We start from the raw sequence: 56,356 nt of genomic DNA on the forward strand, positions 1-56,356 counted from the left end.
GCCAGCTGCTTGGCCAAGTCGTAGTTGACCGGTCCCGCACTGCCGCTCGACGACTGGCTGAGGGCCTGCCCGAGCTGAGTCAGCATTTGGCCGAGTGCGCCGATGTCGAAATTCGGCGTGCCGCCGCCAGGACCGGGCATGCCCCCGGGGCCGAAGCCGGGGAAGGACCCCGTTCCTCCGGAGGATCCGGTGCCGCCCCCTGAGCCTCCTTCCGACGATTCGCCCCTGTCGCGATCGTCGGGCTCCTCGTTGTTGGGATCGTGGGGGCCGAACCCGAAGGGCACATCACTCATGGTTCCAGCGTACGCGGAACTCGCGGAAGACTGTAGGTGAGCGGGGCCCGGACGGAAGGCGTGTCGTCGCCGGGGCGGTGCGGCGCTTCGGCAGCGTTGCGGGGAATCCGAGCAGCGGGCGTTCGACGTCGCTCGCGAGGCTCCGGCCCGCCCGCGGAGTTGTTCGCTTCCGGCGAAACGGCGAAGCGGATGGTTGCGTGTGGTTGCGTGCTCGCGCGGGGCGGTCGGCGCGGGGTGATCGACCGGCTGCGAACGAGACATCTCGGGCGCGGTTCCGGTCACCCGTCGAACCGGGAGGCTCGGCACGTAGGGTGTCGGACTGTGAGTCGCCGAACCTGGACCCTGCTGACGAGTGTCGCTCTTGTCGTGGTCTTCGGGATGCTCGGAGCCTTCCTTCCCGTGCCCTACGTGGCCCTCGGCCCGGGACCGACGCACGACACCCTCGGAAGCTACGAGGGAAGGCAAGTGGTGCGCATCGACGGCACCGAGACCTTCCGCACGGCCGGCCACCTCAACATGACCACCGTTTCGGTGATCGACCAGCTGTCCGTGTTCAACGCGCTCGCGCTCTGGGCGAGCGGCGACCACGCACTGGCCCCGCGCGAGCTGTACTTTCCCCCGGACAAGTCCGAGGAAGAGGTTCAGCGCACCAACACCAAGGCCTTCCGGAGCTCCCAGACGGCTGCCGAGACCGCGGCGCTGAAGCACCTGGGATATCCGACCAAGCTCGTGGTCGACCAGGTGGTGGAGGGATCCCCAGCGGAAGGCGTCGTCGCCCCGGACGACGAGCTCATCTCGGCCGACGGCACTTCGCTGAGCAATCCGCAGTCGCTGATCGACGCGCTCTCCGACACGAAGCCCGGCCAGCGCGTGACCATACGTTTCAAGCACGCCGATCAGCCGCCGCGGACAGCGACCGTCGAGCTCGGCGAGCGGCCCGACGACCAGCAGCAGGGCTTCCTCGGGGTGCAGCCGTCCCTGCGCCCCAACGCGAACTTCGACATCGACATCCGACTCCCCAACGTGGGAGGGCCTTCCGCGGGGCTGATGTTCTCGCTGGCCATCGTGGACAAGCTGACCCCGGGCAAGCTGACGGCGGGCAAGTTCGTCGCCGGGACGGGCGAGATCGACCCCGCGGGCAAGGTCGGCAGCATCGGCGGCATCGGCTTCAAGATGGTCAAGGCCAGGGAAGCCGGAGCCAAGTTCTTCCTCACCCCGGAGGGCAACTGCGCGGCAGCCAAGTCCCAGGCGCCCGACGGGCTGCGACTGATCAAGGTGAGCACGCTCGACGACGCGGTCGAGGCCCTGAACGCGCTCGACAGCGGGCAGACCCCGCCGAGCTGCTGACTCGTCGCTGACGCGCGGGGGCCGCTGGGAGAGAGCTCCTCACCGGGGAGGTCCGCGGAGCGGCCGGTTCGCGTCACCGCCCCACGACTCGCCCGGCGGACCGGGGAGTCGTGGAACGGCGCGGAAGCGCCGGAAGCTCCACGAACCGGACGTGACCGCGCACGCCCGTCCCGGAACGGGCGCTCACTCCTCGAAAGTGGCGTGCAGCGCGTTGAGCAGGTTCGGGGCCAGCGCGCTGTCCTCGACCAGCTCGCCCTCCTCGGTCTCCGGATCGCCGTCGAAGCTCTCCGCGTCGTCCGAGTCCTCCGGGGACTTGTTGCGCAGCCGCAGCACGCAGGTTTGCGTTCCGCTGCGCAGCACCCCGGCCACGATCCTGGCCTCCCGGCGGTCGGGGTGCTCGGCAGCGGCCTCCTGGGCGGCTGATCCCTCCTCCGGAAGTTCCTGCTCGGCCTCCGGGGGAAGCACCACGATCTCCTGGACCAGTGCGCAGCCGAGCACGCGCTCGGGCCAGCTGATCCCGGCCAGGGCCTCCCCGAGGTCCTGACTGGGCAGCTCGTCCTGCGCCACCGGGGTCAGCGGGGACTGCGTGTTGAGCTGTTCCTCCAGGTCCGGTTCGGCCTCGAGCAGTTCGGTCGTGTCGACCAACGCGAACATTCGAGCGGGGCGGTTCCATCCCTCGGAGGCGGCGAACTGTTCGATTTCACGTACGACCGTCGGCAGGGCCGCGGTCATCTCATCGGTGATAGCGGACGACATTGGTCCATCGTCGCACCGCTCCGCCGTACCTCCCCCTTCCCGGGGGCGGCCTCGCGGGCGTCCGCCGCGAAGGTGGCTCACCCTGGTCCGAAAGGGGGGCGGCCTGTCCGTTTAGGGCGAATCGACGGGCGCCGTCCCCGTGGTCGGGGGTTAGGTCGTAGAGTTGACCACACGGGTGCCCGGGTCGCTCACTGACTGGGCCCCGTTGCCCGCGGATCGTCACCAGGAGAGTGCGCTGTGGCCACGAGGCCGGTAGGAGTACCCAAACTGTCCCGGCGTAGCCGGATCCTTCTGATCCTGGGCGCGGCGGTGCTGGTAGCACTGATCGTCGGATCACGGCTGATCGGGACATACGTCGATTGGCTCTGGTTCGGTAGTGTCGACTACCGGGGAATATTCACCACGATCGTGCTGACCCGGATCGTGCTGTTCGCCTGCGGAGGTGTTTTCCTCGGCGGAATCCTGGCGCTGAACCTGTGGCTGGCCTACAGAACGAGGCCGGTCTTCGTTCCGCTCAGCAGCCAGGACGACCCGCTGGCCCGCTACCGCACGGTGATCACCCAGCGTTCCAAGTGGTTCGGCATCGGCATCCCCGTCGTGATCGGCGCCATCGGCGGTCTCGCCGCGACGGGCGACTGGCGAATGGTGCAGATGTTCCTGAACAGGCAGACCTTCGGGAACCAGGATCCGGTGTTCGGCCACGACATCGGCCTCTACGTCTTCCAGCTCCCGTTCTTCCGCTGGGTGCTGGCCTGGGCGTTCATCGCGGTGACCCTGTCGTTCTTCGGCGCGCTGGCCACGCACTACATCTTCGGCGGGGTCAAGGTCGCCGGGCGCTCCGGCCAGATCTCGCAGGCCGCGCGCATTCAGCTGGCGGTGCTGGCCGGGATCTTCGTGCTGCTCAAGGCGGTCGACTTCTTCTTCGACCGCTGGGACCTGCTGCTCTCCCAGCGCAGTGATCTGTTCACCGGTGCGAGCTACACGGACCTGAACGCCGTGATGCCCGCGAAGGTGATCCTGCTGTGCATCTCGGTGATCTGCGCCCTCGCCTTCTTCGCGGTCATCTTCCTGCGCAACCTGCAGATCCCCGCGCTGGCCACGGTGCTGCTGGTGCTGTCCAGCCTGGTGATCGGCGCGCTGTGGCCCGCGCTGCTGCAGCAGTTCTCGGTGGAGCCGAACGCCAACGAGCGGGAGTCCACATCGATCCAGCGCAACATGAACGCCACCAAGCAGGCCTTCGGGATCACCGACGACAAGGTGACCGTCAAGGAGAACTACGGCGGCAACCAGGACGTGAGCCCGGAGGAGGTCGCCCAGGACGAGGGAACGATCTCCAACGTCCGGCTGCTCGACCCGAGCCTGCTCTCCGAGACCTTCACCCAGTTGGAGCAGCAGTTCAACTTCTACGGGTTCCCGGACGAGCTGGACATCGACCGCTACCGCAACGAGAACGGTGAGCTGCAGGACTACCTGGTCGCGGTGCGCGGGATCAACACGGACGGGCTCGCGGACAACCAGCGGTCCTGGATCAACCGCCACATGGTCTACACCCACGGCAACGGCTTCGTCTCGGCCCCGGCCGACCGGGTGAGCAACGTTCCCGGCGAAGGGTCCGACACCGGTTCCTACCCGGTGTTCTCGATGAGCGACGTGAGCAACAACGGGCAGGGCGAGATCCCGGTGGACCAGCCGCGGGTCTACTACGGTCAGCTCAACCAGGACTACGCGATCGTCGGCGCCGAGCAGGGTGAGCAGCCGCGGGAGTACGACACCCAGAACTCCCGCTACACCTACGAGGGCGACGGCGGGGTCGCGATCGGCAACTGGTTCAACAGGGCGGTGTTCGCCGCCAACTATGGTGAGCGCAACATCCTGTTCAACCAGAACATCGGTTCCAACTCCAAGATCATGTTCGATCGGAACCCGCGGCAGCGAGTGCAGAAGGTCGCCCCGTGGCTCAAGCTGGACGGCGATGCCTACCCCGCGGTGATCGACGGCAAGATCAAGTGGATCGTGGACGGCTACACCACGCTGGACAACTACCCCTACTCCAAGCTGACCTCCTTCGGGCAGGCCGCCAGCGACTCCACCAGCAACCCCTCCCAGCCGGATCAGCAGATCAACTACATCCGCAACTCGGTCAAGGCCACCGTCGACGCCTACACGGGTGAGGTGAAGCTGTACGAGTTCGGCAAGAAGGACCCGGTGCTGGAGGCATGGAAGGGCGTCTTCCCCGACCTGATCAAGCCGAAGAGCGCGATCAGCGACGAGCTGCGCCAGCACTTCCGCTACCCGGCCGACCTGTTCAAGGTGCAGCGCCAGCTGCTGGCGCGGTACCACGTGGACAACCCCAGTGACTTCTACGCCACGCGTGGTTTCTGGGAGGTCCCGAGCGACCCGAACCAGGAGCAGCGCCAGGGGCCCGGGGAGAACCAGCCCCCGTTCTACGTGGTCGCGCAGGCACCGACGCAGAACCGGCCGACCTTCCAGTTGACCAGTGCGATGACCGCGCTGGAACGCCAGAACCTCTCCTCGTGGATCTCGGCGTCCTCGAGCCCGGAGAGCTACGGCGAGTTGACCGTGCTGGAGCTGCCGACCGACAACCAGACACCGGGTCCGGTGCAGGTGCAGCGCCAGATGGAGTCGACACCGAAGGTCACCGAGGACCGGACGCTGTTCGACAACCCCGGCGTGCGCGCGATGTTCGGCAACCTGCTCACCCTGCCCGTCGAGGGCGGCATGCTCTACGTCGAGCCGATCTACATCAGGCCGAACAACGAGGACTCCTACCCGCAGCTGGCCAGGGTGCTGACCTTCTACGGCGGCAGCGTCGGCTACGCCGACACCCTCAAGGGCTCGTTGGAGCAGGTCTTCGGTCCGGGTGCCGGCAGGAACGCCCAGACGGCGGAGAACGAGGACGACCAGCAGGACGGTGGTGGTCAGAGCGGCGACCAGGGCAGTGGTCAGAGCGGTGACGGCCAGCAGGGCGGCGGCGACCAGAGCGGTGACCAGGGCGGCGGCCAGAGCGGCGGTCAGGACCCCGAGGTCGCGCAGGCGACGCAGGAGCTGCAGGCCGCACTGGAGCAGGTGCGCTCGGCTCAGCAGTCGGGCAACTTCGGTGAGATCGGCCAGGCCCTCCAGCGGCTGGAGGAGGCCATGAACCGCTACGAGCAGGCGACCGGCAGCGGAGGCTGATCCCCACGGCGGGCGCGGACGGGGTTCCGTGCGCGCCCGCCGCTTCCGGTGAACGGACCGCTCGGTGTCCCGTCCCTCCGGGGGCGGGACATTTTCATGCTCGGATCGCCGCGTGGCGGTGCCGACTGCGCGGGCTCGGCGCGCTCGTGTGGCGGGTTCCTCGCTGGGAGCTCCTGGCCGGTGCTTCGGCGGGCCGGCGTTGTTTTGGCTGGTCGGACGGGGTTTCTGCGGGGGTGGGCACCCCCTTGTGGGAGGGTGCTTCTCGGCGGTGTAGAGTATTAACTACAACGAAATACAGCGCAGAATACGGCGCGGGGTGGAGCAGTTCGGTAGCTCGCTGGGCTCATAACCCAGAGGTCACAGGTTCGAATCCTGTCCCCGCTACTTGGTTCGCCCCTTCGGGCTTCGGTCCGGAGGGGCGTTTTTTGTTTCTGGGGTTGGTGGGGTCGGCGGTGCCGGTTGCTTGGGTGGTTGCTTAGCCGGCACGTGAGTCGGCGCCTTGCTGTGTTGGGCCGCTCTTGAGTAGCCACCTACGCGGCGAGCGGCCCGGCCGTGCAATGCATCCGACTCACGCACCGGATCTTCTCCTCCTGCCCAGGCTCAAAGCGCTCGCGTTGGGGTGGAGGCTTTTTCGGGGACTGGCTTGTCGTAGGTGGTTGCTTGGCGGAGCCTCGGTCGGCGCCCGGCTGCGGGATCCTCGACATCGGGTAGCGACCTACACAACGTCGAGGCTGTCCTCGCCGGGCACTCGACTGAGAACCCGCGGCGGTGCGAGTGGCTCAGGCTCAAAGCACTTACCTCGGGCGGCTCGCTCTGCTTGGCGGTGCGAGTGGGTCAGGCCCAAAGCGCTCGCGTCGGGGCGAGCCTCTTGGTCGGGAGTTCCTGGCCGGTGCTTCGGTGGTTCGGCGTTGTTTTGGCTGGTCAGGAGGGGCTCTGCGAGGGTGGGCACCCCCCGTGCAAGAGTCCCTTCTCGGCGGTGTAGAGTATCAACTACAACGAAATACAGCGCAGAACACGGCGCGGGGTGGAGCAGTTCGGTAGCTCGCTGGGCTCATAACCCAGAGGTCACAGGTTCGAATCCTGTCCCCGCTACTTGGTCAGGCCCCGGGATGCTTCTCGGGGCCTGAAACCTTTTCAAGGGGTGTTGGTGCGACCGTGCCGCTCGCCCCGCGAGACATCACGGCGTGGTCGCCCACCGGATCTTCGTGGGGGTCGCTCGGTGGAACCCGCCGCTGTCCGCGAGCGGGTACCCCGACATCGGGTGGATGGTCGCTCCTGTCGGAACATCCGGCCCGGCTCCGCGGGCGGACGGCCGGGCCGCGGGGATCTCCCGAAAGAGCTTCGGACGGGGACGGTGTCAGCTGTCGGCCCACTTGCGGGCGCAGTTCGGCGAACAAACCCGTCCGTCGCTGCTCCCGCTGCGCACTGAGCGCATCTTGCGGCCGCACACGATGCAGTTGCGCGGGGTGTCGACCTGGATCGGCATCATCGACTTCGCGCGCTGGGTGACGCGATTGGTCACCTTGCTCCTGCCCTCGGCGAGCTTGGTCCGCAACAGACTGCGATGCACGGTGCTACCTCCCTTGTCCAGGCGGGTGTCGTACGCGCACCCGTCGTGGTGCCCGACCCCTTTTCTCGGCCGGCCACTGTGAAGGGTGCCCTTAGTACGGGCCATTTTGCAGCCTTCGAACAAGAATTCCCCCGTTCGGGCTAGCAATAATCCCTGTCCAGCGGACGGTGAGTGTACGAATTGACGGTTGCGGACGGATAATGTTGCGTTTAAGGCGAAACGAACTCAGTTCGTTCGCTGCAAGTGCTCCACTGGAAGCGGTGCGTGTTCGAGAACTTCTCTGAACAGGCCTTCGAAGCGGACACGCGCTACGGCCATTGTGGACACCCCCTGCGCATCGTGGCACCGTAGAAGCCGTGACCGACCTGAATGCGACTTCCGCAGCCTTGCTGGGGCTCCTCCACGAGGGGCCGATGACCGGTGGACAGCTCGTGGCTGCCGCAACCGACCGGTTCAGCGGATTCTTCAGCGTCACCCGCAGCCAGGTTTACCGGGAACTCCCCGCGCTGGCCGAAGCGGGCATGCTGCGCCTCGGCAAGCAAGGCCCCCGTTCCAGTCAGCAGTACATCATCACGGCGGCGGGAAAACGTGCCTTCAAGTCGTGGTTGAACACGGAGCCGGGGCCGGACAACGTGCGCAGCCCCCTGCTGCTGCGGTTGCGTTACGCCGGGATGCTGACCGCCAAGCAGCGCTCCCAGCTGGTAACCTCGGCACGGGAGCAGTACGTTGAGAAGCTCAACGAGGCCAAAAGTGCGGCCAAGGTGGCCGAGGACCCGTACGAGAAGGCCGCCGCCGACTTCTCGGTCGCGCACAACCGCGCGGTCATCAAGATGCTCGACGCCATCCCCGAGTGATCCCCGAGTGACCGCTCACCGGCGGAGCGGGGCCGGTCCACGTCGGTGGCCGTGAGCGTGTGAAGTAGGCTGGGTAATCGTGAACCCCGACGTCGCCGCCGAACTCAAGGACCTGTCCGAGACCCTCCAGGGCATCGAGCGAGTCATGGATCTCGACGCGTTGCGAGCCAAGATCGCCGAGCTCGAGGAGGAGGCGGCCCGGCCGGATCTGTGGGACAACGTCGAGTACGCCCAGCAGATCAACAGCCAGCTCGTGTACAAGCAGGGGGACCTGCGCAAGATAACCGGTCTGCGCCAGCGCCTCCAGGACCTGGAAGTGCTCTACCAGCTGGGTGAGGACGAGGACGACAAGGCCAGCGTCGCCGAGGCCGAGCAGGAGCGCGCACAGCTGAAGAGGGACCTGGCCGACCTGGAGATCCGCACGCTGCTGTCCGGTGAGTACGACGAGCGTTCCGCCATGGTGACCATCCGCGCGGAAGCGGGTGGCGTCGACGCGGCCGATTTCGCCGAGATGCTCATGCGCATGTACCTGCGCTGGGCCGAGCGGCACGAGTACCAGGTGGACGTCTACGACACCTCGTACGCGGAAGAGGCCGGGGTCAAATCGGCGACCTTCCGGGTGGACACCCCCTTCGCGTACGGCACGCTCTCCGTGGAGCAGGGAACGCACCGGTTGGTGCGGATATCGCCGTTCGACAACCAGGGGCGCAGGCAGACCTCCTTCGCCGGGGTCGAGGTGCTGCCCGTGGTGGAGGAAACCGATCACGTGGAGATCCCGGAGAAGGACATCCGCATGGACGTTTTCCGCTCCTCCGGGCCCGGTGGGCAGAGCGTGAACACCACGGACTCCGCCGTGCGGCTCACCCACTACCCGACCGGCATCGTGGTGTCCTGCCAGAACGAGAAGTCCCAGTTGCAGAACAGGGCCGCCGCCATGCGCGTGCTGCAGTCCAAGCTGCTGGCGCGCAAGCGCGAGGAGGAGCGTGCCGAGCTCGACGCGCTCCGCGACAGCAGTGGGTCCGGTTGGGGCAACCAGATCCGTTCCTACGTGCTGCACCCCTACCAGATGGTCAAGGACCTGCGCAGCGGTTACGAGATGGGCAACCCGGAGGCCGTGCTGGAGGGGCAGATCGACGGGCTGCTCGAGGCGGGCATCCGCTGGCGCAGGCAGCAGCACGATCAGCAGAAGCAGGGCTGAGCGCGCCCCGGTTCCCGGGAATTACGCTGAGCTGTCGGTCCGGCGCTGCCGAGTAGTACGGGTGAGTGACGGTCCGGCTGAGGGGTCCAGGTAGGCTCACTGACCGTGATCCGGCTCGAACACGTGTCAAAGACGTACAAGACGTTGGCGCGCCCCGCCCTCGACGACGTCTCGGTCTCGGTGGACAAAGGCGAGTTCGTGTTCCTCATCGGGCCGTCGGGCTCGGGGAAGTCGACCTTCCTTCAGCTGCTGCTGCGCGAGGAGGTGCCCAGCGAGGGACGGGTCATCGTCGCCGACTGGAACGTCGCCAAGCTCCCGCGCAGGCGCGTCCCGAAGCTGCGTCAGCGGGTTGGTTGCGTCTTCCAGGACTTCCGCCTGCTGAACAACAAGACCGTCTCCGAGAACGTCGCGTTCGCGCTCGAAGTCATCGGGAAGCCGAGACACACGATCCGCAAGGTGGTTCCCGAGGTGCTGCAGCTCGTCGGGCTCGACGGCAAGGCCGATCGCATGCCTGCCGAGCTGTCCGGCGGTGAGCAGCAGCGCGTGGCGATCGCGCGGGCGTTCGTCAATCGCCCGCTGGTGTTGATGTGTGACGAGCCCACCGGAAATCTGGATCCGGACACCAGCCAGGACATCATGCTCCTGCTCGAACGCATCAATCGCACCGGGACCACGCTGGTCATGGCCACCCACGACCACTCCATCGTCGATTCCATGCGCAGGAGGGTCGTCGAGCTCAGCCACGGCAAGGTCATCCGTGACGACGCCCGTGGCGTGTACGGCGTGGGTCGCTGAGTCGACCTCCCCGGCCGTGGCCGGCCGCTCCTTCCGACCTCTCCAGCCTTTAGACCGCACCGAAAGCTGACTCAAGATGCGCGCGAGCTTCGTATCCAGCGAGGTCGTCAACGGCCTTCGTCGCAATGTGTCGATGACGATCGCGATGATCCTGACCACGGCGGTCTCCCTCACGCTGCTGGGCAGCGGCCTGGTCGTGGTCCGCAAGGTGGATCAGGCCCAGGAATCGCTGCAGCAGGCGGCCGACGTCGTGGTTTACCTCAACGACGACGTCAGCGCGAACGACTCCACCTGCGAACAGCAACCGTGCGCGGGCCTGCGCTCCGAGCTCGAGCAGGCCTCCGGGGTGCAGTCGGTGGAGTACCAGAACCGGCAGCAGGTGTACCAGCGGGCGATCGAGAAGTTCGAGAACCGCCCGGAGCTGCGCGAGATCGCGCGTCCGGAGGCGCTGCCCGCTGCGCTGTGGGTCGAGCTGGGCCAGAACGTCGACCCGGCCGCCATCAAGCAGCAGTTCGGTGACAGCGCCGGGGTGGCCAACGTCGACGACCAGTCGGAGTTCGTGCAGCAGATGGTCGGCAAGCTCAACGACGTCCGGGACGGGACCTTCCTGATCGCGGCCCTGCAGGCCTTCGCGGCCCTGCTGCTGATTTCGAACACCATCCAGCTCTCCGCGTTCAACAGGCGCACCGAGACCGGGATCATGCGGCTGGTCGGGGCCTCGCGCTGGTACACCCAGTTGCCCTTCCTGCTCGAGGCGATGGTCTCGGGCATCATCGGCTCCCTGGCCGCGGTGGGGCTGCTCGTCGTGATCAAGGAGGCCTTCCTCGACGGGCTCATGCAGCCGCTCACCAACGCGGGGCTGCTGACCCCGGTCAGCTACGCCGACATCGCCTTCGTCTCGCCGATCCTGGTCCTGGTCGCCTCGGCGATCTCGGGACTGACCGGTTACCTGACCCTGCGGTTGTACGTGCGGATCTGATTCGGACTCGCTCGACCGGAGGACTCGCTCCGCCCGGGGGTCGTGCGCGGTGCTCGGCGCGCTCGCACGGCCCCGTGGGAAACCGCGTCGTGGTCTCCCGCGGTTCGGGGCTATCCTCGCGGTATGCCGAAGGAACGTGGCCACAACCTGATCGCGCGCAATCGCAAGGCGCGGCACGACTGGACGGTGCTGGACACTTACGAGGGGGGTCTGGTCCTGACCGGTACCGAGGTGAAGAGCCTGCGCCAGGGACGTGCCTCGCTGGTCGACTCCTTCGCCACGATCGATCACGGCGAGGTGTGGCTGCGGAACATGCACATCCCGGAGTACACCGAGGGGACGTGGACGAACCACGCCCCGCGCAGGTCCCGCAAGGTGCTGCTCCACCGGGACGAGATCGAGCGGCTGATGGGCAAGACCAAGGAGAGCGGGCTGAGTCTCGTCCCGCTCTCGCTGTACTTCTCGGACGGCAAGGCCAAGGTCGAGCTGGCGCTGGCCCGCGGCAAGCGCATTCACGACAAGCGCAGGGACATGGCCAAGCGGGACGCCGAGCGCGAGATGGCCCGGGCCATAGGCCAGCACCGCAAGGGGATGCGCTGAAGCCCCCGGACGCGCGTGGCGAGAGGAGTCGGATGGACCTGACCTCCGGTTTGTCCCGTGATCCCTCCCTGGGGCCGGCCGAGGACACCGAGGTCCCGAGATGGTTGGCCGAGCTCGGGATCGACGGACTGGTGGATCTGCACACCCACTTCCTGCCGGAGCGGGTGCTGCGGAAGGTGTGGCAGTATTTCGACAGTGCCGGAGAGCATTACGGTATCGAGTGGCCGATCCACTACCGCTACGACGAGGCGACCCGGTTGGACACGCTTCGGGCGTTGGGGGTGCGCCGGTTCGCGCCGCTGGTCTACCCGCACAAACCGGGGATGGCCGAGTGGCTCAACTCGTGGGTCCACGAGTTCGGGACGCGAACTGAGGGAGCGGTTCCGACCGCGACGATGTTCCCCGAACCGGGGGTCCACGAGTACGTGGCCGCTGCCCTGGACGCGGGAATACACTGCGTGAAGCTGCACGTTCAGGTTGGTGAGTTCGACCCGCGAGACTCGTTGCTGGATCCCGCTTGGGGGTTGCTGGCAGAGGCGGGGACACCGGTGGTGATCCACTGCGGGCACGGGCCGCTGCGCGGACGGTTCACCGGGCTCGACGTGTTCGCCGAGGTGCTGGAACGGCACCCGCGGCTGGTGACCGTGCTCGCCCACGCGGGGATGCCCGAGTACGCCCGTGCACTGGACCTCGTGCGGTCCTACCCGAACGTGTACGTGGACACGACGATGGTGGGAGTGGCGTTCTCCGAGCGCTTGGCCCCGTTGCCGTCGGACTGGGGCGAGCGGCTCGTCGGGATCGCCGACCGCGTCGTGCTGGGGTCGGACTTCCCGAACATCCCGTACCCGTACGCGGAGCAGTTGGCTGCCGTGGCCGGTTGGGCGTTCGGGGACCGGAGGCTGGGAATACCGTTCCTGCGTTCGGTGTTGCACGACACGCCCATGCGGTTGCTCGGATGTGGCGGGGACGCGATCACCGAGATCGTGAATCGTCCCGAGGAATCGCTGGGTGTGCAGTCCACGGAGTTGGATCGCGGGATCGAGCCCGGATCGTGACGTGATCCGGGAATGATCGCGCGGCTGCGGGACGTTACACTTGATGAGGACGCCGTGGTGCGAGTTCCGCGGGGTCCGGGCTGTTGGAAAACAGAACACGGGGGTGAACGGTTTCGACTCTGGCCGTTGAGCCAAGGGAAGCGTGCCGGTGCAGGCGGAAGACCACCGAAAGCGTCGCCGTAAATTAACAAGCGCCGACAACAAGAGTCAGCGCGAGTTCGCACTCGCCGCATGAGCGAGTAGCGACTCTGTCGGACCGGGTGAGTCTCCGACCCGGACCCCGGCATCGTTTAGGGGACTCACCGTTGGGCTTGGTCGCGGAGCCCAACGGGACATCGCACAGCGACTGGGCTTGTCACACCGGCTTGTCCGCGTGACCGGTGAAGCCAAGCAGTGACATAGCGGACTGCGCACGGAGAAGCCTTGGTGAGGCGACAGAGGACCCGGGTTCGAATCCCGGCACCTCCACGAGCGGCCATCGTGGTCGCGAACTCGAGCATGGGCCCTGTTCGGCGGTTTACGCCGAGCGGGGCCCTTTTGCTGTCCCGAGCTCCCGCCCCGCGCACGGCTTTCCACGCGGGGTCAGTCGTGCTCGTCCGCTCCGGTCAGCCGGTGGTCGGCGGCTTCGACGGCCTCGGCGAGCAGGCGGCGCACGTGGCCTCCGCGCGCCCGGTAGAGCGCTCTTCTGCCCTCCTTCCGGAGGGTGACGAGCCCGGCGAGTCTGAGCTTGGCCAGGTGCTGGGACACCGCGGGCCGGGCCACCCCGACCAGGGAGGCCAGCGTGGCCACGTCGTGCTCCGCACCGCAGAGCAGCCACAGCAGCCGCACCCTGGTCGAGTCGGACAGCATCCGGAAGGCCTCCGTGGCAGCTTCCACGTGCTCGCCGCTCGGCAGTTGTTGCCACTGCTGCGCTGCTGCGATGTCGTCGCGTGCGTACATGAGCACATATACTGCCGAGCGTCCGGTCGCGTCGCAAGAGCTGGAGGCAGCGGTGATGGGCACGTCCGGTTCCGGGCCCGGCAGCGGGCGGGGAGCGCGGCGGTACGAGGGGGCGGAGCACGCGCACGGTTCCCCGGGGCGGTGGACGCCGCGGGCGCTGTGGCACTCCCTGGCGCACCTGTTCGTCCCGCACGAGCACGACGCGGCCGAACGCGTCGATCACGCGCTGGAGACGAGTCGGGCGGGGATGCGGGCACTGTGGATCTCGCTGCTGGCCCTGGGGGTCACCGCGGTCGGGCAGGCCGCAGTGTTCCTGCTGTCCGGTTCTGTGGCCCTGCTGTCCGACACCCTGCACAACGTGGCCGACGCCCTGACGGCGGTTCCGCTCGGCATCGCCTTCCTGCTGGGCCGCCGTCCGGCCACCCGGCGGTTCCCCTACGGCTACGGGCGGGCCGAGGACGTGGCCGGGGTGACCGTCGTGCTGGTCGTGGCCGCCTCGGCCGTGGCGGCTCTGGTCGAGTCGGCGGGGAGGTTGCTCTCCCCGGGGGACATGAGCGATCCGCTGGTCGTGGCCGCGGCCGGTGTCGTCGGTTTCCTGGGCAACGAGATCGCCGCGGTGGTCCGCATCCGGACCGGGCGCCGGATAGGTTCGGCCGCGCTGGTGGCGGACGGTCTCCACGCGCGTACCGACTCGTTGACCTCGCTCGGAGTGGTGCTCGCGGCCGTGGGGTCCCTGGTGGGCTGGTCGCTGGCGGACCCGCTCGTGGGGTTGGCCATCGGGCTCGCCATCGCCGTGGTGACGTACTCGGCCGCCAAGCGGGTGCTGGCCAGGCTGATGGACTCGGTGTCGCCGGAGCTGGTGGAGCGGGCGAGCCGGGCTCTGCAGGAGCATCCCGAGGTGCGCAGCGTCGACGCCGTGCGCTTGCGGTGGATCGGGCACGCGCTGCGTGCCGAGGTCGAGCTCGGCGTGCTCGGCGGTCTCACCCTGTCCCGCGCCCACGAGGTGGCTCACGAGGCCGAGCAACGGCTGCGCACCGAGCTTCCCCGCCTGGAGGGCGCGACCGTGCACGCTCATCCCGTCGACGCGGCCCACGGGATTCGGTGAGGGGAATCACTGGGAGGTTGACAGGAGGGTTCGCGGTCGGCTTCCAGGCTGCGTCCTCCGTGTTCCATGGGGCATCATTGCCGGGCACGAGCCGGACGGGTCGGATGTGAGAGCCGCTCGCGCTGAGTGCGCGGGGGACGTGGCTCGATGGACACAACGCCTAAAATCGTACAAATGGTGTGCCGGGAAGGCTGGTCGGCGATGTTGACGTAGTGATTCCGAACAGGGGTTGTCGATGGCAGCTGACCGACAGCGCACGCCCGTGCGCCGACTATTCGCTCCGACGCCGAACGCGGAGGCCAGGACGCTCGCGGACATCCTCCGCACGGAAACGGTCGGCGGTGTGCTCGTGCTCGTGGCGGCGGTGGCCGCGCTGGTCTGGGCGAACTCGCCCTGGGGGGACTCGTACTCGGCGGCGTCCGAGTACGTGCCGTGGCCCGGAGGGGCCGCGCTGGGGCTGGATCTGAACCTGGCCCACTGGGCCTCCGACGGGCTGCTGGCGATCTTCTTCTACGTCGTGGGCCTGGAGCTCAAGCGCGAGTTCGTGGCGGGGGATCTGCGCAATCCGCGCCGGGCTGTGCTGCCGGTCGTGGCGGCGATCTGCGGAATGGTCGTGCCCGCCCTGGTCTACCTGGTGATCGCGGCGAGCGCGGGTGGCCAGGCGCTGCAGGGGTGGGCCATCCCCACCGCCACCGACATAGCCTTCGCGCTGGCCGTGCTCGCCATCATCGGCAAGCACCTGCCGAGCTCCCTGCGGGCCTTCCTGCTCACGTTGGCCGTGGTGGACGATCTGCTCGCCATCACCGTCATCGCCGTTTTCTACACCGACGACTTCCACGTCACTCCGCTGCTGGGGGCGCTGCTGCCCCTGCTCGCCTTCGGCGCGCTCGTCCAGCTGCGCAAGTCCTGGTGGTGGGCGTTGATCCCGCTCGGCGTCCTCACCTGGATCCTGGTGCACGAATCGGGAGTGCACGCCACGATCGCCGGAGTGCTGCTCGGCTTCACCGTGCCGGTGCTGCGGCGCGACGGAGGGCAGCCCGGTCCGGCCGAGCACATGGAGCACAGCTGGCGCCCCGTTTCCGCCGGTGTGGCGGTGCCGGTGTTCGCGCTGTTCGCCGCGGGGGTCTCCCTGCGTGACGGCGGGATCTCGGCGGCTTTCTCCGATCCGGTGGTCCCCGCTGTGATAGCCGGGCTCGTACTCGGTAAGTTGGCCGGGATATTCGGCTCGACCTTCCTGCTCGCCAAGTTCACCCGTGCGCAGCTCGACTCCGATCTGTCCTGGTGGGATCTTGTGGGGGTCGCGTTGCTCGCCGGGATCGGGTTCACCGTCTCCCTGCTGATCGGTGAACTCGCTTTCGACGCGACGGGGGACCGTGCCGAACACGTCAAGGTGGCCGTTCTGATGGGATCGGCGCTCGCGGCGTTGTCCGCTTCGCTCGTGTTGGCGCTGCGCAATCGGGCCCACCGACGTGCTCGGAGCGAACAACCCGAGGGTTGAGCGGTGTATCGCCCTTTCGTGCGTTAACGCGCGCCCGGCGGTGCGCGATTGACCACGGAGCGGATCGGTGCAGTCGAAACAACGGGAGTGGGTATTCGTGGTAGTCCCCAGACAGGGGAGCCGTCGCAAGATCAGCTGGGACGTGGTTCGCGCCGGGTGTGTGACCCTGGTGATGCTTTACCACTCGACCACGGTGAGCGTGGAGTTCCATCCCGAGATCGAGCCGCGAACGTTCTACTTCCCCTACCAGGTCGGTGCCAGCCTGCTTCTCGTGATCTCGGCCTACTTCGCGTGCGTGACGATCGGACGCGGGACGGTGCTGCGCTACTGGTGGGGGCGGATAGCTCGACTGCTGCCGGCCTTCGTGGCGGGATCGCTGATCATCTTCCTGCTGACCAGGGCCTACTACATCGAGGGGTGGTTCTGGCCCCGGACCAGGGATCTCGTCGAGCACCTGCTGATGCTGTGGCACTGGATGCCGGAGCGGTTCGAGTTCATCGACGTCTCGCACTGGACCATTCCGCTGCAGCTGATGGGGTTCACCGCGGCGGCCCTGCTGTACCGCAGCCGCTGGGGGCACGGAGGTCGGATCGTGTGGGTGCTCTGGGGCGCCGTGCTGCTGCCGATGCTGCAGTGGCCGATCCGGGCCTCCGAGGCCTCGCACGTCTACGTGGTGCTGGCGGACGGGCTCGGCCTGCACCGCTGGCACCTCTTCGTGGCCGGGGTGGCCATCTGGCTCTGGTCCTCCAAGGGCAGGATCGGCAACGCGCACTTCGCCGCCCTGCTGGCGAGCTGCATGGTGGCGCAGTGGCTGCACAGCTTCGCCCCCGACACCGAGGGGATGCTGTCGGCGGACCTCGGTTCCACCATCGGGGTGAGCATCGGGCTGTGCGTGGTGGCGCTCGTGGCGCGCGGCCCCGACTGGGAGAGTTTGATCCCGCGCTCGGCGTACAAGCCGATCCAGTGGTACGCGGGGATCTCCTACGGCGTGTTCCTGATGCACCAGTCCCTCGGGCACATGGTGGTGCGGCGGTTGCAGGACCTGGGTGCGCCGACCACGGTGCAGACGCTGGGAATGCTCGCCACGGGGGTGCTGCTCGGGTGGATGCTCACCCGGGTGGTGGAGCAGCCGGCCCATCGCTACCTGATGGAGGTCTACGACCGGTTCGTGCCCGAGCGCAGGGCGCCGGCGCGGGTCGGTTAGCGAGTGCGCGGCTCGGTCCGCTCGGCTGGTCGCGTGGCCGAGCCCGGGCCGTGGGATCGCCGCGGGCGTCCGACGTCGGGTGGCGAGCTGCCCGACGTCGGGATCGTCCGCGCGGGCGCTTCAGTCCGCGTTGGTGCGGTTCCGCTCGGCGAGCGTGCTCACGATCTCGGAGACCGCTGTGCGGGCGGTGCGCCCGGCCCCGATCAGGGTGGCCGAGGCAGGGCCGGTCCAGTCCCCGTAGCCGAGCAGGTGCAGCCGCGGGAGCTCGACGCTGCGGGTTCCCGCGGTGGGGATCCTGCCCGACTCGCGGCGCAGCCCCAGCGGACGCAGGTGGCGCAGCGCGGGGCGGAAGCCGGTGCACCACACGACGCTGTCGAAGTTCTCCGCGGAGCCGTCGGGCCAGACCGCCCCGTCGCGGGTGAGCCCGGTGAACATCGGGTGGGCGTGCAGCGCTCCCCGCTCCCGGGCCGCGCGCACGCTCTCGACCATCACGATGTCGCCGAGCGCCCCGACGCCTCCCGAGTCCGCCACGCCTGCTTCGCGCTCGGCGCGTTGCCGGGTGGCCACGTCGAACAGCACCCTGCCGTCCACGTCGTCGGGCATGAAGCGCGGTGGCCTGCGGGTCACCCAGGTGGTCTCGGCGACGGTGGACAGCTCGGCCAGGATCTGCGCCGCGGAGTTGCCCCCGCCGACCACGAGCACGCGCTCGCCCTCGAACGACTCGGGACCGGGGTAGGAGGCCGTGTGCAGCTGTCGGCCCGCGAACTCCCGCATCCCCGGGTAGCTCGGGACGTACGGGGACTGCCAGGTCCCGGTGGCGCTGATCACGGCGCGGGCGTGCCACTGCCCCTGCGGGGAGTCGACGAGCAGCCCCTCCTCGGCCTCGTGGACCCCGGTCACGCGCACCGGCCGGAGGACGGGCAGCTCGTAACGCTGCTCGTAGCGGCGCAGGTAGTCGACGGTGTGGTCCGCGTCCGGGAACTCGACGCCCGGTTGCGGGGGCATCGGCCAGCCGGGCAGCGGGTTGTGCCGCGCGGGTGAGAACAACCGCAGCGAGGGCCACACGCGCTGCCAGGAGCCGCCCGGCTCCTGCCGGTCGTCCAGGATCGCGAAGTCCAGACCGGCGCGCCGCAGGAAGTAGCCCGCGGCCAGACCCGCCTGTCCGCCTCCGATGACGACCACGTCCACCCGGTGGCGCAGGATCTCGGGTTCCGGCACGACGCATCCCTTCGAGACTGCTGGTTCTCTCCGTGTCGGCGAGCGTCCGGCAGCGGAGGAGTATTCCCGGCGGGTCAGCGTTGGGTGTGGAGGTCGGCGAGGAAGCTGCTCCACTGGGGGGTGGTGAAGCTGAGGTGGCCCTGTCGGGGGTTCTTGGAGTCGCGGACGTCGATGCCCCGCGTGGTGAAGCGGGCCTCGACGCAGGTGTTGTTGTTGCCGCCGCTGTAGCTGCTGGTGAACCAGCCTGTCAGAGGGGTGTTCGTGCTCATGTCTCCAGCTCCTTCAGGCGCTCGGTGATGAAGTCGCGGGACTCTTCCGGGCCGAGTGCTACGGCTCGCAGCTGGTCGAACGCGTACGAGCATTCCGCAATGTCCTTCACATCATCCATGTAGACACCGCCTCCGATGAAGGTGCCCTGGTGGGCAATGTCGGGCACAGCACCTCCGAACCGAAAGATACCGATGGATCCACCGAGCAGTGGATGGTCGACTATGGACAGCGGAGCTACTTGGATGACTACCTGGCGGTGCTTGGTGATGACTTCCAGCAGGTAGCGGAGTTGGTCGCGCAGCACTTCGTGTCGTCCAACCGGCCTGCGGAGCGCTGATTCCCCGATCACGAACCACAAGAGGGGAGGGTGTTCCTTGCTGAGTACCTGCTGCCGTTCCAGTCTGAACTGAACACGCGTTTCGATGTCTTCGGGATCGGCTTTGGCAACGGCTGCTCTAGCTATCTGGATCAGCGCTCTGGCGTAGTCCTCGGTCTGGAGCAGGCCGGGGACGACTTCGCTTTCCGAGTAGTAGATCTCGGTGGCTTCCTGTTCGTGGTCACTGACTCGCCGGAATGATCCGGGGAACGCGTCCGAATACATCCGGCGCGCCTGTCGTTGCCGTGCTGCCTGCCCGAGCTCGAGGATCTCTTCGCGCTTACTCGCAGGGGCGCCGTAGAAGTCCAGCAGACTTCTGAGCTCCATGATTTTGAGTGAACGCTGGCCGCGCTCTGTGCGGCTGACCAGTGTCGTGTCGCACTCGATCACCTCGGCGGCTTCCTTCTGGCTCTTGTCTGCTGCTTCGCGGAGTCTGCGCAGTTCGGCGCCCAACTGGCGACGTTCGATGGTGGGGCGCGAGTGGGCCATACTTCAGCTCTCCGTCGAAGAACATTCTTTCGGGGTACTGTGCAAGTGTCAATGTACCCCTAGGATTTTCTGTGTCACAGAACACGGGATGCACTGCCAGCTGATCAGTGTATCCAGGCAGTAGGGGAGTGATCGCGGTGCGTTTGGGATACACCCTCGAGGAGGCTCCGGCCCCCGGCGTGAGCCCGGGGCGGGACGTGCGCGTGGCCAGCAGGGAGCTCGACGCGCACGGCGACTGGGAGCGACTCCGGGAAGGGCTGCACGCCTGGGCCGTGGAGGAGCTGACCCGGAGGCGGTGCGAGTTCGGGCTCTACATCGCGGAGTTCGGCACCTGGCTGGCCGAGGGAGACCCGGGCTACTACCTGCGGGAGAGCTACTTCGTGTGGAGCGGCGACGAGGTGTTCACCACCCACGTCGAGGACAGCGGGATCAACGTCGAGGGCGTGCGCGTGCTCACGGCGCAGGCCGACTCCTTCCACGACCTGCGCCGCCGCGAGGCCCACGCCTCCTGAGACATCGCTGCGGGAGCGCGACTGCCACCCGGCCGGAACCACCCCGACCGCGGGACGGGGACGTGCCGGTGGCAGCCACAATGTGGGAGTGGATCCGCTGCACGACCCCGACGACGAAGAACTGCTCTCCCCGGAGCAGGCCCGCGAACTGGCCGCGCAGGTCGAACGTGCTCAGCTGGCCTCCGGAGCAGTCCGCGACGGGCGGACCGGCAAGGTCGGCGTCGCCGACGTGGTGCTCAACGCGGGCAACCCGCTGGCCCTCGGGAACCGCGCCTGCGGACTGTGGGGCACCTCCGCGGAAGTGGCCACCACCCTGTTCCGGCTGGAACGCGTCTTCGCCGACGCGGGACGTCCCGAAGCGGTGGTGCACGCCTCGCCGACGACCGTCGCCGACATCGAGGGGATCTCCGACGACTCGGGGTGGCACGCGGTCGCGGAGAACGTGGCGCTGGTGCAGCGCATCGAGCGAGCCGAGACGGAACGGACCGGGACGTACCCGGTCCGCCAGGCCGTCGAGGAGGACCTCGAACCGATCGCCGAGCTGCTGTCGGACGAACTCGACCTCTCGGAGGGGGCGGAGCGCAAGCTGCCGCGCAACCTCGCGCAGCGCCTGGACGACCCGCGCTGCCTGCTGCACGTGATCGCCGACACCGAGGTGGACCGGCCCGCGGGTTTCGTGCTCGGGTTCGTCGATTCCGGGGTCGGGCTGATCGAGCACATCGCCGTGCGGCCGGGCAGGCGTGGGCGTGGTCGGGGCAGGGACCTCGTGGGCAGCGCCGTGGACGCGGGCGCGCGGGCCGGGGCGCGGCTGGTGGCCACCCACGCCGAGGACGGGGGGAGCGCGCAGCGCTTCGCGGAGGCCTGCGGCTTCGCCACCGCCTACGAGGTCACCGCCTACACCAGGAGCGTGGACGAGCTGTTCGACTGACCGCTCGAGGCTTCCTGCCCGGTTCGTCGTGGCTGCTCCTCCGGCGGAACCTCTCGCTCGGGTGGTGGTTTCGGCGTCGTGGGCGTTGAAGGATCGAGCGCGCAGCTTCGGGACGTTCCGCGCGGAACGTTCCCCGCGCGGAACTCGGACGGGTTCCTGCCGCGGTGGTCGTTCCGGCACCGCCGCGCCGAGGCGTCGCCGTCTCGGATCGCCTGGTTCCGCTCACTTCCGCACCCCGGTCGCGCCGTGCGGCGGGCCGGTGGAGCTGGTTCAACGGTTTCCCGGAGGCGTCAGGCCGCTCTGGTGGCTACCGTCAGCCTTTCGATGATTCGTCCGTAGTAGTCACCGGCCACCCATGAGACCGATGTGGGACGTCCTCCTCCGGTGCGGCAGAACTCGCGAAGGGCTTGGCGGGCCTGCTCGACAGGAACAGCGGTGAATCGATCGTGGTACCGGTCGGTGTCGTGAAGGCCTCGTGTGGTGCCGTGCCGGAAGATCCCGGGGCGTTCGCCGGGGGAAGCACGCCTCTCAAGCGGAGCCCGTGCTCGAGTCGTCGCCATCACACGCGTGCGGCTCCGAGTTCGGGAATATTTCACCCGCGCGTGGACTTGTGCCTGCCGGACGTGAAGGAGGCGCAGTGCCCGAGACGCGATCGACCACCGAGGACGCCCCGGAACCCTCGCAGGCGGGGACGAAGGCGAGCAAGAGCACCCTCGCCGAGCTGCCCCGCGAGATATGGGTCCTGATCAGCGGCGGTTTCATCGTCGCCATCGGGATGGGCATCGTCTCGCCAGCGCTGCCCACCTTCGCGACCAGCTTCAACGTCGGCGTGACGGCCGCGGCGTTCATCGTCAGCGCCTTCGCGCTGATGCGGCTGGTCTTCGCCCCGGCCAGCGGGAAGCTGGTCTCGCTGTTCGGCGAGCGCCCGAACTACGTGCTCGGCATCGTCATCGTCGGCATCAGCTCCACCGCCTGCGCCTTCGCGCAGTCCTACTGGCAGCTGCTCGTCTTCCGCGGGCTCGGCGGCATCGGGTCCACCATGTTCACCGTCTCGGCGCTCGCGTTGCTGGTGCGGCTCGCCCCGGCGCACCTGCGGGCCAGGGCCTCCGGGCTGTGGGCCACCAGCTTCCTGCTCGGCAGCATCTCCGGGCCGGTGCTCGGCGGGCTGCTGATCGGGTTCTCCCTCCGGCTGCCCTTCCTGATCTACGGCGTCGCGCTGTACATCGCCGCCTTCGTCGGCTGGTTCCTGCTGCGCAACTCCACGCTCGCCGATCCGCAGCAGCAGGCGGCCGCCCCGGACCTCAAGGTCACCACCGCGCTGCGCGATCCCAGCTACCGCGCCTCGCTGCTGGCGAACTTCAGCAAGGGCTGGACCGCCCAGGGCGTGCGGATCGCGCTGATACCGCTGTTCATCGTCGAGGCCATGGGGCTGTCCGACGCCATGACCGGCGTCGCCCTGTCGGTGTTCGCCGCGGGCAACGCGGCCGTGCTGATCCCGGCGGGCAGGCTGGCCGACTCGCGGGGGCGCAAACCGATGCTGCTGAGCGGGTTGGCGATCGCGGCGGTGGGCAGCGCCGCGATCGGCTTCAGCGACTCGGTGCCCTGGCTGCTGGGCGCCTCCCTGCTGGGCGGCATCGGCATGGGGCTGTTCACCCCGGCGCAGAGCGCGGCCGTGGCCGACATCGTCGGCCCGAAGGCCAAGGGCGGGCCGGTGCTGGCCACGTTCCAGATGTCGGCCGACGTCGGCACCATCCTCGGTCCGCCGCTGGCCGGGGCGCTGGCGGAGGAGCTGTCCTACGGTCCCGCCTTCCTGCTCACCGGGTGCGTGGCAGTGGTGGCGCTGCTGATGTGGCTGTTCTCGCCCGAGACGCTGGGGCGCGGGAGCCGCGCCGAGCGGTCCGAGCCCGCGGGGTCCGCCGAGTCAGCGGGGAGCACCGAATCAGCGGGGAGCACCGGTCCCGCCGAGCGCGGCGCGGCCGACTGAAACCGCGCTCGGCGGTGTGGCACCGCTCCCGAGCGGGTACCCCACCGGAAAACCGGTGGACGAGGGGAGTGCGTGTCGATGGAAACCGGGATCGAGGCCGCCGAGCTGTCCGAGGACGCGCTGCGGCGGGAACTGCGGCACCTGCACGAGACGCGGAACGAGACCTTCCTGCACGGCTCCGCTGACGCGCTCGAGGAGCACACCCGCCGGACCTTCGAGCTGGAGCAGGAGTACCTGCGCAGACACCCCGAACGGGAGGTGAACCCGCGCCGGACCAGGGAGGGAGCGCGAAACGTCGGGCAACACGCCTGAACCGACTGCCGGGCGGACCCGCGCGGAGCTCGCGGCCGAGGCCGCCGAGAGCACCGGCCCCGACACCGGTGCCCGGTGCTTCCGGTGGGCCCGGCGAGGGGACGCCGCCGCGGATCCTGACGAGGTCACCGCCGCGCACGGTCCTGCCGCTCGCGGTGGGGCGGCTCCGCCCGGGCGGATCCCGAGTTCGCGGGGACCCCCTGCGAGGACTCGATCGAGTCTGTTGTAAAGTGTTGGCAGAACAGCAGGCGGGGAGAGCAGAACCGCAGTGCTGGACAACAGCAGAGGGGCTGTGGCGCAGTTGGTAGCGCACCTGACTGGCAGTCAGGGGGTCACGGGTTCGAGTCCCGTCAGCTCCACCGATCGGTCATGGTGTGATCGTTCCTTTCGAGGTCGTTTCCGCGAGTCGTGCGGGAGCGACCTTTTTTCGTGCAGAGCTCGTTCTCGTGCGGGGCTCGCTGGGCGCTCGGTTCTCGCTCGCGGCGTCCCTTCCACCTCGAGGTCGTGCCGCCCGCGCAGGCCCTGCTCGCGCGGTCCGGTGCTCCGAACGGACCAGCGGGCACTGCTGCGCACTTCCGCTGTGGCTGCTGTGCTTTTCGCAAGCAGTCGGTTATCCACTGTCCGAAATCCTCGCCGCGTGTAATGATCTCTCGCCGGAGAATCCGGATTTGCCGGCTCGCCCGGCCGATCCTGGTTCGAGGATTTCAGGGAGGTTGACCGAATGCTGGAGTTACGTGGCCGACGGCGACCCCGGAGGCCGCTCGCGCTCGGCTTGGCCGCCGCCGTCACCGGGCTGGCGCTGATCGCGCCGTCCGCCGCGGCCCAATCGCAGGGTGACGACGTGCAGCACAGCAACAACGTCCACCCGGTGGCCAACGTGCCACGGCAGGGGCCGCTGGAGGAGTCGAACCACACCGATCTGGCGTTCTACCAGAACTACGCCATCCAGGGCAGCTACGACGGCTTCACCATCTACGACATCTCCAAGCCGCACAAGCCGAGGACGGTCACCCAGGTGCACTGCCCGGGCGGGCAGGGCGACGTGTCGGTGAGCCCGGACGGCAGTCTGCTGTTCATGTCGGTGGACTACGCGCGCACCGACGCCACCTGCCAGAGCGAGCAGGGATCCTACGAGGACCCGAACTCCTGGGAGGGGATGCGGGTCTTCGACATCAGCGACAAGGCGAACCCGCGCTACGTCAAGGGCGTCAAGACCAACTGCGGTTCGCACACCCACACCATGGTCCCGGGCAAGAACACCGACGACCTGTTCCTGTACGTCTCGTCGTACAACCCGGACGAGGCGTTCCCGAACTGCCAGCCGCCGCACGACTCGATCTCGGTCATCAACGTCCCGGCCGGTAGCCCCGATGCCGCGAAGGTGGTCGCCGAGCCGGTGCTGTTCCCCGACGGCGGAGCTGCGGGCACCGCCGGCTGCCACGACATCACGGTCTACCCGGAGCACGACCTCGCCGGTGGTGCCTGCATGGGTGACGGGGCGCTGATGGACATCTCCGACCGCGCCGAACCGCGGGTGATCACCACGGTGGAGGACCCGAACTTCGCGTTCTACCACTCGGCGACGTTCACCAATGACGGCAAGAGCGTCCTGTTCACCGATGAGCTCGGTGGTGGCGGCGCGCCGACCTGCAACGACGAGGTCGGCCCCAAGCACGGCGCGAACGCGATCTACAACATCACCGGCAGCGGGGACGATCGCGAGCTCGAGTTCCAGAGCTACTACAAGATCCCGCGCGACCAGACCGACACCGAGAACTGCGTGGCGCACAACGGGAACCTGATCCCCGTTCCGGGCCGCAACGTCTACGTGCAGTCCTGGTACCAGGGCGGGGTGTCGATCTTCGACTTCACCGACACCACCGCGCCGAAGGAGATCGGCCACTTCGACCGCGGTCCGGTCGACGAGAACAACCTGGTCCTCGGCGGTTCCTGGTCGGCGTACTACTACAACGGCTACATCTACTCCAGCGACATCACGCGCGGGCTGGACGTCATGAAGGTGACCGGCCCCGGCATGGGCAAGGCGGCGCAGGTCCACCGGGACGTCCTCAACCCCCAGACGCAGTACTCGTACCCCGAGTGACCCGTCCTGCAGCCGGGTCCGGTCTCGCACCGGGCCCGGCGCAGGCCGTTCGGAAGGGAGCAGGAGATGTTCCTGCGGAGACTTCCCCTGCTGGTGGTTCTGCTGGCAGGTCTGCTCGGCGCCGGGACCGCGAGCGCGGCCACCCAGGCCCACAACGATACCGACGCCGAGTTCACCCGCATGATGATCCCGCACCACTACCAGGCGATCGTCATGTCCGAACTGGCTCCGGACCGCGCGGCCGACTCCCGGGTGAAGTCGCTGGCCGAGCGCATCCGCACCGAGCAGGACCTGGACATCCTGATGATGCGGGGCTGGCAGGGCCGCAACGGCCTGCCGATGACCGATCCGGAGACCGCCTACCAGGACCTGCTCGACCAGCCCGACGTGCTCGAGCGGATGGGCATGGCCACCGAGGAGGAGATGGACCAGCTCGCGACGCTGTCCGGGGCCGAGTTCGACCGGATGTTTCTGGACCTGATGATCCCGCACCACGACGGCGCGGTCGTGATGTTGCGGGACGTGATCCTCAACGGCAGCGACCGGGAGCTGAGCCAGCTGGCCCAGGACATGATGTCCACCCAGAAGGCTCAGCTCGCGACCATGCACGACATGCGCGAGTCCGCGTGAGCTGAGCGCACCGCGCCCGGGCGGTCACCGGCGGCCCGGGCCGTGCGCGCGGAAGGGGACCCCCTGGCAAGGGTCCGCGCGTGGACTGTGTATGGTGTTCGCGCAAGGGATGAGCGGTGACGACGAACCGAACATCCCGCAACAGCGAGAACAGCGGGGCTGTGGCGCAGTTGGTAGCGCACCTGACTGGCAGTCAGGGGGTCACGGGTTCGAGTCCCGTCAGCTCCACGCTCGACGATCAGCGGGTTCACCTCCGGGTGAGCCCGCTGATTTGTTGCGTCCCGCTCCACTGCGCTCCGTCGAGCGCTCGGCGGCGGAGCCGGCCGGATCCACCGCCGAGCGGCGCTGTCCGGTGGTCAGGCCTCGGGGATCTCCTTGCCGAAGGCCTCCAGGGTGACGTCCTCGGGATCGGGACCGCCGCGCACGCCCGTGTCGAGCGCGTCGATGGCGGTGAGCTCCTCGTCGGTGAGCTCGAAGTCGAACACCGCGAAGTTCTCCTCGATGCGCTCGCGGCGGGTGGACTTCGGGATCACGGAACGGCCGCGTTGCAGCCCCCAGCGCAGCATGACCTGCGCGGGCGTCCTGCCGTGCTCCTCGGCGATCCGCGCGATGGTCGGGTCGTCGAGCGTGTTGGTGTGCCCGCTGTCGCGGTAGAAGGTGATCCCGCCGATCGGCGACCACGCCTGCGAGACGATCCCGTGCTCGGCGTCGGCGGCGAGCACGTCGGGCTGCTGGAAGTACGGGTGCACCTCGATCTGGTTGACCGCGGGCACGATCGAGGCCTCCCGCAGCAGGCGGTCGAGGTGGTCGCGCGTGAAGTTGCTCACCCCGATGGCGCGCACGCGCCCGTCCGCGAGCAGCTTCTCCAGCGCGCGGTAGGCCTCCAGCGTCAGGTCGAAGCGCTCGGGCAGCGCCTGGTGCAGGATCAGCAGGTCGATCTGGTCGAGTCCCAGCTTGCCCGCGCTCTTGTCGAAGGCGTGCAGGGTCTGCTCGTGGCCGAAGTCGTTGATCCAGACCTTGGTCTCGACGAACACCTCGGAGCGGTCCAGACCCGAGTTGCGGATCGCCTGGCCCACCTCGCGCTCGTTGCCGTAGGCGGCCGCCGTGTCGATGTGCCGGTATCCCGTGCGCAGCGCGTTCTCGACCGCCTCGACGGTCTCGGCCGGTGGCGTCTGGAAGACGCCGAAGCCGACGGCGGGCATCTCGGTCCCGTTGTTCAGGGTCAAACTCGTGGTCATGCTTCCCAAGCTAGGAACGCTCCGGGAGGGCGGGGAGGGTCTGCCATCACCCCGCTGTACCCACGATCGTGGGAGATCGCGATCCCTACCGAGGCGTAGACTCACGTGCCCGCCCCGGTCGGGCATCCGAGCTCCGCCGTGGATCCTGCTCGGCGAGCAACTGCCACGAGGCGCTGCTCGCGAGGTTCGCACCCGGCGGGTTCGGCCCGCGCCGATCCGCCGCGACCACCGCCGAGCAGCGCGGCGAGCTCGTCCGTGCCGCGCGGCCGGAGGCGCACTGCCCACCGATCCCGGAGGAACGGTCACGATGGAGACTCCCGCACGGCCCGGCACCGATGTCGGCCACGAGCTGCGCACCGCGCTGGACGGCCTCGACCTCGTCGAGGACCCGGACGTGCTGTCGAGCCTGGCCCACGACGACGGGGAGTGGGCCGAGGTGGGGCGGCCGCTCGGCGCGTTGCGCGCCCGCTCTTCCGAGGAGGTCGGCCGGGCGGTTCGGGCCTGCGCCGAGCTCGGCGTGCCGGTGGTAACCAGGGGAGCGGGCACCGGCCTGTCCGGAGGGGCCAACGCGACCGAGAACTGCCTGCTGCTCGACCTGTCCCGGATGAACCGGATCCTGGAGATCGACGCCGAGAACCTCCGCGCGGTCGTGCAGCCCGGGGTGATCAACGACGAGCTGACCAAGGAGCTCGCCGAGCACGGCCTGTGGTACCCGCCGGATCCGGCCAGCTCGCCCTGGTCCACCCTCGGCGGCAACGCAGCGACCAACGCGGGCGGGCTGTGCTGCCTCAAGTACGGCGTGACGCGGGACTACGTGCTGGGGATGCGGGCCGTGATGGGCGGGCCCGCCGGTCCGTACGGCACGGAGGTGCGGCTGGGCCGGGCCACCGCGAAGGGGGTCGCCGGTTACGACCTGGCCGGGCTGCTGGTCGGTTCGGAGGGCACGCTCGGGGTGATCACCGAGCTCACCCTGCGGCTGCGGCCGCTGCCCCGGGAGAACCCGCGCACCGTGGTCGGGGCGTTCGGCTCCCTGGTCGAGGCCGGGCGCGCTGTCGCGCTGTGCACCGGACGCGGGCTGCGCCCCGCCGCGCTGGAGCTGCTCGACCGGTCCTGCATGCGTGCCGTGGAGGACTGGAAGCACCTCGGCATCGAACCGGACACCGCGGCACTGCTGCTCGCCAGGGTGGACACACCCGGTGACGCGGGGACCGCCGAGGCCACCGAGCTCGCCACCGCCTTCACCGACGGGGGCGCGGCGTGGACGGAGCAGTCCACCGACGCCACCGAGGCCGAGGCGCTGTTCGCCGCGCGCCGGTTGGCCTACCCGGCGCTGGAGCGGCTGGGCCCGGTGCTGACCGAGGACGTGTGCGTGCCGCAGTCAGCGGTGCCGGACATGCTCGCGCGAGTCGAGGAGATCGGTAAGCGGCACCAGGCGCGGATCGCGACCATCGCGCACGCCGGGGACGGCAACCTGCACCCGCTGCTGCTGGCACCGCCGGACGACGAGCAGGCGAAGCGGGCCGCGCAGGCGGCCTTCGAGGACATCCTCTCCGCCGCGTTGGAACTCGGCGGCACCGTAACCGGCGAGCACGGCGTCGGCCTGCTCAAGCGGGAGGGCATGGAACGCGAGCTCGGCCCCGAGGTCTGCGCCGTGCAGGACGCGGTCAAGCAGGCGCTGGATCCGTTGAACCTGTTCAACCCGACCAAGGTCGTCGACCCGGCGCAGGCTTGAACCGGCGCGGGGACGGCTCGGGCCGGGGTGGGCAGCAGGTGTAGTCAGGGGGCACGGGTTCGAGTCCCGTCAGCTCCACTTTCGGCGATCAGCGGGTTCACCCTCCGCGGGTGGGCCCGCTGAGTTTTTCGGCCCAGTGCGGTCGCGCTGTAGGCTCGGCCCGATGTACACGGGGACTTTCTCGATCGTCGCGTACGACACCGATACTGCGACGTGCGGTGTGGCTATGAGCACGCGGATGCCCGCGATCGGCGGGTTGGCGGTGTTCGCCCGTGCGGATGCGGGGGCGATCGCGACGCAGGCGTTGATCAACCCACTGCTGGGGGCGGACGGCCTGGAACTGCTGCGGTACCACTCCGCGGAGGAGACGTTGTCCCGTGTTCGGGAGACGGATCCCGCCATGGAGGGACGGCAGGTCGCGGTGGTGGACGCGTCGGGGGGTGCTGCCGCCCACACCGGCTCGGAGACCCACCCCTGGAGCGGTCACCGGCTGGGGACCGGTTACGCGGTGGCGGGCAACACTCTCGTCGGCGGCGGCACCGTGGAGGCCATGGCCGAGCGGTTCGAGGACTCCGCGGGAAGTCCGCTGGCCGAGCGGCTGCTGACGGCCCTGGAAGCCGGTCAGGAGGCCGGCGGGGACCGGCGCGGCAAGCAGAGCGCGGCCCTGTACGTCCACAGCGGTCAGCCTTACCCGTACGTGGATCTGCGGGTGGACGAGCACGCCGAGCCGGTAGCCGAGCTCCGCAGGGTCCACGAGGTGGCGAAGCGGGAGCTGGGGCCGTTCGTGGATGCCTTGCCGACGCGTGCCCACCCCGCAGGCAGGTTCGAGCAGCTGTTGAGCACCGACGATTCCTGAATCCCGGTGGCGCGTGCCGGCCCAGCCCGAGCGCGGGCGGGCTCCGGCCTGCTCGCGTCGTGGGGCGCGGCCGTGTCGGGACCGGTCACGCGCGTTCGGCGTCGGTGGCCAGCGCGATCAGCATGGCCAGTCGCTCGTCCGGGTCGTCGAGGCGCAGGTCGGTGATCCCCCGCATCCTGCGGAGGCGATAACGAACGGTGTTGGGGTGCACGTCGAGTCGTTCGGCGGCGACGGTGAGGTTCGCCTGGGCCCGGAGCCACGCGTGCAGCGTGGACAGGTAATCGGTGGCGTGGGCGGCGTCGTGCCGGGCGAGGTCGGCCAGGGGGCCGCGCGGGGGGACCCGTCCGGACGCGGCGGCGGTGCGCAACCGCTGGAGCAGGATCCGGTCCCAGGACTCGTCGTAGCTGATGGGGGCGTCACCCGGGCGGGCGGTGTGCAGCGCCAGGCTCTCGTCGGCCTCGTTCCTGCTGGTGGGGAGTTGGTTGGGCGTGGCCGGTGCGCCGATCCCCGCGGTGATCGTGACGTGCTCGGGCAGGTTCGTGATGATGGTGTGCAACCAGTCGCGTGCTGCGGCGGGGTCCTCGTCGGAGGGCAGGATCGTGTAGACGGTGTTGCCGAACAGCGCGCTGCGCCCCGGACGCGACCAGCCGAAACCGGTGGTGGCGCGTTCGAAGGCGAGCAGGACCGCCGCGTGCCGCTCACCGTGGGCGTGGGCCTGCAGGGCGATGACGCGGAACGGGCCCGGTCCCAGCCCGAGCTTCCCGAGCGCGGTGGTCGTGTCCGGGCTCGCTTCGACGAGCTGGATGACCAGCTCGGATTCGACCTGCCGTTCCAGGTCGGCGCTGACGCGTGAGCGCAGCAGGTGGGAAGCGACGGTGTGGGCGCTGTCCCGCAGGACCCGCGCGCGCTGCTCGGACAGCGGCGCGTCGCAGGCGACCCAGAGCGAGCCCAGGAACTCGCGCCCCGCCCGGACGGCGATGACCATGCGCCCGCCCAGCCCGTGGGAGGGGGAGGTGGGCACGAACAACGGCTCGTCCGAGACGGACAGGTGAGCGAACACCCCTCGCTCGGTGAACAGCCTGCGGATCGCCTCGGGGACGCGGCGGCCGAGGATCGTCTCGTGCCGTGCGGAGTCGACCTCGTGCTGCAGGCTCGAGTAGGCCATCACGCGCGAGAGCCGGTCCTCGATGGTGACCGACCCCTTGACCGCTGCGGCCACGGTGTCGGCCAGGGCGAACAGGTCGCTCGGACCGCGCCCGGACTCCGTCTCCCGGCCCTCGAACACCAGCCCGTAGACGACCTCGGCGAGCTGGCTCCACGAAACCGCGGGATCGACGACCAGGGGGGTGACCTCGTGCTGCCCGCAGGCCCGGTTGATTCCGTCAGCGGCGGCGGAGTCGCCGCGCAGCAGCACCACGGCCGCGTGCGCAGCCGCGGCGAGCTCCGCGGCGCGCTCGGGTGACTCCACCCCGACCGCCAGGAACACGTCCCCGACCGCGGGCGACTCGTCGGTCGGGTCGTGCATGGCCACGCTGCGCAGCTCGGTTTCGCGTGCCGCGCCCGGCCCGACCAGCCGAACACCGTAACCACCGAGAACGGTGATCAATCGATCCAGTTTGACCACGTGTGACACGCCTCCCGCGCCCCGCGCGACGACATGGGTTCATCAGTTCCCACGAGGAGAACTGTACGCACGTCTCCCGGAACCGGGCCGCCGGACCGAGCAGCCCGCGGCAGCCACCCGTTTGACGGAGGACGACAAGATCGCTGCCACCGATTGTTCACTCGGTACAACCAGTCCGACTCGGGGATCGGAGACCCTGGACGGGAACGAGTCGTGCCGGGACGTGGAGGTTGAGCATGGATCGGGGTGCCACGCGCGCGAGCGGTGGCCCGCGGACCGCCGTGGTGGTCGGGGCCGGTGTAGTGGGGCTGTCGACGGCGTGGTTCCTCCAGGAGCGCGGCGTCGAGGTGACCGTGGTCGACCGCCACGGAGTGGCCGCCGGATCCTCCTGGGGCAACGCGGGACTGCTCTCCCCCGGACTGGCCGTGCCACTGAACGAACCGGCCGTCCTGCGGTACGGGCTGCGCGCGCTCCTGGACCCGGGTGCCCCGCTGCACGTCCCGGCGACGTGGAATCCCGGACTGTGGCGGTTCCTGCTCCAGTTCGCGGCTCGCTGCACCTGGGGGGGCTGGAATCGCGCGGTGCGGGCCAACCTGCCGCTGAACGCCGAGTGCCTGGAGGCCTTCGACGTGCTCACGGCGAACGGGGTCGAGGCCCCCACGATCGCCGCGCCGATCACCGCCGTGTTCGAGACGAGGAGCCAGGCCACGGGTTTGCTGCGCGAGTTCCGGCGTTTGTCCCGGGCCGGTCAGCGGGTCGACTACACGGCACTGGACGGGGACGAGGTCCGCGAGCGCTTGCCGCAGCTCTCCGAGCGCATCGGTGCCGGGATCCGGCTGGACGGGCAACGCTTCGTCGATCCCGGCGCGTTCGTCGCATCGCTGGCTGAATCGGTGCGCGACCGGGGCGGCACGATTCGCACGGACTTCGACGTGACCGGCACGCGTCGCGGCCGGGGCGGCGTCACCGTCACTTCGAGCGCGGGCGAGGACCTCACGGCGGACGCGACCGTGCTGGCCACCGGAGCGTGGCTGGGCGAGCTCACCCGAGACCTGCGGGTGCCGGTCCGGGCGGGGCGGGGCTACTCGTTCACCGTCCCGACAGCGGAGCCCGTCCCCGGCCCGATGTACCTGCCCGACGTCCGGGTGGCCTGCACTCCCTACCGCGGCGGGCTCCGGGTGGCGGGCACGATGGAGTTCCGCGAGCCCGACGACGCGCTCGATCCGGCTCGAATCGAGGCGATCATCGCCTCCGCCCGCCCGTACCTCACCGGGGTCGATTGGGACGGGCGCACCGACGAATGGGTGGGGCCTCGGCCGGTGTCCCCGGACGGCTACCCGCTGATCGGTTCGGTGGCGTCCGATCCGGACATCTACGTGGCCGGTGGGCACGGCATGTGGGGGCTCACGCACGGGCCGGTCAGCGGACGCATGCTCGCCGAGCGCATCACCACCGGAAAGCCGAGCGAAGCGCTCCGCCCGTTCGCCCCGTCGCGCTGAAACCGCCACTGTCGGAAAGGACCCCGTCATGTCCGGCGCCGACCCGTCCACGCGACATGGCCGAAACCCCCCGCTCGTCCCGGACGAGCGGGCGGAACTGGACTGGCTGCGGGCCGAGAACACGCTCCTGCGCACCGAACGGGACATGCTGCTGCGACTAGCGACCGAGTTCGCCCGGGACGCCGGTCTCGTCCGGAGCGTCGCCAACGACACAGCCCCCACCGCGGCTCGCGGTGGTCACCACGAGGACGGAACCATGAGAACTCCACGCGAACACTGCGTATGGCTCACCCAGGAGGTTTACGAGCAGCTCCGGACCGAGCTGGTGATGCTCCGCGGCGAGCGCGACGCGGGCGCCGACGGGCGGGACTCGGCCGACACGGCCGGGTCCGACGCGGAATACATCACCGACGCGAACCGCCGCCACGCCCGTATCCAGCAGATCCAGGACGTGCTCAGCCACGCCGTGGTCGGTGAGACCCCGGCGGACGACGGGATCGCCGAACCCGGCATGGTCCTCACCATCCGGTTCGACGACGAGGACGATCCCGAGACCTTCCTGCTCGGCGCCCGCGAAGGCGAGGCCCCCGGTGAGATCGAGGTCTACTCACCGGACTCACCGCTGGGCGCGGCCCTGATCGGCGCCCGGGAAGGTGACGAGCGCAGCTACAGCGTCCCCGGCGGCACGACCGTGCGCGTGACCCTCGTACGGGCCGTGCCGTACGGCCTGCACGGAACCCCGACCTCCGGCTGAGCGCGCGAGCGGACCCGTTCGAGTGGTGTCGGCCGGCCAGGAACCGCAGCCGCGGTCTCACGTCTCCCGACGGGTTCGCCGCCGCTCGGTGCGGCTGGTGAGCTCGGCTTCGATGTCCTCGAGGGTGCGGTTCTTGGTCTCCGGCAGCCAGCGGTAGAGGTAGATCAACCCGAACAGGCCGAGCACGCCGTAGAGCCAGAAGACCCCGGAGGGACCGCCGAACAGGCCGATGAGGGTCAGCACCGAGACGGACACGAGGAAGTTCAGCGCCCAGTGCGAGACGATGCCGAACGACCCCGCCTTGCCGCGCACGCTGTTCGGGAAGATCTCGCTGTTGACCAGCCAGATCGCGATGCCGAGGCTGCAGGCGAACGCCGACTGGTAGACGATCAGGGCGACGATGAGCAGCACGGAGACCGTGCCCTGCACCGGTTGGGTGAAAAGCAGCCCGATGAAGGCCAGGGCCGCGATGATCACGACCGTGCCGCCGAGGATGAGCGGGCGCCGTCCGAGGCGGTCGATGAACACCAGCGCGAACACCGTGAACAGCACGTTGAGCGTGCCGATGCCGACCGAGGCCAGGATCGCACCGGAGTCGCCGAATCCGGCGTCGGTGAGGATCGTGGGTGCGTAGTAGATGATCGCGTTCACCCCGACGAGCTGGCTGCTGCCCGCGGCCACGACCCCGACGGAGATCCACCGGCGATAGCGCGGTCCGAGCAGTTCGCGGTAGGTGATGTGCCCTTCGGCCCGTACCGTGTCGCGGATCTCGGCGAGTTCGGAGTCGACGTGCTCCGGCGGCCGGGTGCGGGAGAGCACGTGGTGGGCCTCCTCGTGGCGGCCGTGGGTGAGCAGCCAGCGCGGGCTCTCCGGCAGTCGCAGCAACCCGAGGAACATGACCGCGGCGGGCAGCACGGCCACGCCGAGCATCCACCGCCACGCTCCTGTGGAGGACAGGCCGTAGCCGACGAGGTACGAGACGAGGATGCCGACGGTGACCATGAACTGGTGCAGGGACACGAGCGTGCCGCGCCGGTGCGGAGGTGCCATCTCGGCGATGTAGCCGGGAACGACGAGCGAGGAGACCCCGATCGCCACTCCGAGGAGACCACGGGCGAGAACCAGCACCCCCACGTTCGGCGTCAGCGCGCAGCCCAACGTGGCCAGCGCGAACAGCACGGTCACGGCGATGAGTGTGTTGCGGCGGCCCGCGCGGTCGGACACGGGGCCGCCGACGATCACACCGGCGACCGCGCCGACGAGCAGCGAGGAGACCACGACCTCCTGCGTGGAGTCGCCGAACCCGAATTCCGGCCGGATGTAGAGGATGGCTGCCGAGATGACGCCGGTGTCGTAGCCGAACAGCAACCCGCCGAACGCCGCGATGATCGACGCGCCGATGACGAGACCACTTCCGCGGGTGCGTCGGAGGTCGCTGCTCTCGCGTGCGGTGCCACTCGTCATACCAGCTCCCTCCGACGGCGGTGCCGGCTTCGCACTGGGCTGCTCCTCGGATCGTACGAGCTGAGCGGGGTTTCCGCGCTTCGCTGCCGTCGCACGTTCCAACACTGTGGACGTGGCAGCGTGGCCGTGCTGGATGCGTTGGGGATCGACAGCGCACACGTGGTGGGGATGTCCACGGGTGGAGTGCTGAGGAGGGGGGATACCGAAGTGGACCCTGGACGGTCAGTGTGAGAACCCCCGCTTCGGAACCGGACCCCGAGGTGGCCTCGGCCGTTCGCCAGCCGGACGAGACCACCTCCTCGCGGTGCGAGAAACGGAACCGGTTCACGGGAGAGGGGCTGGGTGCTGGTGATGACGCTGATGAACCAGGATCCGTCGAGGGGCACCGCCGGCGGTGCGCCGATTGTCCCGATCGTCCGGGAAAGCGCGAAGACCGAAACCGCGCCGAGCCAGAGAAAACCTCCTGAGGTCGTGCCGCCGGGTCCGCCTCTCGTTCTTCCGCGGCGGGAAGAACGATTTACACTCGATCGGCGTAGCGCGGCGCCGTGCTTTCCGTGTGCGTTTCGTGTCCGTGTGCGAGGCGAGTCCGCGAGCGGTGTACACGTCCTTTATTCGGGGTGAATTTTTCGCCAATTGATTCGGGCGTGGTTCGGTGGTCCTGGTGCTGACCACCGCCGTGTTGATTCGGGATCGATTCGTGTGCTGCACATCATTCCTGTTCCTGTTGCGCGGGGATGGGGGCTTTGTGAGGGTTGATCCTGCCGTGATCGTCCGGATGAAAACCGTTCGTCGGTCGCGGCTGCAGCGGGACGTGTAAATCACTTGTCGAGGATCGGGAGTTTCATGTGGCTCCTGGAAGAATGCCGTCCATGACCGTTTCCGGTTCGACCGCATCCGGTTCGTCCGTTTTGGCGGACGAGCGCGGAATCCTGTGGCGCGGCGCGCTGGCTCTCGCGGCGGCCATGGGAGTGGGGCGCTTCGCGTACACCCCGATCCTGCCGCTCATGGAACGGCAGGCGAGCCTGACCGCCGACGCGGGGGCCTGGATCGCCACGGCCAACTACGTTGGTTACCTCGTGGGCGCTCTGCTGCTCATCGTGTTCCCGGCGCTGGCTCTTTCCGGGGGATTCCTCAGGTGTTGGCTCCTGGTGCTCGTCGCTTCCATCGCGGCGATGCCGCTGAGCACCGATCCTCCGGTTTGGATGGTGCTGCGGTTCCTCGCCGGTGTGGCCAGCGCCGTCATCTTCGTCGTCTCGGCCCAGGCGGTACTGCGCACGTTGCGACGCAACCCGCACCTCTCCGGGTGGGCTTACGGAGGTGTGGGGCTGGGAATCACGCTTTCCGGGGGAGCCGTGCTGTTGCTCGGGTCGACCTCCTCGTGGGGCGTCTCCTGGCTGGTGTGCGCGGTGCTGGCCGCTCTGCTCGGTGCCCCGGTGTGGACGTTGCTGGACAGGGCCACGCCGCCTTCGAGCACGGCAGAAGCATCGGAGGACGTCGTCCCGGGCCGTGCCAGAGCGTTCGGGCTGCTGCTGCTCGGCTACTTCCTCGAAGGGGTCGGATACATCATCGCGGCGACCTTCCTGGTGGCCGCGCTCGCCGACGCCGACCTGAGCTGGCTGGGCAACGGCGCGTGGGTGCTGGTCGGGCTGGCCGCCGTCCCCTCCTGCGTGCTGTGGTCACGACTCTCCCGGGGGGTCTCCACGCCGACGCTGCTCGTGGCCGCCCTGCTGCTGCAGACCGTCGCGGTCGCGTTGCCGGGGCTCACCGGAAACCCCGTGGCGGTGATCCTCGCGGCCGTCGTCTTCGGCGGCACCTTCATGGGGATCACGACCCTGGCACTGGCCTCCGGAGCCGCGCTGCGCGTGCCGCGAGCGGCGGCGGCCCTCACCTCGGCCTACGGTCTCGGGCAGATCGCGGGACCGCTGGCCGTGCAACCGACCCTGGCGGCCGGTTACCGGCCCGCGCTGCTCATCGGCGGTGCGGTGCTGCTCGGCGGCGCGCTGGTGGTGCTGGCGCTGCGATTGACGTCCTGGGAAACACGCCCCGGAACGACCCCGGGCAGCGTCCGGGACAGCTGAAACGACGACCCCGACAGACGAACAGGAGTTCGCGCGGTGTTCACCCTTTCCGAACTGGAAGTCCCCGTCATCGCAGCCCCGATGGCGGGCGGCCCCTCCACTCCAGCCCTCGTGGCTGCCGTGGCCGGAGCAGGCGGCACCGGCTTTCTCGCCGCCGGTTACAAGACTCCGGAGGCCTTGGAGAAGCAGTTCGCCGAGGTTCGAGCGCAGCGGGTGACGAACTTCGGGGTGAACCTGTTCGTGCCGGGCAAGCCGCAGGACAAACCGGACGCGGTTGCCGCCTACCGGGCCGAGCTCGAAGGTGAGGCCGAACGCTACGGGGCGACGACGCCCGAGACGGATCCGGCCGACCGCGACCGCTTCGAGGAGAAGGTGGACCTGCTGGAACGCGATCCGGTCGCGATGGTGTCCTTCACCTTCGGCCCTCCTCCGGAGGAGGTCGTCTCCAGGCTGCACGGGGTGAACACCCTCGTCGTGGCCAGCGTGACCACTCTCGAGGAGGCTCGGATCGCCGAGCGGCGCGGCGTGGACGTGTTGGCCGTGCAGGGCAGTGAGGCCGGTGGTCACCGCGCCACCTACGACGTGGAGGCCCCCGACGACGGGGTGAGCACGTTCGAGCTGCTGGAGCGGGTCCGTGCGCACATCGATCTCCCGCTGATCGCCGCGGGCGGTTGCCACGGCGGAGCGGACGTGGCGCGCGCCCTGCGCGCGGGGGCCACGGCGGTCCAGCTCGGGACCGCCTTCCTGCGCTGTCCCGAGTCCGGTGCCGCACAGCCGCACAAGGACGCGCTGGCCGACCCGCGCTTCACCGAGACGGCGGTGACCCGCGCCTTCTCCGGCCGGAACGCCCGGGGGCTGCGCAACCGGTTCATCGACGAGCACGACGCCACCGCACCTGCCGCCTACCCGGGGGTCAACCAGCTCACCAAACCGCTGCGTGCCGGAGCGGCGGCGCAGGCCGATCAGGACGGACTGGCGCTGTGGGCGGGCACCGGTTACCGCTCCGCGAGTTCCGAACCTGCCGCGCACATCGTCACCGGTCTGTGGGAGGAGGCGCGTCGGGAAATGCGGTGATTCCCGTGCCGCTGCGGGAACTTCGTTCCCGGACGCCGCCCTCCGAGCCCCGGTGCCGGGAATCCGCGCCCCCGCGAAGTGTTCGTTCCCGACGACCGACGAATTCGACGAGTCTCTGAACCGGGCACAGCCGTGCCGTGCCGGTGAAACCCGCTCAGACGATCTGTCCGAGGAATCCTCGTCGCGAGAAGAGGAACCATGATCAGAGAAATCGCCATCGTCGGCCTCGGGCCGCGCGGACTGTCCGTACTGGAAAGGATCGCCGAGAATTCCCGCCACCGGGACGACTTGCGGGTCGTCGTGCACGCTTTCGACTCTGAGTCGCCCGGGGCCGGCTCGGTTTGGCGGCCGAGCCAATCACGGCGACTCCTGATGAACACGGTCGCCTCGCAGATCACCCTGTTCACCGATCCGAGCGTTCGCTGCGACGGTCCGATCGTGCCGGGGCCCAGTCTGTACGACTGGATCAGCCGGGGCGCGAGCGTCGAGATCGATGACGAGGAGCTGCGCGCCGAGGCGTCCGGGCTGGCCCCGGACGAGTACCCGAGCCGTGCCCTCTACGGCAGGTACCTGCACTGGGTGCTCGACCGTATCCGATCGGGACTGCCGAGCAACGTCCGATTGCGCACCTACACCGACCGCGTTCAGGCCACGGCGGTCGTGGAGTCCGGCAGGTACGTGGTCGTCCCGGCGCAACGCGGCAGGGCGGTCACCGTGGACAGGATCGTCCTCGCGCTGGGGCACCTGCCGGGTGGGCTGGGGGAGCGCGAGCGGAACTTGCAGGCGTTCGCGACCACCTACGGGCTGACCTACGTTCCGCCAGCCAACCCGGCCGACGTCCGGCTGGACCGGGTGGGGCCCGAGCAGACCGTGCTGATGAACGGCCTCGGGCTCAACTTCTTCGACTACCTGAGTCTGCTCACCAGCGGGCGCGGCGGGAGTTTCGAACGAACCGGGGAAGGGCTGGTCTACCACCCGTCCGGTGCGGAGCCCACCATCGTGGCCGGTTCCCGCCGAGGGGTGCCGTACCACGCGCGGGGCAAGAACCAGAAGGGCGTGGTCGGCAGGCACACCCCGCGGTTCCTCACCTCCGAGACGATCACGAAGCTGCGTTCGCGGGCGCGCGAGCTCGGAGGCCTGGACTTCGGAGCGGAGGTGTGGCCGCTGATCACCAACGAGGTCGCGTTCGTCCACTACCGCGCGCTGCTGCGCAAGAGGTTCCCGCACGCCGACCACGAGGTGTTCGCCTGCGGACTGGAGACGGTGCTGCGGCACCGGCAGGACCGATTACGCCCGTTCCTGCGTGCGCACGGCATCGGGGCGGAGGACGAGTGGTCCTGGGAACGCATCTCGCGTCCGCTGGGGGAGCGGAGCTTCGACTCCCCCGATGACTTCACGTGCGCCCTGCTGGACCATCTCCGCGAGGACCTGGACAACGCGTACGACGGCAATGTGGACAACCCGCTCAAGGCGGCGCTGGACGCCATGCGGGACCTGCGCAACGAGGTGCGCCAGGTGGTCGACCACGGTCAAGTGCGGGCGCTTTCCCACCGCGATCACTTGGCGCGGTTCTACACGCCGCTCAACGCGTTCGTCTCGATCGGTCCGCCGCCCCGCCGCGTCGAGGAACTGATCGCGTTGATCGAGTCGGGAACGGTGACCGTCGCCGGTCCCGGGTTCAGCGCCGCGGCCGACTCCCGCGGGTGCTTCAGCGGATCCGCTTCCGCGGTGCGTGGATCGGAGTACACCGGCGACGTGCTGATCGACGCCAGGTTGCCCGATCCCGGTGTGGTCGGATCCGACGATCCGCTGGTCCGATATCTGCTGGACACCGGAACCGGAAGACGGCACGTCCTGAACACGGGAGGTGTCGAGCACACCACCGGTGGGCTCGAGGTCACGGAGCGTCCCTACCGGTTGGTGGACTCCTCCGGAGAACCGAACCCCGGTCTGCACGCGTTCGGAGTGCCGACCGAAGGCGTGCACTGGGCCACCGCGGCCGGGGTCCGGCCGGGACTGGACTCGGTGATCCTCGGCGACGCGGACGCGATCGCCCGTTCCGTGCTGGGCATCGACGACACCGGGACGGATGCGCGGGAGCGCTCCCCGGCCGGTGCCCGCCCGCGGCCCGCGCCTGTGCACTGAAATCGGGACAGTGAGAACGAGAGGGAGAACATGTCCGAGGACCGTTTCGCCACGGGAGATCGGATCCGCCGAGAAGTACTGGGCGATCAGTACGTCAACACCATGCTCCGCGGCTGGGAGCCCGCCCGGCCCCTGCTCGAAATGATCACCGAGTTCTCCTGGGGAACCGTTTGGTCCAGGGAAGGGGTGGATCGCAGGACCAGGAGCCTGCTCAACGTCGCCATGCTGGCCGCGCTCAACCGGCCCGCCGAACTGCGTCTGCACATCGGTGGTGCGTTGCGCAACGGTTGCACCGTCGAGGAGCTGGCCGAGGTGGCCCTGCAGAGCGCCGTCTACGCGGGAGTTCCGGTGGGTATCGACACCATGAGGCTGATCAGGGAGGAAGCCGACGCGTTCGAGGGGGACTCCGAAGGGGGGAACGGACGCGGCGGATGAACCGGCCCCCACGGGAGCGGGCGGTGGCACCGTGTTCGGCCGGTGCGGTGCCACCGCGATCCGTGTGCGTCGATGACCGGTGGCGACCTCGCGAAACGCGGATGCCTCGAAGCGAAGCCGTCCCCGCGTGTCACCGACGGCGCGAGCACTCGTTCGAACGGGACGGGAGGGAATTCGATGAGCCGATTCGCACGCCTGGCGTTCACCGACACTGTGCGCCGGGTTCAACAGCAAGAGGGAACGCGGCCCCGGAATCACGGAGATCTCGGTGCGGCGGTGGGGCTCGACCCCGATCCGCTGGGAGAGCGCGAGAGTGAGTTCATCGGGGAGCGGGACGGGTTCTACCTCGCCACTGTCGGGGAAACCGGCTGGCCGTACGTGCAGTTCCGCGGTGGTCCGGAAGGATTCGTCCACGTCCTCGACGAGCACACGCTCGGATACGCCGACGTTCGCGGCAACAGGGAGTACATCACCAACGGCAACCTGCGCACGGACGGCAGGGCGGCGTTGTTCTTCATGGACTACTCCAGGCGTAGCAGGCTCAAACTTTTCGGTCGCACGGAAACGCGCTGGCCGGAGGACGATCCGGAACTGACCGACTCGGTTTGCCGGGTGCGTACGGAAGGAAGGGTCGAGCGGGTCGTGCTCATCCGGGTCGAGGGGTTCGACTGGAACTGCCCCAAGCACATACCGCGCCGCTACACCGAACGTGAGCTCGCCCCGACCCGTGAGCGACTGTCCCGTCTGGAGTCCGAGAACTCGGAGCTTCGTTCCCGGCTCCGGGCTCTCGGCGCGGATCCGGACGAGCTCCGCGGAGACGAGCGGTCCGGCGGCTGAGCTTTCCTCGGGAGCGGTGCGGGGAGCAGGCGAACACGCCGATGAGCGGTACGGGAAGTGAACCCGTTCCGCCGACCGGCGTTGCCGTCGCGGCCCGGGGTTCGGGTGGTACCCAGCTGTTCCGCGTCCGCCTCGAACTGACTGCTACGAGGAGGCCACGGCGCCCGTGCCCGGGCGGTCACGGGGCGGTCCGCCGGGGCGGAAACGTCAGCCCGTCGGTTTCCGCGCCGACAGCAGCAGGTGCCGCTCGGTATCGGCGCTGCCGCGTCCAGCGGGGACGAACGGTTCCGAGCGGGTCCTCAGCACTTCCAGTCCGGCTTGTTCCAGCAGCTCCGGCCACTGCTCGGCGGTGAAACTCGTGACCCGGAGCGGGTGACCGAGGAAGGGCACCACGAGCTGTTCGACGTCGCCAGGAACCGTCAGCAGCGCGAGTGTTCCTCCCGGGGCGAGCCACTGCCGCACCCGTTCCAACATCGCGCGGGTCTCCGCACGCGAGAGCGTGAGGAAGGCGAAAAACGCCCCCACCGCGTGAAACGACTCCGGTGGGAAGTCCCGGTCGCGGATGTCGGCGAGCTCGAACCGAGCTCCCGGCACCCGCTTCCGGGCCAGTTCGACCATGGTGGTGGACACGTCCAGGCCCGTCACCGCGCACCCGCCCTCGACCAACCGCTCCGCGACCGGACGGCCGGTTCCGCTGCCCAGGTCCAGTACCTCGTCACCGGGACGCAACCGCGCCAGCAGGTCGTGCAGCCCCTCCCACACCAGCGGTGCCCCGTGGAACGCGGCCTCATAGTCGGCGCCGAGCTCGTCGAACACCTCGGCCGGGTCCAGCACGCCGTCCGCGTCCATGTCGGCTCCAAGGGGTGGGAGGGTCGTCGGCTCGGTGGTCGCCGGGTGGTCGGGAGCGGCTCCGCCGCTTTGCCCGACGACCGGCCCCAGCCGCGCGAGCACTCGCCCAACCGGCCCGAGCGCTCAGGAGAAGGTTGCCACTCCCGCCGCTACGGCGAAACCTCCCGACTCCTCATCCGGCCGAGTTGACCACGGACTCGTTCGAACCGGCGTGCTCCGGGGAATCCGCGGCCGATTCCCCGGTGTGCTGCCCGGGGCGGGCGGCAATGCCCATCGCCACGGCCGCCAACGCGCCGATGATCGCGAAGACGTAGAAGCCCCACGGGTAGGCGATGCCCGCGGTGAGCAGCGCGCCCCCGATCAGCGGACCGCTGATCGCGCCGATCCGTCCGACACCGGTGGTCCAGCCCAGACCGGTGGCCCTGCTGTCCACCGGGTAGCTGCGCCCGACGAAGGCGTACACCAGCACCTGGGCGCTGAACACGAAGAAACCGGCCAGCAGCACCGCCAGGTAGAGCCCGAGGAAGGGCAACCTGATGCTCAGCAGCGCCAGCATCACGGCGGCGGCCGCGAACCACAGCACGGTGGAGAACTTGACCCCGGCCCGATCGGAGACGATCCCGGCCACGATCAACCCGAGCACGGCACCCACGTTCAGGGTCAGCAGCAGGCTGAGCGAGGTGTCCAGCGGGTAGTTCGCGCTGCGCATGATCTCGGGCAGCCAGGTGTTGAGGCCGTAGACGAGGATGAGTCCGAGGAACGAGGTCACCCAGAAGGCCAAGGTCGAGCGTGCCATGCCGCCGCGGAACAGCAGGGAGATGCTCTCGCGGGCCGAGGCACCACTCGACTGGTCCCGCTTGCGCTCGGCCCTGTCGCGGAATACCTCGGACTCAGGCAGGTAACGCAGCATCAGCGGCACCAGCACCAGCGCGGGGGCGGCTCCGGCAACGAACATGGCTTCCCAGCCGAAGCTCGGGATCAGCCCGATGCCGAGCAGCGCGGTGAGCACGGCACCGACGTGGTAGCCGGTCATGATCGTGGTGGTCGCCGTGCCGCTCCTGTTGCCGCGGGAGTACTCCGTGGTCAGCGTGATCGCGGTCGGCAGGCACCCACCGAGCCCCAGGCCCGCGAGGAAGCGCAGCAGCCCGAACACGAAGACCGAGGGGGCCACGGCGCACAGCAGGGTGAACAGGGAGAACGTGGTCACCGCCACCAGCAGCACCTTGCGGCGACCTATGAGATCGGTGATGGTTCCGATCGTCAGCGCGCCGATCATCATGCCGATCAGCCCCACCGTGGAGACCACCGAGGCACTCGCCGGGTCCAGTCCCCACACCTCGTTCTCGAGCATGACCGGCAGCACCGATCCGAGCACCACGAGGTCGAAGCCGTCGAGCAGCACCGCCGCCCAGCACAGCGGCACCACCCAGCCGGCCTCCGCGCGGCTCGTCGTCTCAACACCCGGCACAGCACTCTCCTCGTCGAATCGGACGTGGTTCGAAGTCGCGGACGGTCGCGTGGTTCTCGCCGACGGCGGGGTCGGGCGGGCAACGTGGGTGTCCGGTCACACCGCGTGCTTCCGGCGTTTTTCGAGGTCGCGACCGCCAGCTAGTAAGAGTGGCTTTGATGAAGGTCATATGTCCAATACCATCTCATGGCGGTAGTCATAGCTGTGAGATATGGACCGTTCGTGTCCAGCGACAGGTGGGGGAATTGGAACTACGCCACTTGCGGTACTTCGTGACCATCGCCGAGGAGCAGAGCCTCACGCGCGCCGCTGCTCGCCTGCACATAGCGCAGCCGCCGCTCAGCGCGCAGCTGCGCAAGCTCGAGGCGGAACTCGGAACCACCCTCGTCCAGCGGACCGCGCGCGGAGCCCAGCTGACCGAACCGGGAAGGGTGCTGCTGGAGGAGGCCCGCCGCATCCTGCACGAGGTGGACCAGGCGGCCCGGATGACGCGCGAGGTGGGCAGCGGCCTGGTGGGCAGGCTCGCGCTCGGGTTCATCCCCTCGGCCTCGAACGCGGTGCTGCCACCGATCCTGCGCCAGTTCAAGGCCGAGTACCCCGACGTGACGCTGCACCTGCAGGAGCTGAGGCCGAACGAGATCGTGGACCGGCTGCACGACCGCAGGATCGACGCGGGACTGTTCTACCTGCCCTTCGAGGACCCCGCCCTGCACGTGCGCTCGGTTGCCGAGGAGTCCCTGGTGCTGGCCGTGCCCGCCACGCACCGCTTGGCGGGGCAGGATCGGGTGGAGCTGGCCGAGGTGGCGCAGGACCCGTTCATCCTCCCCGCGCGGCACGGGAACATGCCCGGGCTGTACGCGATAGTGGTGGACGCCTGCGAACGAGCGGGATTCTCCCCGAAGGTGGTGCAGCGCGACGTCTGGCTGATGCAGACGATCGTGGGGCTGGTCGCAGGCGGGATGGGGGTTTCCGTCGTGCCGGACTCGGTGCGCAGGCTGCAGCGCGCCGGTGCCGCCTTCCTCCCGCTGAGCGACGTCGCGGAGCAGGCGCAGACCGCGATCGCGTGGCGCGGCGGGACCGCGCAGCCCGTGCTCAGCTCCTTCTTGGACATCGTCACCGCGCGTCCCGCGGGCTGAAGCGGTGCCTTCCGCGCTTTCCGCCGACTCGGGCAGCACCGGTGGTCCGGCCGAGCCGTCCGCGGGACGGTCGAGCTCTTTCCGAGCTCTTTGCCGAGGAACTCCCGAATACTTCCCGCGGGGATTTCCGCGCAGCGGTTCCACCGCAGCGGCTCCACTACGCTGATCGGTCCTTTTCGTCACCGAACTGTGGCCGAATCGTGTTCGCACCGGTACGTGTTGGAGCATGGAAAGCGGATGGCGTGTCGAATTCACCGGACGAGTGCTGTTGCTCGGGTGCGGGGCGGTGTCCCGGTGCCTGCAGCCGCTGCTGCTCAGACATCTCGACATGGACTTCCGAAAGCTGACGATCGTGGACTTCGTCGACCAGCCCTCCGGAGTCGAGCCCGCGTTGGAGGCCGGAGCGCGCTACCTGCGGCACCGGCTCAGCCGGGGGAACTTCGCCGAGTTCCTGGGCGGGCAACTGTCCGAAGGGGACGTGCTGGTCAACCTCACCTGGGACGTCGACTCCTGCGAACTGGTCGAGTGGTGTCACTCGCACGGGGTGCACTACCTGGACACCTCGATCGAGACGTGGGACTCCAACGGGGACGCCGCCACGGCGGTGGTGGACCGGACCACCTACCGCAGGCACGCCAGGCTCTACGAGCTCGCGGACGAACTCGACGGGAACGGTCCCACCACCGTGGTCGAGCACGGGGCCAACCCCGGACTGGTCAGCCACCTCACCAAACGCGGACTGCGGGACGTGGCCTGCGCGCTGCTCGAGGAGGACCGGCTGGGGCAGCGGGACCTGGGACCCGGCAGGCGCGCCCGGCTGCGGGCGACCCTGGCGGAGGGCGAGTACGCGCAACTGGCCATGGAAACGGGGACGAAGTCGATCCACATCTCCGAGCGGGACAGCCAGGCGGGACGGGTGCCGAAGCGAGTGGACGAGTTCGTCAACACCTGGTCCGTCAAGGGCTTCTACGAGGAGGGAACCGCTCCGGCCGAACTGGGCTGGGGGACCCACGAGCGGAAGCTGCCACCCCGTGCCGTCACGCACGACAGCGGTCCGGGAAACCAGATCTACCTCGACCGGACGGGGATGAGCACCTGGGTGCGCTCCTGGGTGCCCTCCACCGGCCCCATGCTGGGACTGATGATCAGCCACGGGGAGACCTACACGATCGGACGACACCTGACCGTGCGCTCCTCGGGAGGGCAAGTGCGCTATCGCCCGACGGTGCACTTCGCCTACCTGCCGAGCGATGCCGGGCTGGCCTCGCTGCACGAGTGCCGGATGCACGGTTACCGGATGCAGTCCAGCCAGCGGATCATGGGTGACGAGATCGTCGAGGGCATGGACGAGCTCGGCGCGCTGCTGCTCGGGCACGACCTCAACGCGTGGTGGACGGGCAGCCAGCTCGACATCGAGCAGGCGCGCTCGCTGGTTCCCGGGCAGAACGCCACCACCCTCCAAGTCGCCGCCTCCGCGCTCGGCGCGCTGCGGTGGATACTGCGCCACCCCGACAGGGGACTGTGCGTGCCGGACGACCTGGACCACGAGGAGGTGCTCGCCGCGGCCGAGCCCTACCTGGGCAAGTGCCCGTCCACGCGGAGCGAGTGGACCCCGCTGTCCCGGGGGGACGACTCGCTCGGGGAGCTCCCGGGACGCGGCAGCGACGACCCCTGGCAGTTCGAGAACTTCCTGGTGTCGTGATCCGGGGTCCGTCCCGTGCGGTTCCTCCCGGAGGGCGTCACGCTCGGTGGTGTGTCGGACGGAGGAGGCGCGCTGTTCATGGACGAGCGGAGCGAGGACCGGGAACACCGCCGGGACCGGGATCCCGAGGGCGCGCCCGGGGACGTGACCTCGGGCGACGTCGACGAGCTGACCGCCACGGCGATCGGGAGGGTCTCCGAGGCGCTGGAGAAGGTGGAGCGGGCCCGCGGGGTGCTCCACGAGTGGCACCAGCTCATCGGGGCCGCCGACGCGAAACTGGCGGAAGGGGTTCGGCTGCTGCGCTCCCGCGGGCACACCGAAGCGGCGGACGGGTTGGAGCGTGAACTGCTCGGCCGCAACGTGCTGCCCGGAAGATGGACCTTCCAGACGCTGGAGGAGTTCGACGACGGGTACTGGTCGCTCTTCCGCGAGCTGGAGCGCCTGCTGCGCGACGAGCTGCTCGGAGGTCGACGGCACGTCCACGAGGCCCGCATGAAGGCCCGGGAGCGCAGCGAGGACTCCGCCGGGAACCCGCTGCCCGGTTTCGAGTGCGGTCCCGAGGAGCTTCCCTGACCCCGCGCCGTGCGGCGGGGCGGGGAGTGCGGCGGGCGCTTCAGTGCGGGCTGGTCTCGGCCAGCGTGCGCCGGGACCCCGCCCTGCCCGCGTGGACGCGGGAGCAGGCGGCACCGTTGCGCAGGTCGAGCGCCCAGGACCACTCCCCGGGCTCGCCCGCGCCCGCGTGCCTGAAGCCGGCCGAGCGCAGGGTGCGGACCATCGCTGCGTTGTCCAGCTGGGTGAGCGCGCCGACGGTGTTCAACCCGAGCTCGGCGGCGTGGCCGATCAGCTCGTCCCGCAGCGCCGAACCGACCCCCAGCCCCTGCCAGTCGTCGCGCACCAGCAGCGCGAGCTCACCGTCGTCGCCGTCGTAACCGAGATTGCCCATGGCCACGATCTCGCCCCGCTCGGACAGGGCGACCGCGCACCTGCCGAGCGCGGGAGTCAGCAGCAGGTCCAACTGGTGTTCGGTGGGCGTTCCGGCTGCGAAGTAGCGGCGGTGCCGGGCCGCGCCCGAGCAGTGCTCGTGCAGCGCGCGCACCAGGGCGAGGTCCGAGTGGTCCGCGGGACGCAGCGTCACCCGCGAGCCGTCCCTCGCGGTCAGCTCATTCGCGGGCTGCCCGAAGCGTTGCCCGCAACTTCCCGCCAAGCGGAGCATCGACCGGGCCCTGGCGAACTCGGCCGGGGTGAACTCCCCCGCGGTGCGGTGCAGCGTCAACACCCCACCGGAGGGGTGCAGCAGGCGCATCGTGGGCCCGTCGAGCTCATCGGCCTCCGCCGTGGAGGACTGGGCCCTGCGCAGGGAAACCTCGCCGAGCAGCGCGCGCAGCGCGCGTGTCGGCTCGGCCGCGCCCTCGACCAGGTCGCCTGCCAGCCGCAGCGCCCGGGTCGGGACGTCGTCGAGCTCGTGTGGGTCGGTGCGCTCGGCGGTGATCCGTCCGGCTCCAGCGCGGGCCACCGCCGTGACCAGCTCGTCGTGCCCGGTTCCGGCGGGCAGGTGGACCAGCAGCTCGTCGACCGCCGCGTCGGCGACCGGGTGCACCTGCATGGTCCTGATGTCGGCGTCGAGCAGGGCGAGCTGCTCCGTCAGCGCCGCCAGGTTGCCCGGCGTGTCGTCGACCGAGGCGCGGACCCGCCAGAGCTCGCGCTCGGGGGCGCTCTCCAGCGGGACCGCGGTCGGCTCCTCCGGACGACCCGGTGCGGACCGCCCGGAGGAAGAGCCGCGCACGGCGCGTCCCGTCACGTGCAGCAAGACCGAGGCGAGCAGGGCGCCGCCGACGGCCAGGAACGCCAGGGCGCCGGAGCGAGCCAGCCCCGTCCCGAGCAGCACCAGTTGGGTCGCTCCGGCGAGCGAGACGACACCGGCGATCGCTGCCTGCGGGGCGAGCGCTCGCGCGGAACCGTCCGACCGTCCACCTGGCTCGGAGCCGAGCTCCCGAAATCCGCTCATGCGGCCATCCTGGGGGCAGGGTGTTACCGCCGAGCTAACGAGACGTTTCGGGACGTGTTCGGCACCGAGCCGTGGTGGTGTGGACTCGTGGAGGGGGCGACGGGCCGTAACGGCCCGAGCCACCGCGTCGAGCCGCTACGACGTCGTTTGAATCGTGCGACGGTCGCGGACCGATCCGTCCACCCCGTGGATGAGGATCTCGCCGCCGTCGGTGTTCTCCAGTTGCCTGCGTGCTTCGTCGATCGCGTCCGCCTGGGTGTTGGTGTTCGACTCGGCGGAATCGGTGGCCGTGCCGACCACCTTCCAGCCGCCACCACCGTTTCCGGGAACGACGTGTCGCTGGGCCATGGTTGCCTCTCCGGAAGGGGAAACGTCCTGTTCCGGCCTACCCGCGCTCGGGAGCTCTTACACCACTCGGGTGCCCCGACCAAGGCGATCAATTCCGCGTTCGCTCGTCAACACCGCCCTCCGGGCGGCTCGCCGGAAAATCGGTGCGGCAGGAAGGCCGACCCGCTGGGAGGCCGATTCGCCGGGAGGGGAGCGTCGCTGCGGGACGGCGCGGCACGTGGCGCGCACACTGGAACGTGGTGCCGCCTCCCGCGGGGAAGGGCGAGGCGGCACCACACTTCGGGACCTCGGGCGGGCCTTCGGACGGGCCGTCGGCACCGCCCCGGCGACCGCGCAACCGCGCCGCTCAGAGGTGCACGGTGCGCATCCCGCGCTCGTCGTAGCGCTCGCCTGCCGCGACCCCGCGCGGGGCGATCCGCTCGATGCCCTCGAGGTCCTCCGCGGTGAGCGTCACCTCGGTGGCGCCCACGTTCTCCTCCAGGTACTGCCTGCGCTTGGTCCCCGGGATCGTCACGACGTCCTCGCCCTGGGCCAGCACCCAGGCCAGGGCGAGCTGGGAGGCCGAAACGCCCTTCCGGGCGGCGAGCTCGTGGACCCGGTCGACCACGTCCAGGTTGCGCCGGAAGTTCTCGCCCTGGAAGCGCGGCGAGCCGTGCCTGTAGTCGTCGGCGGGCAGGTCCTCGACCGAGCGGATCCTGCCGGAGAGGAAGCCCCGGCCCAGCGGGGAGTAGGCCACGAAGCCGATGCCCAGCTCGCGGCAGGTGTCCAGCACCCCGTTGTCCTCGGGGTCCCTGCTGAACAGCGAGTACTCGGTCTGCACGGCGGTGACGGGATGGGTCGCGTGGGCCTCGCGGATGGACTCGGGGGCGGCCTCGGAGATACCGAGGTAGCTCACCTTGCCCTGCTGCACGAGCTCGGACAGCGCTCCCCAGGTCTCCTCGATCGGCACGTCGGGATCGACCCGGTGCTGGTAGTACAGGTCGATGTGATCGACCCCGAGCCTGCGCAGCGAAGCGTCCACGGCGGAGCGCAGGTACTCGGGCCTGCCGTTGACCCTGCCCGCGAGGTTGCCCTCCTCGTCGACCTCGTTGCCGAACTTGGTCGCCAGCACCACTTCGTCCCTGCGCCCGGCGAGGGCCCGCCCGACGAGGCGCTCGTTGGTCCAGGGGCCGTACATGTCGGCCGTGTCGAGGAAGGTCACCCCGAGGTCGAGCGCTCGGCGGATGGTGGCCACCGACTCCTCGTCGTCGCCTCCCGAGTAGGCGAAGCTCATCCCCATGCAGCCGAGTCCCTGCTCGGTGACCCGCAGGCCCTGGCTTCCCAGTGCGCGTTGGCGCATTCGAAGGCTCCACATCGATAGCTCTTGATCGTTTCAAGCACGAGTATGCCCCCGCACCGGCCGGAAGACGAGGACGGCGGACGGGCGGGTCCGGCCGCTGAGCGGTTGGCCCGGAGCGCTTCCGGCGACCGCGCCGCGCGTCGCACGAATCGGTGCCTTTTCGGCGCTGTCGTCTCCTGTGAATGGGCTGATCGTGCGATGGTGGTCCCCGATTTGCGGCCGTTCGGGACGCGGAGGTCGGGAGTGGACCGTAGAAGTGTGCTCATTCTGGTGGCGTTCGCGGTCGTGGCCGTCGGCTACCTGGTGGTGCGTGATCCCGTCGGCGCGGCCGATATAGCCCGTCAGGGCGCGACCGTGCTGTTCGACAGCGTGTCCTTCGTCTTCCAGTCGTTGGTCACCTTCGTCCGTCACCTCTTCGAGGGGTGAGCGTCCGCGCGTTCCGGGGTCGCCCGGTGAGTCGTTGCTCACATGTGTCTCTTGCCACTTATCCTTGTCGGGTGCAGAGTCGTGCTGTGAACGGGCCGGAACGCTGAAGGGGTGTCGGAGATGTCCTCGACGACTGAACTGGGCGAGGTGCTGCGGGCGCTGTCCCAGCTACGCACCGGTGTCGACGGGCTGTACGCGCGCTACGGGGACGTCCCCGTGGTGCGGCGCATCGAGAACGACTTCCAGAGACTCGAGATCGACGTTTCCGAGCTGTCGACGACGGCTCCGGGACCACCGCAGCAGCGTTCCGGGAGTCGGTCGACGGCTCGGCCCGGGAGCGCGGGAGGGCGGAGCGGGCAGTCCGAGCACGAGATCGTCGAGGTTCCGGACACCCCCTACGAACCCTCCTGGTGGCGCGGGGCCGACGACGAGGGGCTGGGAGGTCAGGTGCCGCGCGAGGACTGAGCGAAGTCCGCCGCTCGCTGCCGTGGCAGGTGCTCGGACGGCGTGCTGCGGCGCCGCCGGCGTCGATGCGGCACCGAGCAGACCGAGCGGACCGAGCGGACCGAACCCCGGACGAGGCCCCGGCCGCGAACCGGAAAGCACCGCTCGAGCACGACTCCCACCCGATCAGGCCGCCCGCGATCCCAGAGGTCGAGCATGTCAGCTCCCACAACCACATCCGGTCAGCGCCGTGCACGAACCCTGCGAACCGATCGGTGGTGGTTGCCGCCCCTGGGAACCGCCCTGGGGCTGTCCGCCTTCGTGATCTACGGCCTGGTGCGCACCTTCATGAACCAGTGGTACTGGGCCCCCGAGCAGCACTACCTCGCCCCGTTCTTCTCCCCCTGCCTCAGCGAGGCGTGCGTGCCGGGGGCGAGCCACCTCGGCACGCCCTTCCCCGACCTGGCCCCGTGGATCCCGCCGCCGGTGTTCGTGCTGCCCTTCGTGCTCGGGTTCCGGCTGACCTGCTACTACTACCGCAAGGCCTACTACAGGGCGTTCTGGGCCTCCCCGCCCGCGTGCGCGGTGACCGAGCCGCACCGGCGTTACACCGGCGAGAGCCGCATGCCGCTGATCCTGCAGAACTCCCACCGCTACTTCTTCTACACCGCGCTGCTGGTCGCCGCGGTGCTCACCTACGACACCGGGCTGGCCTTCCAGGGCGTGAACGGAGGGTTCGGAATCGGCCTGGGAACCCTGCTCATGGTGGTCAACGTGGTGCTGCTCTGGGCCTACACCCTCTCCTGCCACTCCTGCAGACATCTGATCGGAGGGCGGATCAAGCACTTCTCCAGGCATCCCGCGCGTTACCGCATGTGGACCTGGGTCAGCGCCCTGAACGGCAGGCACATGTCGCTGGCCTGGGCGTCCCTGGTCTCAGTGGCGCTGGTGGACCTGTACGTGATGCTCGTCGCGTCCGGGGCCTTCCCCGATCCGCGCCTGATCAACTGATTCGTCACCGGTTACGAGGAGGGCCGCACAGCACATGGCCGAGATCGAGACCCACGAGTACGACGTGATCGTGATCGGAGCGGGCGGAGCCGGACTGCGCGCCGCGATCGAGGCGCGTTCGCGGGGGATGCGCACGGCGATACTGTGCAAGTCGCTGTTCGGCAAGGCGCACACCGTCATGGCCGAGGGCGGTATCGCGGCCGCCATGGGCAACGTCAACTCCGGCGACGACTGGCGGGTGCACTTCCGCGACACCATGCGCGGGGGCAAGTTCCTGAACAACTGGAGGATGGCCGAGCTGCACGCCACCGAGTCCCCCCAACGGGTGTGGGAGCTGGAAACCTACGGAGCGCTGTTCGACCGCACCCCGGAGGGCAGGATCAGCCAGCGCAACTTCGGCGGGCACGAGTACCCGCGGCTGGCCCACGTCGGGGACCGGACCGGGCTGGAGCTGATCCGCACCCTGCAGCAGAAGGTCGTGTCGCTGCAGCAGCGGGACCGGGCCGAGCTCGGGTCCTACGAGGCGGGGCTTCGGGTGTTCGCCGAGTTCACGGTCACCGATCTGCTCCGCGACGGGGACCGGATGGCCGGGGCGGTCGGCTACTGGCGGGAGAACGGGAGGTTCGTGCGCCTGGAGGCTCCGGCCGTGGTGCTGGCCACCGGTGGCATCGGGAAGTCCTTCAAGGTCACCTCGAACTCGTGGGAGTACACCGGGGACGGACACGCCCTGGCGCTGCGCGCGGGCGCCCGGCTGATCAACATGGAGTTCGTCCAGTTCCACCCCACGGGAATGGTCTGGCCGCCCAGCGTGAAGGGGATCCTGGTAACCGAGTCCGTGCGCGGGGACGGCGGGGTGCTGCGGGACGCCGCGGGCCGCCGGTTCATGTTCGACTACGTGCCCGAGGTGTTCAAGGCGTCCTACGCGGACGGTCCGGAGGAGGCCGATCGCTGGTACTCGGACCCGGACAACAACCGCAGGCCTCCGGAGCTGCTGCCGCGCGACGAGGTGGCTCGCGCGATCAACAACGAGGTCAAGGAGGGCAGGGGCAGTCCGCACGGGGGCGTGTACCTGGACGTCGCGGGCAGGCTGCCCACCGAGGAGATCATGCGCAGGCTGCCCTCCATGCACCACCAGTTCAAGGAACTGGCCGATGTGGACATAACTTCCCAGAGCATGGAGGTCGGGCCCACCTGCCACTACGTGATGGGCGGGGTCGAGGTGGATCCGGACTCGGCCGCCTCGGCTGTGCCGGGGCTGTTCGCCGCGGGCGAGGTCGCGGGCGGGATGCACGGCTCGAACCGGCTCGGCGGGAACTCCCTGTCCGACCTGCTGGTCTTCGGGAAACGGGCGGGGACGGGGGCGGCCGACTACGTGTCCGGGCTGGAGCGCCGCCCCGAGGTGGATCCGGCCGTTGTGGACGAGTCCGTCGCCGCGGCGCTGGCCCCCTTCGAGGTCGCCGACACGCGCGGCGCGGAGAACCCGTACACGATGCAGTCCGAGCTGCAGCAGGTGATGAACCGGCTGGTCGGCATCATCCGGGACGGGGAGGAGATGTGCTCGGCGCTGGAGCAGCTCGCCGAGATCGGGCAGCGCGCCGGACGACTGGCCGTGCCGGAGGGCAACCGCCAGTTCAACCCCGGCTGGCACCTGGTGCTGGACGTGCGCAACATGCTGCTGGTCAGCGAGTGCGTCGCCGCGGCAGCCCTGCGGAGGACCGAGAGCAGGGGAGGCCACACCAGGGACGACCACCCGCGCATGGATCCCAACTGGCGCAGCCGGTTGCTGGGCTGCGCCCTGCGCGACGGCGCGGTCGAGGTCTCCGAGCAGGAGCAGGAGCCGATGCGTGCGGACCTGATGCGGCTGTTCTCCCGCGAGGAACTGGAGAAGTACTTCACCGCGGAGGAGCTGGCCGTGGTGGAAACGGCCTCCCGGGCGGAGTGACGCCCCTCGGGGAGAGCCGGTACGGGAACCGCTGTGAACGGCTGCGTGGAAGGGATCGGCCATGGTACACCAGGCGCACCTGCGCGTGTGGCGCGGCGACTCCGAGTCGGGGGAGCTGCGGGACTACGAGGTCGAGGCGGAGGAGGGCGAGGTGGTCCTCGACCTGCTGCACCGGTTGCAGGCCACCCGGTGCCCGGACCTCGCCGTGCGGTGGAACTGCAAGGCGGGCAAGTGCGGATCGTGCTCGGCCGAGGTGAACGGCAGGCCCAGGCTCACCTGCATGACGCGGATGTCGCTGTTCGACCCGGACGAGGTCGTCACAGTCACCCCGATGCGCACCTTCCCGGTGATCAAGGACCTCGTGTGCGACGTCTCGTACAACTACGTGAAGGCGCGCGAGGTTCCCGCCTTCACACCTCCGGAGGGGCTGGAACCGGGCGAGTACCGGATGCAGCAGCGGGACGTGGAGCGCTCCCAGGAGTTCCGCAAGTGCATCGAGTGCTTCCTGTGCCAGGACACCTGCCACGTGATCCGGGACCACGCGGAGAACAAGGAGTCCTTCTCCGGTCCGCGCTTCCTGATGCGCGTGGCCGAGCTCGAGATGCACCCGCTCGACGACTACGCGGAGCGGGGCGGGGACCGCCCGGAGGAGGCCCGCGGCGACCACGGGCTCGGGATGTGCAACATCACGAAGTGCTGCACCGACGTGTGCCCGGAGCACATCCAGATCACCGACAACGCGCTGATTCCGCTCAAGGAGCGCGTGGCCGACCGTCGCTACGACCCGATCCTGCGGCTGTTCCGCCGGAAGAAGGAGTGAGCCGTTCGGGTGCGCCGCGGGTGGGCGCGTTCCCGGGGTTCCGCTCGACGACCACCCGCGGCAGGGGAGCAACCGCGGTGAGGGGCTGGATCCGCTCGTCAGTCCCCGGACTGCAGTTTCTGGTTCCGCGCGCTGAAACCGCGCCCCAGGCCGGCCACTTCGGACTCCATCTGCGGCATCAACCTGCGCACGGTGGGTTTCATCAGGCGCTCCACCAGCCGGGAGGCGGGGAGATTGCGCAGCCAGTGCATCAGCATGACCGAGCGCGGCACGTAGATGCGCCGGGCGCGGCGCTCGATGCCCGTGGTGATCGCCCGGGCGCAGTCCTCCACCGTGGTGGTCGAGTGCATCGGCCACGGCAGCTTCGCGCGCATGGCCCGGAAGCTCGGCAGGTCCGCTGAGGCCTCGCGGACCAGGTCGGTGTCGATCCAGGAGGGGTGGGCGCTGCCGACGTCCACACCGAGGTGGCTCGTCTCGGAGCTCAGCGCGCTGGCCAGTGCTTCGGACCCGGCCTTGCTCGCGGTGTAGGCCGCCATGCCACCTATCGGGGCGAAGGCGGACAGCGAGGAGACCACCAGCAGGTAGCCGTTTCGCTCCACCAGGCGCGGAAGGGCCGCGCGCGCGGTGTGGAAGACCCCGTTGAGGTTCACGTCGACGGTTTTGGTGAAGGCCCCGGGGTCGTGGTGGCGGACCGTGCCGAACGGGGCCACCCCCGCGTTGGCGACCACGACGTCGATGCCGCCCAGTCGCCGGGCCGTCTCGTCGAGCGCGGATTCTATCGAGTCCGCGTCGGTCACGTCGGCCTCGATCCACACGTGGTCGGTGCCGAGTTCGGCGGCCACCGCGGAGAGCTCCGCGGGCTCCAGACCGATTAGCGAGATCAGCGCGCCCCTGCGGGCCAGTTCCCGCGCGGTCTGCG

51 protein-coding genes, 4 tRNA genes and 1 other RNA gene (2 of these 56 cut by a window edge) are annotated in these 56,356 nt (G+C 69.4%); 39 read left to right on the plus strand and 17 right to left on the minus strand.

Translation table 11 applies throughout. The annotated features are described in order from the left end of the window. On the minus strand, positions 1-293 hold the start of the coding sequence (locus tag G9Q41_RS13160) for a zinc-dependent metalloprotease (protein WP_165633402.1). Its footprint begins 1,189 nt before the window's first position; 293 of the gene's 1,482 nt are visible here — the first part of the coding sequence; it begins with the start codon at positions 291-293; its stop codon lies beyond the left edge, outside the window. A gap of 321 nt (positions 294-614) precedes the next feature. On the opposite strand from G9Q41_RS13160, the gene G9Q41_RS13165 reads away from it, so the two are divergent. After that, the gene (locus G9Q41_RS13165) at positions 615-1,640 is read left to right on the plus strand and encodes a PDZ domain-containing protein (RefSeq protein ID WP_165633403.1); all 1,026 of its coding nucleotides are present in this window, start codon (positions 615-617) and stop codon (positions 1,638-1,640) included. A gap of 183 nt (positions 1,641-1,823) precedes the next feature. Here G9Q41_RS13165 and G9Q41_RS13170 read toward each other — a convergent pair whose 3' ends face one another. Further along, positions 1,824-2,396: a PPA1309 family protein gene (locus G9Q41_RS13170; protein WP_092526970.1), complete on the minus strand. Its 573-nt coding sequence runs from the start codon at positions 2,394-2,396 to the stop codon at positions 1,824-1,826. Between the two features lie 237 nt (positions 2,397-2,633). On the opposite strand from G9Q41_RS13170, the gene G9Q41_RS13175 reads away from it, so the two are divergent. The 3 genes from G9Q41_RS13175 (at position 2,634) to G9Q41_RS13185 (ending at position 6,683) form a co-directional block, all read left to right on the plus strand. Further along, the gene (locus tag G9Q41_RS13175) at positions 2,634-5,591 is read left to right on the plus strand and encodes a UPF0182 family protein (RefSeq protein WP_165633404.1); all 2,958 of its coding nucleotides are present in this window, start codon (positions 2,634-2,636) and stop codon (positions 5,589-5,591) included. Between the two features lie 310 nt (positions 5,592-5,901). Next, positions 5,902-5,975 (plus strand) — tRNA-Met (locus G9Q41_RS13180). A gap of 634 nt (positions 5,976-6,609) precedes the next feature. Next, positions 6,610-6,683 (plus strand) — tRNA-Met (locus G9Q41_RS13185). 265 nt (positions 6,684-6,948) lie between these two features. Here G9Q41_RS13185 and G9Q41_RS13190 read toward each other — a convergent pair. After that, entirely contained in the window at positions 6,949-7,161 is a 213-nt protein-coding gene (locus G9Q41_RS13190) for a hypothetical protein (RefSeq protein WP_092526976.1), read from the minus strand. Between the two features lie 356 nt (positions 7,162-7,517). Here G9Q41_RS13190 and G9Q41_RS13195 point away from each other — a divergent pair, with 356 nt between their 5' ends. From G9Q41_RS13195 to ssrA, 7 genes are all read left to right on the plus strand, one after another. After that, positions 7,518-8,015: a helix-turn-helix transcriptional regulator gene (locus tag G9Q41_RS13195; RefSeq protein ID WP_026152656.1), complete on the plus strand. Its 498-nt coding sequence runs from the start codon at positions 7,518-7,520 to the stop codon at positions 8,013-8,015. Between the two features lie 79 nt (positions 8,016-8,094). Next, positions 8,095-9,213, plus strand: coding sequence for a peptide chain release factor 2 (gene prfB / locus G9Q41_RS13200; protein WP_092526979.1), 1,119 nt, complete (start codon positions 8,095-8,097; stop codon positions 9,211-9,213). 105 nt (positions 9,214-9,318) lie between these two features. Beyond that, on the plus strand, positions 9,319-10,008 hold the full coding sequence (gene ftsE / locus G9Q41_RS13205) for a cell division ATP-binding protein FtsE (protein WP_092526982.1): 690 nt from the start codon (positions 9,319-9,321) through the stop codon (positions 10,006-10,008). A gap of 76 nt (positions 10,009-10,084) precedes the next feature. Then, complete coding sequence (ftsX, locus tag G9Q41_RS13210) at positions 10,085-10,987, plus strand: permease-like cell division protein FtsX (RefSeq protein WP_165633405.1); 903 nt, start codon at positions 10,085-10,087, stop codon at positions 10,985-10,987. 123 nt (positions 10,988-11,110) lie between these two features. Further along, positions 11,111-11,587, plus strand: a complete 477-nt coding sequence (smpB, locus tag G9Q41_RS13215) for an SsrA-binding protein SmpB (RefSeq protein ID WP_092528085.1) — start codon at positions 11,111-11,113, stop codon at positions 11,585-11,587. 32 nt (positions 11,588-11,619) lie between these two features. Continuing rightward, a complete protein-coding gene (locus tag G9Q41_RS13220; RefSeq protein ID WP_092526989.1) occupies positions 11,620-12,642 on the plus strand; it encodes an amidohydrolase family protein in 1,023 nt (340 codons plus the stop codon). A 99-nt stretch (positions 12,643-12,741) separates the two neighbouring features. Then, positions 12,742-13,113: a transfer-messenger RNA gene (gene ssrA, locus G9Q41_RS13225) on the plus strand. 111 nt (positions 13,114-13,224) lie between these two features. Here the strand turns inward: ssrA and G9Q41_RS13230 are convergent. Continuing rightward, on the minus strand, positions 13,225-13,581 hold the full coding sequence (locus G9Q41_RS13230) for a metalloregulator ArsR/SmtB family transcription factor (RefSeq protein ID WP_165633406.1): 357 nt from the start codon (positions 13,579-13,581) through the stop codon (positions 13,225-13,227). Here G9Q41_RS13230 and G9Q41_RS13235 point away from each other — a divergent pair. From G9Q41_RS13235 to G9Q41_RS13245, 3 genes are all read left to right on the plus strand, one after another. Then, positions 13,580-14,686: a cation diffusion facilitator family transporter gene (locus G9Q41_RS13235; protein ID WP_242687409.1), complete on the plus strand. Its 1,107-nt coding sequence runs from the start codon at positions 13,580-13,582 to the stop codon at positions 14,684-14,686. The genes G9Q41_RS13230 and G9Q41_RS13235 overlap by 2 nt on opposite strands. 235 nt (positions 14,687-14,921) lie before the next feature. After that, positions 14,922-16,184, plus strand: coding sequence for a Na+/H+ antiporter NhaA (nhaA, locus tag G9Q41_RS13240; protein ID WP_165633407.1), 1,263 nt, complete (start codon positions 14,922-14,924; stop codon positions 16,182-16,184). Positions 16,185-16,251: 67 nt separating this feature from the next. Next, positions 16,252-17,388 carry an acyltransferase gene (locus G9Q41_RS13245; protein WP_347567591.1) on the plus strand — a complete coding sequence of 379 codons (1,137 nt, stop codon included), beginning with the start codon at positions 16,252-16,254 and terminating at the stop codon, positions 17,386-17,388. A 120-nt stretch (positions 17,389-17,508) separates the two neighbouring features. Here the strand turns inward: G9Q41_RS13245 and G9Q41_RS13250 are convergent, their stop codons facing one another. The 3 genes from G9Q41_RS13250 to G9Q41_RS13260 all read right to left on the minus strand — a co-directional run bounded on the left by G9Q41_RS13250 (position 17,509) and on the right by G9Q41_RS13260 (position 19,705). Next, positions 17,509-18,606, minus strand: coding sequence for an ArsO family NAD(P)H-dependent flavin-containing monooxygenase (locus G9Q41_RS13250; protein ID WP_165633408.1), 1,098 nt, complete (start codon positions 18,604-18,606; stop codon positions 17,509-17,511). A gap of 74 nt (positions 18,607-18,680) precedes the next feature. Further along, on the minus strand, positions 18,681-18,875 hold the full coding sequence (locus G9Q41_RS13255; RefSeq protein WP_165633409.1) for a DUF397 domain-containing protein: 195 nt from the start codon (positions 18,873-18,875) through the stop codon (positions 18,681-18,683). Then, positions 18,872-19,705 (minus strand): helix-turn-helix transcriptional regulator, encoded by an 834-nt coding sequence (locus G9Q41_RS13260; protein WP_242687410.1) that lies wholly within the window; start codon positions 19,703-19,705, stop codon positions 18,872-18,874. Before G9Q41_RS13260 ends, G9Q41_RS13255 begins: the two co-directional genes overlap by 4 nt. A gap of 173 nt (positions 19,706-19,878) precedes the next feature. On the opposite strand from G9Q41_RS13260, the gene G9Q41_RS13265 reads away from it, so the two are divergent. Next, positions 19,879-20,253, plus strand: a complete 375-nt coding sequence (locus tag G9Q41_RS13265; protein WP_165633971.1) for a hypothetical protein — start codon at positions 19,879-19,881, stop codon at positions 20,251-20,253. An 88-nt stretch (positions 20,254-20,341) separates the two neighbouring features. After that, a complete protein-coding gene (locus tag G9Q41_RS13270) occupies positions 20,342-21,181 on the plus strand; it encodes a GNAT family N-acetyltransferase (protein WP_165633970.1) in 840 nt (279 codons plus the stop codon). Positions 21,182-21,471: 290 nt separating this feature from the next. On the opposite strand, the gene G9Q41_RS13275 is transcribed toward G9Q41_RS13270, so the two are convergent. Then, positions 21,472-21,741 carry an Imm1 family immunity protein gene (locus G9Q41_RS13275; protein WP_242687411.1) on the minus strand — a complete coding sequence of 90 codons (270 nt, stop codon included), beginning with the start codon at positions 21,739-21,741 and terminating at the stop codon, positions 21,472-21,474. Between the two features lie 77 nt (positions 21,742-21,818). Here G9Q41_RS13275 and G9Q41_RS13280 point away from each other — a divergent pair, with 77 nt between their 5' ends. From G9Q41_RS13280 to G9Q41_RS13305, 6 genes are all read left to right on the plus strand, one after another. Beyond that, a complete protein-coding gene (locus tag G9Q41_RS13280; RefSeq protein ID WP_245695957.1) occupies positions 21,819-23,165 on the plus strand; it encodes an MFS transporter in 1,347 nt (448 codons plus the stop codon). 78 nt (positions 23,166-23,243) lie between these two features. Then, a complete protein-coding gene (locus G9Q41_RS13285) occupies positions 23,244-23,477 on the plus strand; it encodes a DUF6158 family protein (protein ID WP_175455213.1) in 234 nt (77 codons plus the stop codon). A gap of 286 nt (positions 23,478-23,763) precedes the next feature. After that, positions 23,764-23,836 (plus strand) — tRNA-Ala (locus G9Q41_RS13290). A 362-nt stretch (positions 23,837-24,198) separates the two neighbouring features. After that, positions 24,199-25,581, plus strand: a complete 1,383-nt coding sequence (locus G9Q41_RS13295) for a hypothetical protein (RefSeq protein ID WP_165633969.1) — start codon at positions 24,199-24,201, stop codon at positions 25,579-25,581. Positions 25,582-25,647: 66 nt separating this feature from the next. Beyond that, complete coding sequence (locus G9Q41_RS13300; protein ID WP_165633968.1) at positions 25,648-26,211, plus strand: DUF305 domain-containing protein; 564 nt, start codon at positions 25,648-25,650, stop codon at positions 26,209-26,211. 155 nt (positions 26,212-26,366) lie between these two features. Continuing rightward, positions 26,367-26,439, plus strand: a tRNA-Ala gene (locus G9Q41_RS13305). Positions 26,440-26,567: 128 nt separating this feature from the next. On the opposite strand, the gene G9Q41_RS13310 is transcribed toward G9Q41_RS13305, so the two are convergent. Continuing rightward, complete coding sequence (locus tag G9Q41_RS13310) at positions 26,568-27,449, minus strand: aldo/keto reductase (RefSeq protein ID WP_165633967.1); 882 nt, start codon at positions 27,447-27,449, stop codon at positions 26,568-26,570. A 307-nt stretch (positions 27,450-27,756) separates the two neighbouring features. On the opposite strand from G9Q41_RS13310, the gene G9Q41_RS13315 reads away from it, so the two are divergent. Together G9Q41_RS13315 and G9Q41_RS13320 are read left to right on the plus strand one after the other, a co-directional pair. Beyond that, a complete protein-coding gene (locus G9Q41_RS13315; RefSeq protein ID WP_165633966.1) occupies positions 27,757-29,181 on the plus strand; it encodes an FAD-linked oxidase C-terminal domain-containing protein in 1,425 nt (474 codons plus the stop codon). 163 nt (positions 29,182-29,344) lie between these two features. Continuing rightward, positions 29,345-30,037 carry a DUF1028 domain-containing protein gene (locus tag G9Q41_RS13320; protein ID WP_092527022.1) on the plus strand — a complete coding sequence of 231 codons (693 nt, stop codon included), beginning with the start codon at positions 29,345-29,347 and terminating at the stop codon, positions 30,035-30,037. An 85-nt stretch (positions 30,038-30,122) separates the two neighbouring features. Here G9Q41_RS13320 and G9Q41_RS13325 read toward each other — a convergent pair whose 3' ends face one another. Continuing rightward, positions 30,123-31,661 carry a PucR family transcriptional regulator gene (locus G9Q41_RS13325; protein ID WP_092527024.1) on the minus strand — a complete coding sequence of 513 codons (1,539 nt, stop codon included), beginning with the start codon at positions 31,659-31,661 and terminating at the stop codon, positions 30,123-30,125. Positions 31,662-31,897: 236 nt separating this feature from the next. Between G9Q41_RS13325 and G9Q41_RS13330 the strand changes: the two genes are divergently transcribed. Both G9Q41_RS13330 and G9Q41_RS13335 read left to right on the plus strand, forming a co-directional pair. Further along, the gene (locus G9Q41_RS13330; protein ID WP_165633965.1) at positions 31,898-33,160 is read left to right on the plus strand and encodes an FAD-dependent oxidoreductase; all 1,263 of its coding nucleotides are present in this window, start codon (positions 31,898-31,900) and stop codon (positions 33,158-33,160) included. Between the two features lie 28 nt (positions 33,161-33,188). Continuing rightward, positions 33,189-33,914 carry a GreA/GreB family elongation factor gene (locus G9Q41_RS13335; protein WP_221626326.1) on the plus strand — a complete coding sequence of 242 codons (726 nt, stop codon included), beginning with the start codon at positions 33,189-33,191 and terminating at the stop codon, positions 33,912-33,914. Between the two features lie 57 nt (positions 33,915-33,971). On the opposite strand, the gene G9Q41_RS13340 is transcribed toward G9Q41_RS13335, so the two are convergent. Beyond that, entirely contained in the window at positions 33,972-35,378 is a 1,407-nt protein-coding gene (locus G9Q41_RS13340; RefSeq protein ID WP_165633964.1) for a sugar porter family MFS transporter, read from the minus strand. Positions 35,379-36,247: 869 nt separating this feature from the next. Here G9Q41_RS13340 and G9Q41_RS13345 point away from each other — a divergent pair. The 5 genes from G9Q41_RS13345 to G9Q41_RS13365 all read left to right on the plus strand — a co-directional run bounded on the left by G9Q41_RS13345 (position 36,248) and on the right by G9Q41_RS13365 (position 41,947). Further along, complete coding sequence (locus tag G9Q41_RS13345) at positions 36,248-37,456, plus strand: YbfB/YjiJ family MFS transporter (RefSeq protein ID WP_242687414.1); 1,209 nt, start codon at positions 36,248-36,250, stop codon at positions 37,454-37,456. A gap of 36 nt (positions 37,457-37,492) precedes the next feature. Then, positions 37,493-38,530, plus strand: a complete 1,038-nt coding sequence (locus G9Q41_RS13350) for a nitronate monooxygenase (RefSeq protein ID WP_092527039.1) — start codon at positions 37,493-37,495, stop codon at positions 38,528-38,530. Between the two features lie 198 nt (positions 38,531-38,728). Beyond that, complete coding sequence (locus tag G9Q41_RS13355) at positions 38,729-40,675, plus strand: FAD/NAD(P)-binding protein (RefSeq protein WP_165633963.1); 1,947 nt, start codon at positions 38,729-38,731, stop codon at positions 40,673-40,675. A 30-nt stretch (positions 40,676-40,705) separates the two neighbouring features. After that, the gene (locus G9Q41_RS13360) at positions 40,706-41,110 is read left to right on the plus strand and encodes a carboxymuconolactone decarboxylase family protein (protein ID WP_092527044.1); all 405 of its coding nucleotides are present in this window, start codon (positions 40,706-40,708) and stop codon (positions 41,108-41,110) included. A 177-nt stretch (positions 41,111-41,287) separates the two neighbouring features. Beyond that, positions 41,288-41,947 carry a pyridoxamine 5'-phosphate oxidase family protein gene (locus tag G9Q41_RS13365; RefSeq protein ID WP_165633962.1) on the plus strand — a complete coding sequence of 220 codons (660 nt, stop codon included), beginning with the start codon at positions 41,288-41,290 and terminating at the stop codon, positions 41,945-41,947. A gap of 207 nt (positions 41,948-42,154) precedes the next feature. Here G9Q41_RS13365 and G9Q41_RS13370 read toward each other — a convergent pair whose 3' ends face one another. Together G9Q41_RS13370 and G9Q41_RS13375 are read right to left on the minus strand one after the other, a co-directional pair. Continuing rightward, positions 42,155-42,796 (minus strand): class I SAM-dependent methyltransferase, encoded by a 642-nt coding sequence (locus G9Q41_RS13370; RefSeq protein WP_165633961.1) that lies wholly within the window; start codon positions 42,794-42,796, stop codon positions 42,155-42,157. Positions 42,797-42,968: 172 nt separating this feature from the next. Next, entirely contained in the window at positions 42,969-44,264 is a 1,296-nt protein-coding gene (locus tag G9Q41_RS13375) for an aromatic acid/H+ symport family MFS transporter (protein ID WP_165633960.1), read from the minus strand. A 245-nt stretch (positions 44,265-44,509) separates the two neighbouring features. Between G9Q41_RS13375 and G9Q41_RS13380 the strand changes: the two genes are divergently transcribed. From G9Q41_RS13380 to G9Q41_RS13390, 3 genes are all read left to right on the plus strand, one after another. Then, positions 44,510-45,400 (plus strand): LysR family transcriptional regulator, encoded by an 891-nt coding sequence (locus G9Q41_RS13380; protein WP_242687415.1) that lies wholly within the window; start codon positions 44,510-44,512, stop codon positions 45,398-45,400. A 226-nt stretch (positions 45,401-45,626) separates the two neighbouring features. Beyond that, a complete protein-coding gene (locus G9Q41_RS13385; RefSeq protein ID WP_165633959.1) occupies positions 45,627-47,102 on the plus strand; it encodes a saccharopine dehydrogenase C-terminal domain-containing protein in 1,476 nt (491 codons plus the stop codon). Between the two features lie 51 nt (positions 47,103-47,153). Then, positions 47,154-47,675 carry a hypothetical protein gene (locus tag G9Q41_RS13390; protein ID WP_347567626.1) on the plus strand — a complete coding sequence of 174 codons (522 nt, stop codon included), beginning with the start codon at positions 47,154-47,156 and terminating at the stop codon, positions 47,673-47,675. 40 nt (positions 47,676-47,715) lie between these two features. On the opposite strand, the gene G9Q41_RS13395 is transcribed toward G9Q41_RS13390, so the two are convergent. From G9Q41_RS13395 to G9Q41_RS13405, 3 genes are all read right to left on the minus strand, one after another. After that, positions 47,716-49,107, minus strand: coding sequence for a GNAT family N-acetyltransferase (locus tag G9Q41_RS13395; RefSeq protein WP_165633958.1), 1,392 nt, complete (start codon positions 49,105-49,107; stop codon positions 47,716-47,718). A 135-nt stretch (positions 49,108-49,242) separates the two neighbouring features. Beyond that, complete coding sequence (locus G9Q41_RS13400; RefSeq protein WP_092527054.1) at positions 49,243-49,455, minus strand: DUF2188 domain-containing protein; 213 nt, start codon at positions 49,453-49,455, stop codon at positions 49,243-49,245. Positions 49,456-49,801: 346 nt separating this feature from the next. Continuing rightward, the gene (locus G9Q41_RS13405) at positions 49,802-50,794 is read right to left on the minus strand and encodes an aldo/keto reductase (RefSeq protein ID WP_092527055.1); all 993 of its coding nucleotides are present in this window, start codon (positions 50,792-50,794) and stop codon (positions 49,802-49,804) included. Positions 50,795-51,037: 243 nt separating this feature from the next. On the opposite strand from G9Q41_RS13405, the gene G9Q41_RS13410 reads away from it, so the two are divergent. The 5 genes from G9Q41_RS13410 to G9Q41_RS13430 all read left to right on the plus strand — a co-directional run bounded on the left by G9Q41_RS13410 (position 51,038) and on the right by G9Q41_RS13430 (position 55,437). Next, positions 51,038-51,220: a hypothetical protein gene (locus tag G9Q41_RS13410; RefSeq protein WP_165633907.1), complete on the plus strand. Its 183-nt coding sequence runs from the start codon at positions 51,038-51,040 to the stop codon at positions 51,218-51,220. Positions 51,221-51,340: 120 nt separating this feature from the next. Then, positions 51,341-51,685 carry a thioesterase gene (locus G9Q41_RS13415; protein ID WP_092528106.1) on the plus strand — a complete coding sequence of 115 codons (345 nt, stop codon included), beginning with the start codon at positions 51,341-51,343 and terminating at the stop codon, positions 51,683-51,685. A gap of 195 nt (positions 51,686-51,880) precedes the next feature. Then, a complete protein-coding gene (locus G9Q41_RS13420) occupies positions 51,881-52,675 on the plus strand; it encodes a hypothetical protein (protein ID WP_092527056.1) in 795 nt (264 codons plus the stop codon). 34 nt (positions 52,676-52,709) lie between these two features. Then, positions 52,710-54,617 carry a fumarate reductase/succinate dehydrogenase flavoprotein subunit gene (locus tag G9Q41_RS13425; RefSeq protein WP_092527057.1) on the plus strand — a complete coding sequence of 636 codons (1,908 nt, stop codon included), beginning with the start codon at positions 52,710-52,712 and terminating at the stop codon, positions 54,615-54,617. A 61-nt stretch (positions 54,618-54,678) separates the two neighbouring features. After that, complete coding sequence (locus G9Q41_RS13430) at positions 54,679-55,437, plus strand: succinate dehydrogenase/fumarate reductase iron-sulfur subunit (protein WP_092527058.1); 759 nt, start codon at positions 54,679-54,681, stop codon at positions 55,435-55,437. Positions 55,438-55,535: 98 nt separating this feature from the next. Here G9Q41_RS13430 and G9Q41_RS13435 read toward each other — a convergent pair whose 3' ends face one another. After that, positions 55,536-56,356, minus strand: partial view of an SDR family oxidoreductase gene (locus G9Q41_RS13435; RefSeq protein ID WP_165633957.1) — the 3' portion only. The gene runs 61 nt beyond the window's last position; the window shows 821 of its 882 coding nt (coding positions 62-882); its start codon lies beyond the right edge, outside the window; the stop codon is at positions 55,536-55,538.

Origin of the sequence: Actinopolyspora sp. BKK2, from assembly GCF_011291845.1 — a bacterium.
Taxonomy (GTDB): domain Bacteria; phylum Actinomycetota; class Actinomycetes; order Mycobacteriales; family Pseudonocardiaceae; genus Actinopolyspora; species Actinopolyspora saharensis.

What these genes read in the sequence shown, in the direction of transcription:
- G9Q41_RS13340 (WP_165633964.1), bottom strand. Translation starts at nt 35,378, where the DNA reads ATGACGAGTGGCACCGCACGCGAGAGCAGCGACCTCCGACGCACCCGC.
- G9Q41_RS13430 (WP_092527058.1), top strand. Translation starts at nt 54,679, where the DNA reads ATGGTACACCAGGCGCACCTGCGCGTGTGGCGCGGCGACTCCGAGTCG.
- G9Q41_RS13230 (WP_165633406.1), bottom strand. Translation starts at nt 13,581, where the DNA reads ATGTACGCACGCGACGACATCGCAGCAGCGCAGCAGTGGCAACAACTG.
- G9Q41_RS13400 (WP_092527054.1), bottom strand. Translation starts at nt 49,455, where the DNA reads ATGGCCCAGCGACACGTCGTTCCCGGAAACGGTGGTGGCGGCTGGAAG.
- G9Q41_RS13300 (WP_165633968.1), top strand. Translation starts at nt 25,648, where the DNA reads ATGTTCCTGCGGAGACTTCCCCTGCTGGTGGTTCTGCTGGCAGGTCTG.
- G9Q41_RS13285 (WP_175455213.1), top strand. Translation starts at nt 23,244, where the DNA reads ATGGAAACCGGGATCGAGGCCGCCGAGCTGTCCGAGGACGCGCTGCGG.
- G9Q41_RS13170 (WP_092526970.1), bottom strand. Translation starts at nt 2,396, where the DNA reads ATGTCGTCCGCTATCACCGATGAGATGACCGCGGCCCTGCCGACGGTC.
- G9Q41_RS13235 (WP_242687409.1), top strand. Translation starts at nt 13,580, where the DNA reads ATGAGCACATATACTGCCGAGCGTCCGGTCGCGTCGCAAGAGCTGGAG.
- G9Q41_RS13425 (WP_092527057.1), top strand. Translation starts at nt 52,710, where the DNA reads ATGGCCGAGATCGAGACCCACGAGTACGACGTGATCGTGATCGGAGCG.
- G9Q41_RS13295 (WP_165633969.1), top strand. Translation starts at nt 24,199, where the DNA reads ATGCTGGAGTTACGTGGCCGACGGCGACCCCGGAGGCCGCTCGCGCTC.
- G9Q41_RS13360 (WP_092527044.1), top strand. Translation starts at nt 40,706, where the DNA reads ATGTCCGAGGACCGTTTCGCCACGGGAGATCGGATCCGCCGAGAAGTA.
- G9Q41_RS13365 (WP_165633962.1), top strand. Translation starts at nt 41,288, where the DNA reads ATGAGCCGATTCGCACGCCTGGCGTTCACCGACACTGTGCGCCGGGTT.
- G9Q41_RS13255 (WP_165633409.1), bottom strand. Translation starts at nt 18,875, where the DNA reads ATGAGCACGAACACCCCTCTGACAGGCTGGTTCACCAGCAGCTACAGC.
- G9Q41_RS13335 (WP_221626326.1), top strand. Translation starts at nt 33,189, where the DNA reads ATGTCCGGCGCCGACCCGTCCACGCGACATGGCCGAAACCCCCCGCTC.
- ftsX (WP_165633405.1), top strand. Translation starts at nt 10,085, where the DNA reads ATGCGCGCGAGCTTCGTATCCAGCGAGGTCGTCAACGGCCTTCGTCGC.
- smpB (WP_092528085.1), top strand. Translation starts at nt 11,111, where the DNA reads ATGCCGAAGGAACGTGGCCACAACCTGATCGCGCGCAATCGCAAGGCG.
- G9Q41_RS13395 (WP_165633958.1), bottom strand. Translation starts at nt 49,107, where the DNA reads ATGAGCGGATTTCGGGAGCTCGGCTCCGAGCCAGGTGGACGGTCGGAC.
- G9Q41_RS13220 (WP_092526989.1), top strand. Translation starts at nt 11,620, where the DNA reads ATGGACCTGACCTCCGGTTTGTCCCGTGATCCCTCCCTGGGGCCGGCC.
- G9Q41_RS13275 (WP_242687411.1), bottom strand. Translation starts at nt 21,741, where the DNA reads ATGGCGACGACTCGAGCACGGGCTCCGCTTGAGAGGCGTGCTTCCCCC.
- nhaA (WP_165633407.1), top strand. Translation starts at nt 14,922, where the DNA reads ATGGCAGCTGACCGACAGCGCACGCCCGTGCGCCGACTATTCGCTCCG.
- G9Q41_RS13370 (WP_165633961.1), bottom strand. Translation starts at nt 42,796, where the DNA reads ATGGACGCGGACGGCGTGCTGGACCCGGCCGAGGTGTTCGACGAGCTC.
- G9Q41_RS13415 (WP_092528106.1), top strand. Translation starts at nt 51,341, where the DNA reads ATGTCCTCGACGACTGAACTGGGCGAGGTGCTGCGGGCGCTGTCCCAG.
- G9Q41_RS13310 (WP_165633967.1), bottom strand. Translation starts at nt 27,449, where the DNA reads ATGACCACGAGTTTGACCCTGAACAACGGGACCGAGATGCCCGCCGTC.
- G9Q41_RS13345 (WP_242687414.1), top strand. Translation starts at nt 36,248, where the DNA reads ATGACCGTTTCCGGTTCGACCGCATCCGGTTCGTCCGTTTTGGCGGAC.
- G9Q41_RS13330 (WP_165633965.1), top strand. Translation starts at nt 31,898, where the DNA reads ATGGATCGGGGTGCCACGCGCGCGAGCGGTGGCCCGCGGACCGCCGTG.
- G9Q41_RS13405 (WP_092527055.1), bottom strand. Translation starts at nt 50,794, where the DNA reads ATGCGCCAACGCGCACTGGGAAGCCAGGGCCTGCGGGTCACCGAGCAG.
- G9Q41_RS13420 (WP_092527056.1), top strand. Translation starts at nt 51,881, where the DNA reads ATGTCAGCTCCCACAACCACATCCGGTCAGCGCCGTGCACGAACCCTG.
- G9Q41_RS13385 (WP_165633959.1), top strand. Translation starts at nt 45,627, where the DNA reads ATGGAAAGCGGATGGCGTGTCGAATTCACCGGACGAGTGCTGTTGCTC.
- G9Q41_RS13355 (WP_165633963.1), top strand. Translation starts at nt 38,729, where the DNA reads ATGATCAGAGAAATCGCCATCGTCGGCCTCGGGCCGCGCGGACTGTCC.
- G9Q41_RS13320 (WP_092527022.1), top strand. Translation starts at nt 29,345, where the DNA reads ATGTACACGGGGACTTTCTCGATCGTCGCGTACGACACCGATACTGCG.
- G9Q41_RS13315 (WP_165633966.1), top strand. Translation starts at nt 27,757, where the DNA reads ATGGAGACTCCCGCACGGCCCGGCACCGATGTCGGCCACGAGCTGCGC.